Origin of the sequence: Streptomyces sp. NPDC020747, from assembly GCF_044334695.1 — a bacterium.
Lineage (GTDB): Bacteria > Actinomycetota > Actinomycetes > Streptomycetales > Streptomycetaceae > Streptomyces.
On the sequence record NZ_JBIRTJ010000030.1, the window covers coordinates 1 to 55,258 of the forward strand.

General features: G+C 70.2%; 55 protein-coding genes, 1 rRNA gene, 1 pseudogene and 1 riboswitch (1 of these 58 cut by a window edge). Of the genes and pseudogenes, 36 read left to right on the plus strand and 21 right to left on the minus strand.

Annotated elements, in window-relative coordinates:
* The 11 genes and pseudogenes from rrf to ACH4YP_RS45935 all read left to right on the plus strand — a co-directional run.
* Positions 1-95 (plus strand): 5S ribosomal RNA (gene rrf / locus ACH4YP_RS45885); the annotation flags it as partial.
* A 154-nt stretch (positions 96-249) separates the two neighbouring features.
* Positions 250-858: a CDP-alcohol phosphatidyltransferase family protein gene (locus tag ACH4YP_RS45890; RefSeq protein WP_361064665.1), complete on the plus strand. Its 609-nt coding sequence runs from the start codon at positions 250-252 to the stop codon at positions 856-858.
* A 116-nt stretch (positions 859-974) separates the two neighbouring features.
* Positions 975-3,470 (plus strand): mannose-1-phosphate guanyltransferase, encoded by a 2,496-nt coding sequence (locus ACH4YP_RS45895; protein ID WP_200399625.1) that lies wholly within the window; start codon positions 975-977, stop codon positions 3,468-3,470.
* Positions 3,471-3,560: 90 nt separating this feature from the next.
* Positions 3,561-4,463 (plus strand): DUF881 domain-containing protein, encoded by a 903-nt coding sequence (locus ACH4YP_RS45900; protein ID WP_361064668.1) that lies wholly within the window; start codon positions 3,561-3,563, stop codon positions 4,461-4,463.
* Entirely contained in the window at positions 4,460-4,792 is a 333-nt protein-coding gene (locus ACH4YP_RS45905; RefSeq protein WP_003988855.1) for a small basic family protein, read from the plus strand. Before ACH4YP_RS45900 ends, ACH4YP_RS45905 begins: the two co-directional genes overlap by 4 nt.
* Positions 4,793-4,797: 5 nt before the next feature.
* Positions 4,798-5,727 carry a DUF881 domain-containing protein gene (locus tag ACH4YP_RS45910; protein WP_398497379.1) on the plus strand — a complete coding sequence of 310 codons (930 nt, stop codon included), beginning with the start codon at positions 4,798-4,800 and terminating at the stop codon, positions 5,725-5,727.
* Positions 5,728-5,788: 61 nt separating this feature from the next.
* Positions 5,789-6,724, plus strand: coding sequence for an FHA domain-containing protein (locus tag ACH4YP_RS45915; protein WP_398497381.1), 936 nt, complete (start codon positions 5,789-5,791; stop codon positions 6,722-6,724).
* A 42-nt stretch (positions 6,725-6,766) separates the two neighbouring features.
* Positions 6,767-7,501, plus strand: coding sequence for a MerR family transcriptional regulator (locus ACH4YP_RS45920; protein WP_361064677.1), 735 nt, complete (start codon positions 6,767-6,769; stop codon positions 7,499-7,501).
* An 84-nt stretch (positions 7,502-7,585) separates the two neighbouring features.
* Positions 7,586-8,059: a bifunctional nuclease family protein gene (locus ACH4YP_RS45925; protein ID WP_006123076.1), complete on the plus strand. Its 474-nt coding sequence runs from the start codon at positions 7,586-7,588 to the stop codon at positions 8,057-8,059.
* Between the two features lie 214 nt (positions 8,060-8,273).
* Positions 8,274-8,906, plus strand: coding sequence for a MerR family transcriptional regulator (locus ACH4YP_RS45930; RefSeq protein WP_398497383.1), 633 nt, complete (start codon positions 8,274-8,276; stop codon positions 8,904-8,906).
* Positions 8,907-9,106: 200 nt separating this feature from the next.
* Positions 9,107-10,705 (plus strand): annotated as a pseudogene (locus tag ACH4YP_RS45935) (DNA polymerase IV).
* Here ACH4YP_RS45935 and ACH4YP_RS45940 read toward each other — a convergent pair.
* Entirely contained in the window at positions 10,624-10,998 is a 375-nt protein-coding gene (locus ACH4YP_RS45940) for a PRC-barrel domain-containing protein (protein WP_266748547.1), read from the minus strand. The pseudogene ACH4YP_RS45935 and the gene ACH4YP_RS45940 sit on opposite strands and share 82 nt — an antisense overlap.
* 104 nt (positions 10,999-11,102) lie before the next feature.
* Positions 11,103-11,198, plus strand: a riboswitch (glycine riboswitch).
* 185 nt (positions 11,199-11,383) lie between these two features.
* On the opposite strand from ACH4YP_RS45940, the gene gcvP reads away from it, so the two are divergent.
* The gene (gene gcvP / locus ACH4YP_RS45945; RefSeq protein WP_398497386.1) at positions 11,384-14,269 is read left to right on the plus strand and encodes an aminomethyl-transferring glycine dehydrogenase; all 2,886 of its coding nucleotides are present in this window, start codon (positions 11,384-11,386) and stop codon (positions 14,267-14,269) included.
* A gap of 102 nt (positions 14,270-14,371) precedes the next feature.
* Here gcvP and ACH4YP_RS45950 read toward each other — a convergent pair whose 3' ends face one another.
* Positions 14,372-14,575: a DUF5999 family protein gene (locus tag ACH4YP_RS45950; protein WP_361064686.1), complete on the minus strand. Its 204-nt coding sequence runs from the start codon at positions 14,573-14,575 to the stop codon at positions 14,372-14,374.
* Positions 14,576-14,925: 350 nt separating this feature from the next.
* Positions 14,926-15,522, minus strand: coding sequence for a hypothetical protein (locus ACH4YP_RS45955; protein ID WP_398497388.1), 597 nt, complete (start codon positions 15,520-15,522; stop codon positions 14,926-14,928).
* Positions 15,523-16,089: 567 nt separating this feature from the next.
* Between ACH4YP_RS45955 and ACH4YP_RS45960 the strand changes: the two genes are divergently transcribed.
* Positions 16,090-17,610 carry a glutamate--cysteine ligase gene (locus ACH4YP_RS45960; protein WP_361064692.1) on the plus strand — a complete coding sequence of 507 codons (1,521 nt, stop codon included), beginning with the start codon at positions 16,090-16,092 and terminating at the stop codon, positions 17,608-17,610.
* A gap of 82 nt (positions 17,611-17,692) precedes the next feature.
* On the opposite strand, the gene ACH4YP_RS45965 is transcribed toward ACH4YP_RS45960, so the two are convergent.
* Positions 17,693-19,462, minus strand: coding sequence for a substrate-binding and VWA domain-containing protein (locus ACH4YP_RS45965; RefSeq protein WP_398497389.1), 1,770 nt, complete (start codon positions 19,460-19,462; stop codon positions 17,693-17,695).
* Positions 19,463-19,658: 196 nt separating this feature from the next.
* On the opposite strand from ACH4YP_RS45965, the gene ACH4YP_RS45970 reads away from it, so the two are divergent.
* A complete protein-coding gene (locus tag ACH4YP_RS45970; protein ID WP_361064697.1) occupies positions 19,659-20,459 on the plus strand; it encodes a type II CAAX endopeptidase family protein in 801 nt (266 codons plus the stop codon).
* 89 nt (positions 20,460-20,548) lie between these two features.
* On the opposite strand, the gene ACH4YP_RS45975 is transcribed toward ACH4YP_RS45970, so the two are convergent.
* Positions 20,549-21,367, minus strand: a complete 819-nt coding sequence (locus ACH4YP_RS45975; RefSeq protein WP_398497391.1) for a PhzF family phenazine biosynthesis protein — start codon at positions 21,365-21,367, stop codon at positions 20,549-20,551.
* A 397-nt stretch (positions 21,368-21,764) separates the two neighbouring features.
* On the opposite strand from ACH4YP_RS45975, the gene ACH4YP_RS45980 reads away from it, so the two are divergent.
* Both ACH4YP_RS45980 and ACH4YP_RS45985 read left to right on the plus strand, forming a co-directional pair.
* Complete coding sequence (locus ACH4YP_RS45980; protein WP_361064703.1) at positions 21,765-22,418, plus strand: class I SAM-dependent methyltransferase; 654 nt, start codon at positions 21,765-21,767, stop codon at positions 22,416-22,418.
* Between the two features lie 207 nt (positions 22,419-22,625).
* Entirely contained in the window at positions 22,626-23,270 is a 645-nt protein-coding gene (locus tag ACH4YP_RS45985; protein WP_143644355.1) for a PadR family transcriptional regulator, read from the plus strand.
* 88 nt (positions 23,271-23,358) lie between these two features.
* Here ACH4YP_RS45985 and ACH4YP_RS45990 read toward each other — a convergent pair whose 3' ends face one another.
* Together ACH4YP_RS45990 and ACH4YP_RS45995 are read right to left on the minus strand one after the other, a co-directional pair.
* Positions 23,359-23,787, minus strand: a complete 429-nt coding sequence (locus ACH4YP_RS45990) for an SRPBCC family protein (protein ID WP_361064707.1) — start codon at positions 23,785-23,787, stop codon at positions 23,359-23,361.
* 157 nt (positions 23,788-23,944) lie between these two features.
* Positions 23,945-24,133 (minus strand): hypothetical protein, encoded by a 189-nt coding sequence (locus ACH4YP_RS45995; RefSeq protein ID WP_361064710.1) that lies wholly within the window; start codon positions 24,131-24,133, stop codon positions 23,945-23,947.
* A gap of 161 nt (positions 24,134-24,294) precedes the next feature.
* Here ACH4YP_RS45995 and ACH4YP_RS46000 point away from each other — a divergent pair, with 161 nt between their 5' ends.
* The 3 genes from ACH4YP_RS46000 to ACH4YP_RS46010 all read left to right on the plus strand — a co-directional run bounded on the left by ACH4YP_RS46000 (position 24,295) and on the right by ACH4YP_RS46010 (position 27,210).
* Positions 24,295-24,864 carry a Clp protease N-terminal domain-containing protein gene (locus ACH4YP_RS46000; protein WP_398497394.1) on the plus strand — a complete coding sequence of 190 codons (570 nt, stop codon included), beginning with the start codon at positions 24,295-24,297 and terminating at the stop codon, positions 24,862-24,864.
* Between the two features lie 90 nt (positions 24,865-24,954).
* Positions 24,955-25,965, plus strand: coding sequence for an EamA family transporter (locus tag ACH4YP_RS46005; RefSeq protein WP_398497396.1), 1,011 nt, complete (start codon positions 24,955-24,957; stop codon positions 25,963-25,965).
* 282 nt (positions 25,966-26,247) lie between these two features.
* Positions 26,248-27,210, plus strand: coding sequence for a DMT family transporter (locus ACH4YP_RS46010; protein WP_398497398.1), 963 nt, complete (start codon positions 26,248-26,250; stop codon positions 27,208-27,210).
* 134 nt (positions 27,211-27,344) lie between these two features.
* On the opposite strand, the gene ACH4YP_RS46015 is transcribed toward ACH4YP_RS46010, so the two are convergent.
* Both ACH4YP_RS46015 and ACH4YP_RS46020 read right to left on the minus strand, forming a co-directional pair.
* Positions 27,345-27,989: an FMN-binding negative transcriptional regulator gene (locus tag ACH4YP_RS46015; protein ID WP_361064722.1), complete on the minus strand. Its 645-nt coding sequence runs from the start codon at positions 27,987-27,989 to the stop codon at positions 27,345-27,347.
* Positions 27,989-28,666, minus strand: a complete 678-nt coding sequence (locus ACH4YP_RS46020; RefSeq protein ID WP_361064725.1) for a pyridoxamine 5'-phosphate oxidase family protein — start codon at positions 28,664-28,666, stop codon at positions 27,989-27,991. The genes ACH4YP_RS46015 and ACH4YP_RS46020 overlap by 1 nt, the downstream gene beginning before the upstream one ends.
* Positions 28,667-28,756: 90 nt before the next feature.
* On the opposite strand from ACH4YP_RS46020, the gene ACH4YP_RS46025 reads away from it, so the two are divergent.
* Positions 28,757-30,088 carry an aminotransferase class I/II-fold pyridoxal phosphate-dependent enzyme gene (locus ACH4YP_RS46025; RefSeq protein ID WP_361064728.1) on the plus strand — a complete coding sequence of 444 codons (1,332 nt, stop codon included), beginning with the start codon at positions 28,757-28,759 and terminating at the stop codon, positions 30,086-30,088.
* A gap of 58 nt (positions 30,089-30,146) precedes the next feature.
* On the opposite strand, the gene ACH4YP_RS46030 is transcribed toward ACH4YP_RS46025, so the two are convergent.
* Positions 30,147-31,139, minus strand: coding sequence for a DMT family transporter (locus tag ACH4YP_RS46030; protein ID WP_398497400.1), 993 nt, complete (start codon positions 31,137-31,139; stop codon positions 30,147-30,149).
* A 75-nt stretch (positions 31,140-31,214) separates the two neighbouring features.
* On the opposite strand from ACH4YP_RS46030, the gene ACH4YP_RS46035 reads away from it, so the two are divergent.
* The gene (locus ACH4YP_RS46035) at positions 31,215-32,117 is read left to right on the plus strand and encodes a LysR family transcriptional regulator (RefSeq protein ID WP_361064733.1); all 903 of its coding nucleotides are present in this window, start codon (positions 31,215-31,217) and stop codon (positions 32,115-32,117) included.
* Between the two features lie 154 nt (positions 32,118-32,271).
* On the opposite strand, the gene ACH4YP_RS46040 is transcribed toward ACH4YP_RS46035, so the two are convergent.
* Positions 32,272-32,739, minus strand: coding sequence for a pyridoxamine 5'-phosphate oxidase family protein (locus tag ACH4YP_RS46040; protein WP_361064736.1), 468 nt, complete (start codon positions 32,737-32,739; stop codon positions 32,272-32,274).
* 146 nt (positions 32,740-32,885) lie between these two features.
* Here ACH4YP_RS46040 and ACH4YP_RS46045 point away from each other — a divergent pair, with 146 nt between their 5' ends.
* On the plus strand, positions 32,886-33,536 hold the full coding sequence (locus ACH4YP_RS46045) for a cysteine hydrolase (RefSeq protein ID WP_361064739.1): 651 nt from the start codon (positions 32,886-32,888) through the stop codon (positions 33,534-33,536).
* Here ACH4YP_RS46045 and ACH4YP_RS46050 read toward each other — a convergent pair.
* Together ACH4YP_RS46050 and ACH4YP_RS46055 are read right to left on the minus strand one after the other, a co-directional pair.
* On the minus strand, positions 33,523-33,981 hold the full coding sequence (locus tag ACH4YP_RS46050) for a Rieske (2Fe-2S) protein (protein WP_361064741.1): 459 nt from the start codon (positions 33,979-33,981) through the stop codon (positions 33,523-33,525). The genes ACH4YP_RS46045 and ACH4YP_RS46050 overlap by 14 nt on opposite strands.
* A gap of 99 nt (positions 33,982-34,080) precedes the next feature.
* A complete protein-coding gene (locus ACH4YP_RS46055; protein ID WP_361064744.1) occupies positions 34,081-36,186 on the minus strand; it encodes a prolyl oligopeptidase family serine peptidase in 2,106 nt (701 codons plus the stop codon).
* A 51-nt stretch (positions 36,187-36,237) separates the two neighbouring features.
* On the opposite strand from ACH4YP_RS46055, the gene ACH4YP_RS46060 reads away from it, so the two are divergent.
* The 7 genes from ACH4YP_RS46060 (at position 36,238) to ACH4YP_RS46090 (ending at position 42,678) form a co-directional block, all read left to right on the plus strand.
* Positions 36,238-37,005 carry a HipA family kinase gene (locus ACH4YP_RS46060; protein WP_398497402.1) on the plus strand — a complete coding sequence of 256 codons (768 nt, stop codon included), beginning with the start codon at positions 36,238-36,240 and terminating at the stop codon, positions 37,003-37,005.
* Positions 37,002-37,403, plus strand: coding sequence for a DUF3037 domain-containing protein (locus ACH4YP_RS46065; protein WP_398497404.1), 402 nt, complete (start codon positions 37,002-37,004; stop codon positions 37,401-37,403). Before ACH4YP_RS46060 ends, ACH4YP_RS46065 begins: the two co-directional genes overlap by 4 nt.
* Before the next feature lie 157 nt (positions 37,404-37,560).
* Positions 37,561-38,322 carry a 3-oxoacyl-ACP reductase FabG gene (gene fabG / locus ACH4YP_RS46070; RefSeq protein WP_361064752.1) on the plus strand — a complete coding sequence of 254 codons (762 nt, stop codon included), beginning with the start codon at positions 37,561-37,563 and terminating at the stop codon, positions 38,320-38,322.
* A gap of 18 nt (positions 38,323-38,340) precedes the next feature.
* Positions 38,341-39,096, plus strand: coding sequence for an SDR family oxidoreductase (locus tag ACH4YP_RS46075; protein ID WP_361064755.1), 756 nt, complete (start codon positions 38,341-38,343; stop codon positions 39,094-39,096).
* A 204-nt stretch (positions 39,097-39,300) separates the two neighbouring features.
* Positions 39,301-40,881, plus strand: a complete 1,581-nt coding sequence (locus ACH4YP_RS46080) for an ABC transporter substrate-binding protein (protein WP_361064758.1) — start codon at positions 39,301-39,303, stop codon at positions 40,879-40,881.
* 157 nt (positions 40,882-41,038) lie between these two features.
* On the plus strand, positions 41,039-41,722 hold the full coding sequence (locus ACH4YP_RS46085; RefSeq protein ID WP_361064761.1) for a uracil-DNA glycosylase: 684 nt from the start codon (positions 41,039-41,041) through the stop codon (positions 41,720-41,722).
* Between the two features lie 365 nt (positions 41,723-42,087).
* Positions 42,088-42,678: a hypothetical protein gene (locus ACH4YP_RS46090; protein WP_398497407.1), complete on the plus strand. Its 591-nt coding sequence runs from the start codon at positions 42,088-42,090 to the stop codon at positions 42,676-42,678.
* 224 nt (positions 42,679-42,902) lie between these two features.
* On the opposite strand, the gene ACH4YP_RS46095 is transcribed toward ACH4YP_RS46090, so the two are convergent.
* Positions 42,903-43,370: a hypothetical protein gene (locus ACH4YP_RS46095; RefSeq protein ID WP_398497408.1), complete on the minus strand. Its 468-nt coding sequence runs from the start codon at positions 43,368-43,370 to the stop codon at positions 42,903-42,905.
* An 84-nt stretch (positions 43,371-43,454) separates the two neighbouring features.
* Complete coding sequence (locus ACH4YP_RS46100) at positions 43,455-43,967, minus strand: DinB family protein (protein ID WP_361070833.1); 513 nt, start codon at positions 43,965-43,967, stop codon at positions 43,455-43,457.
* A gap of 305 nt (positions 43,968-44,272) precedes the next feature.
* On the opposite strand from ACH4YP_RS46100, the gene ACH4YP_RS46105 reads away from it, so the two are divergent.
* The gene (locus ACH4YP_RS46105) at positions 44,273-45,178 is read left to right on the plus strand and encodes a Gfo/Idh/MocA family protein (protein ID WP_398497410.1); all 906 of its coding nucleotides are present in this window, start codon (positions 44,273-44,275) and stop codon (positions 45,176-45,178) included.
* On the opposite strand, the gene lnt is transcribed toward ACH4YP_RS46105, so the two are convergent.
* Entirely contained in the window at positions 45,102-46,688 is a 1,587-nt protein-coding gene (gene lnt / locus ACH4YP_RS46110; protein ID WP_398497412.1) for an apolipoprotein N-acyltransferase, read from the minus strand. The genes ACH4YP_RS46105 and lnt overlap by 77 nt on opposite strands.
* Before the next feature lie 118 nt (positions 46,689-46,806).
* Positions 46,807-47,292, minus strand: a complete 486-nt coding sequence (locus ACH4YP_RS46115) for a nuclear transport factor 2 family protein (RefSeq protein WP_189845265.1) — start codon at positions 47,290-47,292, stop codon at positions 46,807-46,809.
* 181 nt (positions 47,293-47,473) lie between these two features.
* On the opposite strand from ACH4YP_RS46115, the gene ACH4YP_RS46120 reads away from it, so the two are divergent.
* Positions 47,474-48,214 carry a glucose 1-dehydrogenase gene (locus tag ACH4YP_RS46120; protein ID WP_398497413.1) on the plus strand — a complete coding sequence of 247 codons (741 nt, stop codon included), beginning with the start codon at positions 47,474-47,476 and terminating at the stop codon, positions 48,212-48,214.
* A gap of 74 nt (positions 48,215-48,288) precedes the next feature.
* Here ACH4YP_RS46120 and ACH4YP_RS46125 read toward each other — a convergent pair whose 3' ends face one another.
* Both ACH4YP_RS46125 and ACH4YP_RS46130 read right to left on the minus strand, forming a co-directional pair.
* On the minus strand, positions 48,289-48,468 hold the full coding sequence (locus ACH4YP_RS46125; protein ID WP_055617124.1) for a hypothetical protein: 180 nt from the start codon (positions 48,466-48,468) through the stop codon (positions 48,289-48,291).
* Positions 48,469-48,596: 128 nt separating this feature from the next.
* The gene (locus ACH4YP_RS46130; protein WP_398497437.1) at positions 48,597-48,872 is read right to left on the minus strand and encodes a winged helix-turn-helix transcriptional regulator; all 276 of its coding nucleotides are present in this window, start codon (positions 48,870-48,872) and stop codon (positions 48,597-48,599) included.
* A gap of 241 nt (positions 48,873-49,113) precedes the next feature.
* On the opposite strand from ACH4YP_RS46130, the gene ACH4YP_RS46135 reads away from it, so the two are divergent.
* Positions 49,114-49,674: a carboxymuconolactone decarboxylase family protein gene (locus tag ACH4YP_RS46135; RefSeq protein ID WP_361070846.1), complete on the plus strand. Its 561-nt coding sequence runs from the start codon at positions 49,114-49,116 to the stop codon at positions 49,672-49,674.
* A 195-nt stretch (positions 49,675-49,869) separates the two neighbouring features.
* Here ACH4YP_RS46135 and ACH4YP_RS46140 read toward each other — a convergent pair whose 3' ends face one another.
* A complete protein-coding gene (locus ACH4YP_RS46140; protein ID WP_398497415.1) occupies positions 49,870-50,745 on the minus strand; it encodes an undecaprenyl-diphosphate phosphatase in 876 nt (291 codons plus the stop codon).
* Between the two features lie 310 nt (positions 50,746-51,055).
* Between ACH4YP_RS46140 and ACH4YP_RS46145 the strand changes: the two genes are divergently transcribed.
* Genes ACH4YP_RS46145 through ACH4YP_RS46155 form a run of 3 tightly spaced genes read left to right on the plus strand, consistent with a single transcriptional unit; the run spans position 51,056 to position 53,942 of the window.
* On the plus strand, positions 51,056-52,294 hold the full coding sequence (locus ACH4YP_RS46145) for a Gfo/Idh/MocA family oxidoreductase (RefSeq protein ID WP_361070851.1): 1,239 nt from the start codon (positions 51,056-51,058) through the stop codon (positions 52,292-52,294).
* Positions 52,291-53,226 carry a PmoA family protein gene (locus tag ACH4YP_RS46150; protein ID WP_398497416.1) on the plus strand — a complete coding sequence of 312 codons (936 nt, stop codon included), beginning with the start codon at positions 52,291-52,293 and terminating at the stop codon, positions 53,224-53,226. The genes ACH4YP_RS46145 and ACH4YP_RS46150 overlap by 4 nt, the downstream gene beginning before the upstream one ends.
* Positions 53,223-53,942, plus strand: coding sequence for a cupin (locus tag ACH4YP_RS46155; protein ID WP_361070857.1), 720 nt, complete (start codon positions 53,223-53,225; stop codon positions 53,940-53,942). The genes ACH4YP_RS46150 and ACH4YP_RS46155 overlap by 4 nt, the downstream gene beginning before the upstream one ends.
* A gap of 39 nt (positions 53,943-53,981) precedes the next feature.
* Here ACH4YP_RS46155 and ACH4YP_RS46160 read toward each other — a convergent pair whose 3' ends face one another.
* Positions 53,982-54,458 carry a winged helix-turn-helix transcriptional regulator gene (locus ACH4YP_RS46160; RefSeq protein WP_398497418.1) on the minus strand — a complete coding sequence of 159 codons (477 nt, stop codon included), beginning with the start codon at positions 54,456-54,458 and terminating at the stop codon, positions 53,982-53,984.
* Positions 54,459-54,564: 106 nt separating this feature from the next.
* Between ACH4YP_RS46160 and ACH4YP_RS46165 the strand changes: the two genes are divergently transcribed.
* Positions 54,565-55,258 carry the 5' portion of a thiolase family protein gene (locus ACH4YP_RS46165; protein WP_398497420.1) on the plus strand. It continues 476 nt past the right edge of the window, so the window shows 694 of its 1,170 coding nt (coding positions 1-694); its start codon is at positions 54,565-54,567; its stop codon lies off the right edge, out of view.

Consider the following 55,258-nt stretch of genomic DNA (forward strand, 5'->3'; position numbering starts at 1 on the left):
AAACGCCCGGTTACATTCCGAACCCGGAAGCTAAGCCTTACAGCGCCGATGGTACTGCAGGGGGGACCCTGTGGGAGAGTAGGACACCGCCGAACTCCTTTTAGAGCTCCGGTTCTTGGACTTTCAGTCCAAGAACCGGAGCTTTTTTGTTTTTCGGGACGCCGGACCCAACCCCCTCCGCGCTGCGGGCAGATGGCTGAGGGTAAGGTCAGGGGGCAACGTTGGCACGTTCCCACAGGAGGCCCCCGGGTGGAGGTCCAGGAGACCCGCGTCCAGACAGACCGGGTCCTCACCATCCCGAACATCCTCAGCATGGCCCGCCTCGCAGGCGTGCCGCTGTTCCTGTGGCTGATCCTCAGGCCGGAGTTCGGCGGTCCCCAGAGTGACGGCTGGGCACTCCTGGTGCTCATGCTCAGCGGCATCAGCGACTATTTGGACGGCAAGCTGGCCCGTAGCTGGAACCAGATCAGCAGCCTCGGCCGGCTGCTGGACCCCGCGGCCGACCGGCTCTACATTCTGTCGACTTTGGTCGGGCTCACCTGGCGCGAGATTCTGCCGCTCTGGCTGACAAGTGTCCTGCTGGCGCGTGAGCTGCTTCTTCTGGTGATGGTGGGCATCCTCAGACGGCACGGCTATCCACCCCCGCAGGTGAACTTCCTTGGGAAGGCTGCTACGTTCAACCTGATGTACGCCTTCCCGTTGCTGCTGCTCAGTGACGGGAGTGGATGGCTTGCATCACTCGCTGCTATTTTCGGATGGGCGTTCGCAGGATGGGGTACAACGCTCTACTGGTGGGCAGGGATCCTCTACGTGGTTCAGGTCCGCCGCCTTGTCCGCGCGGACACCATGGCCGATTGAGCTCGCCGAATGGGCGGCCGTAAGTGGCCTCTGATGGCCCGCAAGCAGAATGTGCGGGACAATCTGACGGGTGAAGTCGGCTAGACCGTCGTCTCTTCAAGGAGGACGCTTCCGACATGAAGGCCGTCGTGATGGCCGGAGGTGAAGGCACACGCCTTCGCCCCATGACCTCAAGCATGCCCAAGCCGCTCCTGCCCGTGGCCAATCGCCCGATCATGGAGCATGTGCTACGGCTGCTCAAGCGGCATGGGCTCAACGAGACCGTCGTTACTGTCCAGTTCCTGGCCTCTCTCGTCAAGAACTACTTCGGTGACGGTGAAGAGCTCGGTATGGAGCTCACCTATGCCAATGAGGAGAAGCCACTCGGTACTGCCGGCAGTGTCAAGAATGCCGAGGAAGCGCTGAAGGACGACACCTTCCTCGTGATCTCCGGTGATGCTCTGACCGACTTCGATCTCACTGATCTGATCAATTTCCACAAGGAAAAGGGCGCGCTGGTCACGGTCTGTCTGACTCGTGTCCCTAATCCACTGGAATTCGGTATCACCATCGTGGACGAGGAAGGCAAGGTCGAGCGCTTTCTCGAGAAGCCCACCTGGGGCCAGGTCTTCTCGGACACGGTGAACACCGGTATCTACGTCATGGAGCCAGAGGTATTCGACTATGTCGAGGCCGATGTCTCCGTCGACTGGTCCGGCGATGTCTTCCCTCAGTTGATGAAGGAGGGCAAGCCGATCTACGGCTATATCGCCGAGGGGTACTGGGAGGACGTCGGCACGCACGAGAGCTATGTGAAGGCGCAGGCCGATGTCCTGGAGGGCAAGGTCGACGTCGAGCTCGACGGCTTCGAGATCTCGCCCGGGGTCTGGGTCGCGGAGGGCGCCGAAGTACATCCCGACGCCGTGCTGCGAGGGCCGCTCTACATCGGGGACTACGCCAAGGTCGAGGCCGACGTCGAAATCCGCGAGCACACCGTGGTGGGCTCCAATGTCGTCGTGAAGACCGGGGCGTTTCTGCACAAGGCCGTGCTGCACGACAACGTCTACATCGGCCAGCACAGCAATCTGCGCGGTTGTGTCATCGGCAAGAACACCGACATCATGCGGGCCGCGCGCATCGAGGACGGCGCCGTCATCGGCGACGAGTGCCTGGTCGGTGAAGAATCGATCGTTCAGGGCAATGTGCGGGTCTATCCGTTCAAGACCATCGAGGCCGGCGCCTTCGTCAATACGTCGGTCATCTGGGAGTCGCGGGGCCAGGCCCATCTCTTCGGAGCCCGCGGAGTCTCCGGGATCCTGAACGTGGAGATCACACCCGAGCTCGCCGTTCGCCTCGCGGGCGCGTATGCGACGACGCTCAAGAAGGGCTCGACCGTCACGACCGCCCGTGACCACTCGCGAGGCGCTCGTGCGCTCAAGAGGGCGGTCATCTCGGCGCTGCAGGCCAGCGCCATCGATGTACGGGACCTGGAGAACGTACCGCTGCCGGTGGCGCGGCAGCAGACCGCGCGGGGCAGTGCCGGCGGGATCATGATCCGGACTACGCCAGGTGTTCCCGACTCCGTCGACATCATGTTCTTCGACGGGCGCGGGGCGGACCTGTCGCAGGGGAGTCAGCGGAAACTGGATCGGGTGTTCGCGCGGCAGGAGTACCGGCGTGCGTTCCCGGGCGAGATCGGGGACCTGCACTTCCCGGCCAGCGTCTTCGACTCGTACACCGGTTCTCTGCTGCGGAATGTGGACAACACCGGGGTCGCCGAATCCGGGCTCAAGGTGGTCGTGGACGCGTCGAACGGCAGCGCCGGGCTGGTGCTGCCCAGCCTCCTGGGCAAGCTCGGGGTCGACTCGCTGACCATCAACCCCGGTCTCGACGAGTCGCGGCCCACGGAGACCGCGGACGCCCGCAGGTCGGGGATGGTGCGACTCGGCGAGATCGTGGCGTCCGCGCGGGCCGCGTTCGGGGTGCGGTTCGACCCGGTGGGCGAGCGGCTGTCGCTCGTCGACGAGAAGGGGCGGATCATCGAGGACGACCGGGCGCTGCTCGTCATGCTCGATCTGGTGGCCGCCGAACGACGGAGCGGGCGGGTGGCGTTGCCCGTGACCACCACGAGGATCGCCGAGCAGGTGGCGGCGTACCACGGGACCCAGGTCGACTGGACGACGACGTCGCCGGACGATCTGACGCGCGTGGGGCGCGAGGAGTCGACGATCTTCGGAGGCGACGGGCGCGGTGGCTTCATCGTGCCGGAGTTCAGCAGTGTCTTCGACGGCACGGCGGCCTTCGTACGGCTCATCGGGCTGGTGGCGCGGACGCAGCTCACTCTCAGCCAGATCGACGCGCGGATTCCGCGGGCCCACGTCCTCAAGCGCGATCTCGCGACTCCCTGGGCGGTCAAGGGACTTGTGATGCGGCGCGTGGTCGAAGCGGCCGGTGACCGGTTCGTGGACACGACCGACGGCGTACGAGTGGTGGAGACCGACGGGCGCTGGGTGATGGTTCTTCCGGACCGGGCGGAGGCGGTCACGCATCTGTGGGCCGAAGGGCCCGACGACGCGTCCGCGCAGGCCCTGCTCGACGAGTGGTCGTCGGTGGTGGACAGCGCCGGTCGCTGAGCCGCACGCGCGCGTGCCGGACGTGGTCCAAAGGGGCACGTCCGGCACGACGGTGGGGCCATTCGGAGGTACTGCCCGCGACGTGCGACGATGTGCGGCATGCCGCAGCAGCCCCCCGTTCGGAGCACTCCTACGCGCCCCCCGCGCCTGGACGCATCCATGTCGCTGCTCACCAACGTCATGGACCACAGCCTCGACGAGGGTTACGCGGAGGCGGCTGCCCGCAAGAAGGCCGACGGGACCGGCGCCCTGCCGAAGACGCTGCGGGCGAAGCTCGGACTCGCGGCCGGGCTGGTGCTCGCGGCCCTTGTGGTGACCGTGGGAGCGGCGCAGGCGCGGGTAGCGGCCCCGGTCGTCGCCAAGGAGCGCGAGGAGCTCATCGACCGCATCGATCGCGAGACGTCGGCGGCCGACAAGCTCGAGGACGGTATCGACAAGCTCCGCGACGACGTGAGCGCGCGGCAGCGCGAGGCGCTGAAGAAGCACGGTGGCGACCAGGGCGAGCTGGTGGGCATCCTGGCCGGCGCGATCGAAGTACACGGCCCCGGTGTGAAGCTCGTCGTGGACGACGCCAAGGAAGCAGACGAGGGCGGCAACGGAGACGCACGCGAGACGTCGGGTTTCTCCGACACCGGTCGGGTGCGTGACCGCGACATGCAGCGCGTGGTCAACGGGCTGTGGGAGTCGGGCGCCGAGGCCATCTCGATCAACGGGCAGCGGCTGACGGCACTGTCCGCGATCCGGGCCGCGGGTGACGCGATACTGGTCGACAACAAGCCCCTGGTGCCGCCCTACACGGTGTTGGCGGTGGGGGACGGCGAGCGGCTGAGAACCGAGTTCCAGAACAGCGGCGACGGACAGTATCTGGACGCCCTGCGGAAGAACTTCCATATCCGGACAGGCATTTCCGTCGAGGACGACCTCCGGCTGCCCGCCGCACCGAGTGTGATCGTACGAACAGCGCAACCGAGCACAGAGAAAGGCACATCGTGATCGCCGTACTGGGCCTCGTCGTGGGAGTCGTGGCTGGATTGTTGGTCCGGCCCGAGGTTCCGGCGGTGGTCGAGCCCTATCTTCCGATCGCCGTCGTCGCGGCGCTCGACGCCGTGTTCGGAGGTCTGCGGGCGATGCTCGACGGCATCTTCGACGACAAGGTCTTCGTGGTGTCGTTCCTGTCCAACGTGGTCGTGGCCGCGCTGATCGTCTTCCTCGGTGACAAGTTGGGCGTGGGCGCCCAGCTGTCCACGGGTGTCGTGGTCGTCCTCGGCATCCGGATCTTCTCCAACGCCGCGGCGATCCGCCGTCACGTGTTCAGGGCGTGAGGCCGATGAGCAGCCAGGACGAAAACCCAGAGACCCCAGAGACCCCAGAGACTCCGGAAGCCTCAGAGTCCTCTGAGGCTCCCAAGAGCCCGGAAGCCCCGGAAGCCCCGGAGACCTCCGCGAACCGTCTGCGCAAGGAACTTCCCGAAGAGGTGCGCGCGCAGGAGAACCCGGAGTCGCCGGACGCCGCGCCGGAACCGGACAAGCCGGCTCTGACCGGCCGGCAGCGGCTCGTGAAGGGCCTGTGGCCGCCGCGCGTGTCGCGTGCGCAGTTCATCGTCGCCCTCCTGCTGTTCGGCCTCGGCTTCGGTCTCGCCGTCCAGGTGGCGTCCAACAGCGACAGCGACGGTGCCCTCCGCGGCGCGCGCCAGGAGGATCTCGTACGCATCCTCGATGAACTGGACGACCGTACGCAGCGTCTGGAAGAGGAGAAGCAGGGGCTGGAGGATCAGCGCACCGAGCTGGAGAACAGTTCGGACCAGGCCGAGGAAGCCCGCAAGCAGACGGTCGAGAAGGAGAAGCAGCTCGGCATCCTGGCGGGCACCGTGGCGGCGCAGGGTCCCGGCATCACGCTGACCATCGAGGACGAGGAGGGGACGGTCGAGGCCGACATGCTGCTCGACGCGATCCAGGAGCTGCGTGCCGCCGGAGCGGAGGCGATCCAGGTCAACGGTGTACGGGTCGTCGCTGGCACCTATCTGACGGATGTGAGCGGCGGAGTCGCCGTCGACGGGAACAAGATCAGCGCCCCCTATCGTTTCAAGGTCATCGGCAAGCCTCAGGATCTCGAACCGGCGCTCAACATCCCTGGCGGAGTGGTGCAGACTTTGGAGAAGGAGCAGGCCACTGTCACGGTGGAACGATCGGACAAGATCATCGTGGACGCCTTGCGACCGGCGAAGCGGCCTGACTACGCTCGGTCGTCCTCCCAGTGAACCGGGGGCGCTTGGGGGCCGCTCCCCGAGGGCATGAGGTTGCGGGGGGTCGACGCACCGAATGGGTGGTGCGTGGTGGAAACTGTCTGGTGGATACGGACGTTGTGAGGGTGTCCGGCTCGGCCGGTGTGTGCAATCAGGGTTCGTCCTGCCCCACGGGCGGGTCTGTTTCGGTCAAGGGGAATCGCCCGTGAAGTTGTTTGCGAAGTTGTTCGGCAAGAGCGCGCGAGAGGGCAGCGACAACGCGACTGCCCGCCATCGTGCACCGCGCCCCGCGGAGGGCGAGGATCAGGGGGACCGCCCCCTGTTCCGGGATCAGGTCGGTGGTCCTGGCGGTGACATTTCCGGTGGTCAGGGCGCGCCGTCTGTTGACCCTGCCCAGTCGGGACGCATAGGTTTCGGCTCCGACCCGTATGCGTCCAACGCCCCTGCGGGGCAGCCGCGGCAGGAGGATCCGTCGATGTCGGCCCTGGTGTGTACGAGGTGCGGTAACCGCAACGCGGAGGCGAGCCGCTTCTGCTCCAACTGCGGTGCTCCGTTGCGGGCCGGGGCGACCCCCGAGCGACCGTCGGAGACCACCTCGACGATCTCCATCTCGGGCCTAGAGGCCTACGACGCCGAGGTCACCGGCCAGACGCAGATGCCGATGCTCTCGCCCGAGGCGCAGGCCGCCGTCGACGCGCTGCCGCTCGGCTCGGCGCTCCTGGTGGTGCGCCGCGGGCCCAACTCGGGCAGCCGCTTCCTGCTGGACGGCGAGCTGACCACCGCCGGTCGTCATCCGCAGAGCGACATCTTCCTGGACGACGTGACCGTGTCGCGCCGCCATGTGGAGTTCCGTCGCGTCTCCGACGGCTCGTTCACGGTGGCGGACGTCGGCAGCCTCAACGGCACGTACGTCAACCGGGAGCGGATCGACTCGGTCCCGCTGTCGAACGGCGACGAGGTGCAGATCGGCAAGTACCGGCTGGTCTTCCACGCGAGCCAGCGGGGTATCTGACCCGCCCCCGGACCCGGTCCGGGGGGACCCTCAGGAAGGTCCATGCTTCGAACACCGAGCGGCGGTGTCGGCCACGGCACCGCCGCCATGGACAACGGACTGATGAGCATCGGCACGGTGCTCACCGTGCTGCGCGACGAGTTCCCCGAAGTCACCATCTCCAAGATCCGTTTCCTGGAGTCGGAGGGGCTCATCGAGCCGCAGCGGACACCGTCGGGGTACCGGAAGTTCAGCCCGGGCGACGTCGAGCGGCTCGGGCACGTCCTGAGGATGCAGCGGGACCACTATCTGCCCCTGAAGGTGATCCGCGAGCACCTGGACGCCGTGGAGCGCGGTGAGGCGCTGCCTTTGCCGTCCGTGGGGCGCCAGCGCGATGGCGAGGTGCTCTGCGAGTCCGAAGGGCCGACTGTGGCCCGGATCGGGCGTGCCGAGCTGCTGGCCGCCGTGGAGATCGGCGAGCAGCAGCTCGAGGAGTGGGAGTCGTACGGGCTCATCACACCGCTGCCCGAGGGGGTCTACGACGCCGAGGCGGTGACCGTGGCCGGTCTCGTCGTGGAACTGGGGCGGTTCGGGATCGAGCCGCGCCATCTGCGTGCCGTGAAGGCCGCCGCCGACCGCGAGGCCGGCCTTGTCGACCAGGTGGTGGCCCCGCTGCGGCGGCACCGCAATCCGCAGACCAGGGCGCACGCGGAGGCGCAGACCAAGGAACTGGCGGGGCTCGCGGTGAAGCTGCACGCCGCGCTGGTGCAGTCCGCCCTCGGGGTGCGGCTGCCCTGACAGGGTGGTCGCGCGGACGTGGGATCGGGCGCCCATTCCGTGCCCGACTACCCAAAGATGCCGGGCACGGCCTAGGGTTGCTGTGTGAACGAGCTCGACGTCGTAGGTGTCCGGGTCGAAATGCCCTCCAACCAACCGATCGTGCTCCTGCGTGAAGTGGGAGGCGACCGTTACCTCCCCATCTGGATCGGGCCGGGGGAGGCGACGGCGATCGCCTTCGCACAGCAGGGCATGGCCCCCGCGCGACCGCTGACCCACGACCTGTTCAAGGACGTGCTGGAGGCCGTCGGCCAGGAGCTCACCGAGGTGCGCATCACGGACCTGCGGGAGGGCGTCTTCTACGCGGAGCTGGTGTTCGCCAGCGGAGTCGAGGTCAGCGCCCGGCCGTCCGACGCCATAGCGCTCGCGCTGCGCACCGGGACGCCGATCTACGGCAGCGACGGGGTGCTGGACGACGCCGGCATCGCGATCCCGGACGAGCAGGAGGACGAGGTGGAGAAGTTCCGCGAGTTCCTCGACCAGATCTCGCCCGAGGACTTCGGGACCAACAGCCAGTGACCTTCCAGTCCGGGCTCCAGTGACCCTCCGGGACCGCCGGACAACAGGCCGTGCGGCGGTTGTTCCGAGAGCATTCGGCTAGCCTTTCCCCGCGGTGGGACACGGGAAACCACTCCTAGGGTGATTATCACTCGGCGTGCCGAGTGTGGCGGTCGTTGACGCACCCCTGGTGGCTGCCTACCTTCGAGAAGGCAGGTCAAGGACGGAGGTCGGCGTGAGAAGCAGCGGCGACGGTACGGCTGGGGGTGCCCCCGGACCCGGTCTGGGGGAGAGCAGCCCGTACCCGCTTCACAGCAGCGCGGCCGATCACGTACAGCGGCCGACAGCGGTGCCCGAGGACGGCGGGGTGGCGTCCGAGGAGGTCGGTTATCGGGGGCCCACGGCCTGCGCGGCCGCGGGCATCACCTACCGGCAGTTGGACTACTGGGCCAGAACCGGCTTGGTCGAGCCGAGCGTGCGGGCCGCCTACGGGTCGGGGACGCAGCGGCTCTACAGCTTCCGGGACGTCGTGGTCCTGAAGATCGTCAAGCGGTTCCTCGACACGGGTGTCTCGCTGCAGAACATCCGCACCACGGTCCAGCACCTGCGTGAGCGCGGGTTCCGGGACCTGGAGCGGATGACGCTGATGAGCGACGGCGCGACGGTCTACGAGTGCTCCTCGCCCGACGAGGTCCACGCGCTCCTCCAGGGCGGACAGGGCATCTTCGGGATCGCGGTGGGTGTGGTCTGGCGGGACGTGGAGAGCGCCCTGTCACAGCTGCACGGGGAGCGCGTCGACACGGGCGAGACGCTTCTCCGGCCCAATCCGGCGGACGAGCTGGCTCGGCGCCGTAATCGCGCGGTCTGAGGCGGCGGGCGCTGTCTGGGCCGGTGGGTCCTGTCCGGGCCTTCCGGCCCGGCTCTGTCTGAGTCCTTCCGGCCCTGGCGCCCCCGCCTAGTGCCCACCGCCCGGTGTCTGCCGCTCGGCGCACTGGCGGGTCCGGCATGGCGCCGGTCCGCAGGGTGTGTGCCGGGGCATTGTCAGTGGCGTAGGGCAGCATCGGACATGTGAGAACCGCGCCCACGATCCTGCATCTCGACATGGATGCCTTCTACGCCTCGGCGGAGCAGGCGGCCAAGCCGAGCCTGCGCGGGAAGGCGGTCATCGTGGGAGGGCTCGGGCCGCGGGGTGTGGTGGCCACCTGCTCGTACGAGGCACGGGTCTTCGGGGTGCATTCGGCGATGCCCATGGCGCAGGCCCGCCGGCTGGCGCCGAACGCCGCGTATCTCGTACCGCGCTTCGGGCTCTATCGGGACGTCAGCGAGCAGGTGATGGGCCTGCTGCGGGATCTGTCGCCCCTGGTGGAGCCGTTGAGCCTGGACGAGGCGTTCGTGGACCTGGAGGCCGGGCACAAGGCCTGGGACGCGGAGTCGGCGCGGCTGGCCGGGGTGAAGCTGCGCGGGGACATCAGGGCCGTCACCGGACTGACCGGGTCGGTCGGCCTCGCCGCCTCCAAGATGCTCGCGAAGATCGCCTCCGAGCAGGCCAAGCCGGACGGGCTCGTGCTGATAGAGCCGGGTACCGAGCGGGAGCTGCTCGCCCCCATGTCCGTGCGAACGCTTCCGGGGGTGGGGCCCGCCACGGGAGACCATCTGCGGCGGGCCGGGATCACCACGGTCGGGGAGATCGCCGAGGCGGGCGAGGACGAGCTCGTACGGCTCCTGGGGAAGGCCCACGGGGTCGCGCTGTACGCCATGGCGCTCGCGCACGACGTGCGGCCCGTGGTGGCCGAGCGGGACACCAAGTCGGTGTCCGTCGAGGACACGTACGACGTGGACATCCACGACCGGGTGCGGGTGCGGATGGAGGTCCAGCGCCTGGCCGACCGGTGTGTGGGGCGGTTGCGGGGCGCGCATCTGTCGGGGCGGACCATCGTGCTGAAGGTGCGGCGGTACGACTTCTCGACGCTGACCCGGTCCGAGACGCTCAGGGGGCCCACGGACGACCCCGCGGTGGTGCGGGAGGCCGCCGGGCGGTTGCTGGAGTCCGTGGACACCACGGGCGGCGTACGGCTGCTGGGGGTGGGCGTCTCGGGGCTCGCCGACTACACGCAGGAGGATCTGTTCGCTCAGGCTCGGACGGCTGCCGCTGCCGCGTCCGCTGCTGCCGAGGAGATCGAGCACGCGGAGAAGGAGGAAGCCGAGGAGGCGGTCGAGGAGCCGGTGCCTCCTGCGGAGCGGCGGTGGCATGCCGGGCACGATGTGCGGCATGCCGAGTTCGGGCACGGGTGGGTGCAGGGGAGTGGGCTGGGGCGGGTGACTGTGCGGTTCGAGACGCCGGACTCCGTGCCGGGGCGGGTGCGGACGTTTCGGAGCGATGATCCTTTGTTGGAGGGGGCTGAGCCGTTGCCGTTGGTGGAGCGGCGGGGTGGTGATGTGGGGGCGTCTGCGGGGTCGCCTGCGGCGGGCGGGGAGGGGTGAGGTCGGTGCGGGTGTGTTTGTGGGTGCGGGTCGGTTGTGGCCTCGTGCGCGGTTCCCCGCGCCCCCAAGACAGACCGGCGTCGCCCTTGCCCCCTTGGAGCCCCTTACTGGGAGTCGTCCCTGCCTGCCAGGTGGCCGAAGTCGTGGTCCGGGAAGGGGGGTGGGGGAGCTACGTCCAGGCCGTAGTGGTGGTAGAGCTGGAGTTCCTGTTCGGGGGAGAGGTGGCGGCCTACGCCGAAGTCGGGGGCGTCTTTGATCAGGGCGCGTTCGAAGGGGACTCGCAGACCCCCGTCGGTCAGTTCGCTGGGCTCCAGGGGGACGAAGGCGTCCCTGCTGAACAGGCCGGTGCGTATGGCCGCCCACTCCGGTACGCCGGTCGCGTCGTCGAGGTAGACCTCGTCGACCGTGCCGATTTTCGTGCCGTTGCGGTCGAACGCCTTGCGGCCTATCAGGTTGCGCGGATCGATGTCGGTCTGCACGGGCCCTCCAGCTGCTCGCAACTCATCCGTAAGCACTACGAAAGAGCACTTTGAGGAGGGCGGCCACTCGGGGGAACCCCGCTGGTACCCTGGGCAACGGCTGCTGACCCCGTGCGGGAGAGTCCTCCAGGCTTCATCGGAGGCGCCGAAGGAGCAAATCCTCCCCGGAATCTCTCAGGCCCACGTACCGCATGGACGAGGTCACTCTGGAAAGCAGAGTGGTGTCCGAGTTTCTGACGGGTTCCGCTCTCACCGACGGTGAAAGCCGGTGCGCCTTCACGGGCGGGCCGGTGAAGCTCTCAGGTTGAGATGACAGAGGGGGAGGCCGTCCGGGCACCCATGCAGTGGTGCCCCTCGAAGGTCGTCAGACCAGGAGGCCTCCGCAATGACCGCCCATCGTATTCCGCTCTCAGAGCTCGAACAGGGAATCCCCTTCGAGCAGCGCCACATCGGGCCCGACACCGAAGCCCGGGCCAAGATGCTCGCGCACGTGGGGTACGGCTCGCTCGACGAGCTGACGGCCACCGCGGTCCCGGATGTGATCAAGAACGCCGAGGCGCTCGAACTGCCGGGCGCCCGCACCGAGGCCGAGGTGCTGGCCGAACTGTGCTCCCTCGCGGACCGCAACCAGGTGCTGGATTCCATGATCGGGCTCGGGTACTACGGGACGTTCACGCCGCCTGTCATTCTGCGCAATGTCATGGAGAGTCCCGCCTGGTACACGGCGTACACGCCCTACCAGCCGGAGATCTCGCAGGGCCGGCTGGAGGCGCTGCTCAACTTCCAGACCGTGGTCGCCGAGCTGACCGGGCTGCCGACCTCCGGGGCCTCGCTGCTCGACGAGGGCACGGCGGCCGCCGAGGCCATGGCGCTGTCGCGGCGCATGGGCAAGAACAAGAAGGGCCTGTTCCTGGTCGACGCGGACACCATGCCGCAGACCATCGCCGTGATCGAGACCCGCGCCGAGCCGACCGGCGTCGAGGTCGTCGTCGCCGACCTGAGCGACGGCATTCCGGCCGGGCTCGCCGAGCGCGAGATCAACGGCGTGCTCCTCCAGTACCCCGGCGCCTCCGGGGCAGTACGGGACCTCAAGCCCGTCGTCGAGCGGGCGCACGAGCTGGGCGCGGTCGTCACTGTCGCCGCCGATCTGCTCGCCCTGACGCTGCTCACCTCGCCGGGTGAGCTGGACGCCGACATCGCGGTCGGTACGACCCAGCGCTTCGGTGTGCCGATGGGCTTCGGCGGGCCGCACGCCGGATACATGGCCGTGCGCGAGAAGTTCGCGCGCAGCCTGCCCGGCCGGCTCGTCGGCGTCTCGGTCGACGCGGACGGCAACAAGGCGTACCGGCTCGCCCTGCAGACGCGTGAGCAGCACATCCGCCGTGAGAAGGCGACCAGCAACATCTGTACGGCTCAGGTGCTGCTCGCCGTGATGGCCGGGATGTACGCGGTCTACCACGGTCCCCAGGGCCTCAAGTCCATCGCGCGGCGCACCCACCGGTACGCCACGATCCTCGCCGCGGGTCTGAAGGCCGGCGGGGTCGAGGTCGTCCACGAGGCGTACTTCGACACGCTGACCGTGCGGGTGCCGGGCAAGGCGGCCGAGACGCTCGCCGCCGCGCGCCGGGGCGGGGTCAACCTCCGGCTCGTCGACGCCGACCGCCTGTCCCTCGCCTGCGACGAGACCACCACGCGGGCCCAACTGGGCGCCGTCTGGGCGGCGTTCGGGGTCGACGGGGACGTGGCCGCGCTGGACGAGGCGACGGAGGACACGCTGCCGGCCGCGCAGCTGCGCACCGACGAGTACCTCACGCACCCGGTCTTCCACCAGTACCGTTCCGAGACCGCGATGCTGCGCTACCTGCGCCGGCTCGCCGACCGTGACTACGCGCTCGACCGCGGCATGATCCCGCTGGGCTCCTGCACGATGAAGCTCAACGCGACGACCGAGATGGAGCCGGTGACCTGGCCCGAGTTCGGGCAGCTGCACCCCTTCGCGCCCGCCGAGCAGGCGCAGGGCTACCTCACGCTCATCCGTGAGCTGGAGGAGCGCCTCGCAGAGGTCACGGGCTACGACAAGGTGTCCCTGCAGCCCAACGCCGGTTCGCAGGGCGAGCTGGCCGGTCTGCTGGCCGTACGCGGCTATCACCGGGCCAATGGCGACGAGCAGCGGACGATCTGCCTCATCCCGTCGTCCGCGCACGGGACGAACGCCGCGAGCGCCGTGATGGCCGGGATGAAGGTCGTCGTCGTGAAGACCGCCGACGACGGCGAGATCGACGTCGAGGACCTGCGGGCCAGGATCGAGCAGCACCGCGACGAGCTGTCGGTGCTGATGATCACGTACCCCTCGACGCACGGGGTGTTCGAGGAGCACGTCGCCGACATCTGCGCCCAGGTGCACGAGGCGGGCGGCCAGGTGTACGTCGACGGCGCCAACCTCAACGCGCTCGTGGGTCTCGCCAAGCCGGGGCACTTCGGCGGCGACGTCTCGCACCTCAACCTGCACAAGACGTTCTGCATCCCGCACGGCGGCGGCGGTCCGGGTGTGGGTCCGGTCGGGGTGCGCTCGCACCTGGCGCCGTATCTGCCGAACCACCCGCTGCAGCCCGCCGCGGGCCCGGAGACCGGCGTGGGCCCGATCTCGGCCGCTCCCTGGGGCTCCGCGGGCATCCTGCCCATCTCCTGGGCGTACGTCCGTCTCATGGGCGGTGAGGGGCTCAAGCGGGCCACGCAGGTCGCCGTGCTCAGTGCCAACTACATCGCCAAGCGCCTTGAGCCGCACTACCCGGTGCTCTACACCGGTCCCGGCGGGCTCGTGGCGCACGAGTGCATCATCGACCTGCGTCCGCTGACCAAGGCGACCGGTGTGAGCGTCGACGACGTCGCCAAGCGGCTCATCGACTACGGGTTCCACGCGCCGACGATGTCGTTCCCGGTGGCAGGCACGCTGATGATCGAGCCCACGGAGAGCGAGGACCTGACCGAGATCGACCGGTTCTGCGACGCGATGATCGCCATCCGTGCGGAGATCGAGAAGGTCGGCTCGGGCGAGTGGGCGGCGGACGACAACCCGCTGCGGAACGCTCCGCACACGGCCGCCGCGCTCGGCGACGCCTGGGAGCACGCGTACAGCCGCGAGGAGGCGGTGTTCCCGGCCGGTGTCTCGGCCGCGGACAAGTACTGGCCGCCGGTGCGCCGGATCGACCAGGCGTACGGCGACCGGAACCTGGTCTGCTCCTGCCCGCCGCTGGACGCCTACGAAGAGTAATCACCGACAGACATGCGTCGGGGCCGGTTCCGGGATTGTTTCCCGGGCCGGCCCCTCATGTGTCCGGACGGCCTGTACGCCGCCCTTGGTGCACCGCGCCGCTCAGGCGGCGGTCATCACGGTCATGGCCACAGGCCGATGTGGAGCGATGATCCGGCCGTCCGGCAGAAGCTCACCGGTGTCCTCGAAGAGGAGAACGCCGTTGCACAGCAGGCTCCATCCCTGTTCCGGGTGGTGCGCAACGAGATGTGCGGCCTCCCGGTCGGCGGAGTCGGCTGTCGGGCACGGTGGCTGGTGCTGGCACATTGATGGGATCTTTCGCTTTGGTGTGAGGTCGGTGATCGGTGTCGTGTCTGTTCCGCGGCTCGAACTGATGCTCATTGCCGCCCCCCGTTTGTCAGATGGTCCGGAACCCAGTGTTGCCCTACGGGCGTCAATCCGCAGGGATTTGGCGTCAGCGCTCCTCACAGGTTGATGACGCATCACCCGTGCGGACGGTTCATTCCAACTGGGCTGTCTCTTCGGGTGGTTAGGAATGGTCGGATGGGGCTAGTCCGGACGGGCCGGGGGTGCGTTGAGTCCCTGTCATGTCACTCCGAGCAACAACGTGCCCCGCGGCCGGGGTGGGGCCGCGGGGCACGGAAGCAGAGGTGCGCTCAGGCGGGTGAGCCGAGCAGCGGGGCGGGCGTCGGCGTCGGTGTGAGCCGATGGGTCAGGACGGGCAGCAGTTCGGCCACGCGGTGCGGTCGGTGCGCGGCGATGCCGGGCGGCGCGGGAGCCAGCGGCACCAGGAGGTCGGTGGCCGCGAGACGGCCCTCGGCGCCGTCGGCCGCGCAGTCGCCGTGCAGCCAGAGTGTGAGCATGTACAGCTCGGGTACGGACAACAGACGGGCCTGGTACGACCCGGTCATCGTCTCGGCCTGACGCAGGGCGCGCTCGGTGGCGGTGACGTACGGGCCCTCGAAGAAGTGCGAGAAGGCCCAGCCGTCGGGGGTCAGCCTCGTTTCCGCGGCCGCCACGGCGCGTTCGCCGCAGCGGATCAGGAAGCGCCACCCTGCCAGGCGGGTGGCGGAGGTGCCCGCCGGGGTGATCCGGTCGAGTACGTGGACGGGCAGCGGCAGATCGGGTGTGGCGGGTCCCTGGGCGTTGCGCAGGGACGGGGTACGCGCTTCACGGACCGCGGTGGGGGAACCGAGGGCGGTGAGGACGGTGCGCAACGCGGGCGCGGGAGCCGGGGGCACGTGCAGCGGCATGGTGGGTCGCCTCTCATTCGACAGGCAGGGTGGCGCGAGGGCGGGGGCGGACGGCGCTGTCTGCTCTCGGGTCAGAGGAGCGTGGGCCCAAGGTCCGGTCGTCAAAGTGGCGTCGTTCACCCGAAGGGTCGGCCGCGTGGCGGGCGGCACTTTGACGGCAGGACCTACCATGGCGGACGCCAACTCTCTGCCTCGTTCGCGGAGTTTATACGACACGTGTTCTGACGGTGTTTCGTCTAGCCGTTCCGCGCATTAAGAGCAAGAGACAATTCGGTCGGCGTGACGTGCGTTTGGTCCTGGTTCTCCAGGGGTACCCGTCGATGGCCTCGGAATATGCCACCGGGGTGGACGGCCGGTTCCTGTCGGCGTTTCTCACGACAGGGCAGATCGTCGAAAGCGAGCACTGACCCATGCCTGGTGAATGTGCCTGCGGGTATCTGCGTTCGGAGTAGCGCCCGGGGGTCTGTTCCGGGGCGTTATCGATCACACTGTCTGGGCATCATCCCACGTGACCCGGGACATCAGCGGCCGGTTCGTCGGGCTGCCCAGTCGAGGAGGGACACTTCGATGGGGGAGAAGGTCGTGGCGGGGCCGATCGGCCTGTCCGATCGGCAGCGCTACCGCGAAAAGCTCCAGGAGTGTCTGGCGGGGCTGGCGCGGTTGCTGGCGGAGAAGCGGTTCGACCGCCCCAAGAATCTCATGGGCCTGGAGATCGAGCTGAATCTCGCCGGTCCTGACGGCATGCCGAGAATGATGAATGCGCAAGTACTTGAGCGCATCGCGAGCCGGGATTTCCAAACAGAACTCGCCATGTTCAATCTGGAAGTCAACATTGCTCCCCATCGGCTCGGCGGCCGTGTATTCGACCGGCTCGCCGAGGAGTTGCGTACGTCACTCGCCTATGCCCACCGGAAGGCGAACGAGGTCGATGCCGGAATCGTGATGATCGGTATTCTGCCGACGCTCGCCCGCGACGACCTGGTCTCCGCGAACCTTTCCGACGTGGACCGCTACACGCTGCTCAACGACCAGATCGTGGCCGCGCGCGGCGAGGACTTCAGGCTGGACATCGAGGGAGTGGAGCGGCTCAGCTGCACCTCGGCCTCCATCGCGCCCGAAGCCGCCTGCACCTCCGTGCAGTTGCACCTACAGGTCACGCCCGGACGCTTCGCCGACGTGTGGAACGCGGCGCAGGCGGTGGCCGCCGTCCAGGTCGCGGTGGGCGCCAACTCGCCCTTCCTGTTCGGCCGTGAGCTGTGGCGCGAGTCGCGGCCCCCGCTGTTCCTGCAGTCGACGGACACCCGGCCGCCCGAGCTCCAGGCGCAGGGGGTGCGTCCTCGGACCTGGTTCGGGGAGCGGTGGATCTCGTCGGCGTACGACCTGTTCGAGGAGAACCTGCGCTTCTTCCCGCCTCTGCTGCCGATCTGCGACGAGGAGGATCCGAAGAGCGTCCTCGACGAGGGCGGTACGCCCAGGCTCGCCGAACTCGTGCTCCACAACGGCACGATCTACCGCTGGAACCGTCCGGTGTACGGCATCGACGACGGCGTCCCGCACCTGCGCGTGGAGAACCGCGTGCTGCCCGCGGGCCCCACGGTCACCGACGTGATCGCGAACGCGGCCTTCTACTACGGGCTCGTACGGGCCCTCGCGGGCGAGGCGCGGCCGGTGTGGACACGGCTGCCCTTCGAGTCCGCGGCGGCCAACTTCGACCATGCCTGCCGGTACGGCATCGACGCGCGGCTGGAGTGGCCGCGACGCGGCAGGTACGGCGGGACCACGCGGCTGCCCGCGACGCAGCTGGTGCTGGACGAGCTGCTGCCGCTAGCGGCGTCGGGTCTGGACGCGTGGGGTGTCGAACCGGCCGACCGGGACCTCTACCTCGGTGTCATCGAGGAGCGCTGCAAACGGGGCGTCAACGGGGCCTCCTGGCAGTCCCGCACGTTCCACAAGGCACTGGAGGGCGGCATGGGGCGGGATGCCGCGCTGGCCGCCACGACGAAACGGTACGCCGAGCTGATGCACCTCGGTGAGCCCGTGCACACCTGGCCGGTCGGGTTACCGGCGCCCGCCGTTTCGCTCGGGTGAGGTCGGCGGGGTGACGTGTGATGGCGGGGCGACGCGTGGTGGTGCGGCGAGTGGGGTGACGTGTGGTGCGGCGAGTGGGTGATCAGGCCTGGTCGCCGGCCCGTACGACGGCCTTCAGGATCACCGAGTGGATCTGGGACGGGTCGGTGACCAGGTGGCCCGAGCCGCCGGTCGCCTCGGCGATCTCGTCGAGCTCCTTCTTGTCGGCCTCAGGGCCCACCGCGATCGCGATGATCGGTACCGGGTGGTCCGGATCGGTCAGCTCCCGGAGCTTGGCGACGAGGGCGGAGCGCGAGATGCTCCCGGGATCCTGGTTCACTCCATCGGTCAGCAGCACCAGCGCGTTGAACTTGCCCTTCGTGTAGGAGGCGGTGGCCTCCTTGTACGCCGCCAGCGTGGTGTCGTACAGGCCCGTGGCGCCGTCCTTGACCGGCTTCAGGCTGCTGAAGGCCGCCGACAGCCGGTCCCGCTGGGTGCTGCCGCCCACGCGGTCGCCGAGCCGCTCGGTGGGGACGAGAACGCGGTAGTCGCGCTTGCCGTCGAGCTTCGTGGAGAACTGCCAGAGCCCGACCTCGTCCTCCGGGGTGAGGGTGGCCAGGGCCTGCAGCAGTGCCGCCTTGGTCACGTCCATACGGGGCTCGCTGGTGCCCGGCACCGGCTTCTTCATGGACGCGGAGGCGTCGACGACCGTGGTGAGCCGGGCGCTCTGCACGGTGATCGTCCACATGCCGAGGGCTTCCTCGATCTCCTTGTCCGTGGCCGGTGTCTCCGGCAGCTTCTCGTACGGCTGCGGGGCGCGGCCGCCGGCGCGGGTCACCAGCTTGTCCGGGATGTCGTCGTCATCCGTACGGAAGCCGTGCTTCTCCAGGATCAGGCGTCCTTCCGGCTCGCCGAGGAGGGTCATGAACCGCAGCGCGGCCCGGCTCTCGTCCGTGGACAGCGCCGGCTCGTCGACCAGCGCGAACGGGAAGTCGAGCAGGGGCGAGCCGTCCTTCGGGTAGAAGAGGTCGAGATCGTCGCCGCTGTCCGCGGTCGTGTTGTACGCGAACGCCGCCTGCTCGGAGAGGATCAGCGCCTGGTTGCGCTTCGGGTTGCCCTGCTCGGTGCCGGAGAGGTCGCGCGGCAGGGTGTCCAGGACCTGGCTGTCGCTGTCGGAGGCGCGCAGCGAGAGGGCCTTCGCGGTGGCCGCCGCCAGGATGTCGCCGTCCTTGGCCTTGCCCACCGCGTGCGTCAGCCGGGTCAGGGCGAGCAGACCGGTGGCACTGCGTGAGGGGTCGCCCGCCCCGAGCTTCAGCCGCTCGCTCGTCGTCGTCGCGTCGGCCAGTTCGGTCCAGCTGTACGTCTTGACGGGCCAGCCGAGCGACTTCGCGGCCGTCGGGATCATGGCGACGCCGACGGGTGACGAGGCGACGCTGCCCGCCGGGGTCACCGGAACCGACCTGCCGTCCGCCATGATCCGGTTCACCCACACACCCGAGTCCGGCACCCATGCCTCGAACTCGCCGGCGCCCTTCGCCTTCGACCGCAGGGCGTCCGTGACCTCGTACGCCTCCCGGGCGGTCACCTGGACGTCGAGGCAACTGCCGTCGGACGTCACGTCGTTGTCCCGGGCGTAGCCGGCCGCGTCCCTGAGCGCGGGCGCGATGCCGGGAGCGGCGGCGATCCTCAGCCGTACGGCACTGTCCCAGCAGGACGAGCCGAAGGAGAGCACGCCGCCGTCGACCGCGGCGGCCGTGCCCGCGGCGGCAGCGAGCAGGAGGGCCGTCGTGAGCGCCACATTGCGGCGCCGCGCGCGCCGCCGGGGGTCGGTGGCGCCCCTCCGGAACCCGTCGGGCAAGCTGTGACGTCCCATGGCGGTCGTGCCCTTCCCTGGTCGAGCCGGAGTCGTTGAAGCCGGAAATGGCCGAATGCTATGGCATCGGGGGAGGGGTGCCCGCCAGGGCGTCCGTCCCCCCGACGGCTGGTCGCGCACGATCTTCGCAACTTCATTCGAGACCCTAGCGGGGTGAAGATGGGGATGAGGCGGGATTGCTCAACTGGAGGCAGGAGTGCACGTGGAGGCAGGGTCGGTGGCTGATTCTTTTCCCGAGGACCGGCCCGCACGGCGGATTCTCCGCGACGAGACGCTGCTCGTACTGGGTGTCTCGCTCGGGGCCAGCGGGGTCTCGGCGCTGATCAGCTTTGTCGGTTCGGTCACCAAACCAGGAGGTCTCAAGGACCAGGCGGCCACGCTCAACGCCTCGGCCGCGCCCGGCCGTCCATGGCTCGATCTGGCGTGGCAGCTGTTCGGGATCGCTTCCGCGCTGGTGCCGGTCGCCCTTGTCGCGCACTTCCTGCTGCGTGAGGGGAAGGGGCTGCGCACGCTCGGCTTCGACCGCACCCGGCCCTGGCCGGATCTCGCCCGGGGGGCCGCGATCGCCGCGGTGATCGGCAGTTCGGGCATCGCCTTCTACCTGGCGGCCCGCGGTCTCGGCTTCAACCTCACCGTGGTGCCCGAGGCGCTGCCCGAGGTGTGGTGGAAGTACCCGGTACTGATCCTCTCCGCGATCCAGAACTCGGTCCTGGAGGAGGTCATCGTCGTCGGGTATCTGCTGCGCCGCCTCGACCAGTTGGGCTGGACACCGGTCAATGCCCTGGTGGCCAGCTCGGTGCTGCGCGGCTCGTACCACCTCTACCAGGGCATCGGCGGGTTCATCGGCAACATGGTGATGGGCGTGGTCTTCGTCTACCTGTACCGCCGCTGGGGCCGCGTCGGGCCGCTGGTGGTCGCCCACTCGCTGCTCGACATCGGGGCGTTCGTCGGGTACGCGCTGCTGGCGGGGAAGGTGGGCTGGCTGCCCACCGCGTGAACAGCCGGAAACGCGAAGACCGCCGGAAGCGCGACGCCTGAACAGTGCGAAGGGGGCGTACGAGATCCTCGTACGCCCCTTCGCACTGTTCAGGCGAGCAGTTCGCCCTCGATGACGGTGACCGCGCGGCCGGTGAGCAGCGTGCGGTCGCCGCGGAGTTCGGTCCGTACGAGACCGGAGCGGGACGAGGCCTGGCGGCCGGTGAGGCCGGTGCGGCCGAGGCGCTCGGACCAGAAGGGCGCGAGGGCTGTGTGGGCGCTGCCGGTGACCGGGTCCTCGTCGATGCCGATGTTCGGGAAGAAGCAGCGGGACACGAAGTCGTAGCCCTCGGAGGGGTCCCCGGCGCGGGCCGTGGCGATGATGCCGCGCTCGGAGTGACGGGCGAGGGACGCGAGGTCGGGGGAGAGCCCCAGGACCGTCTTCTCGTCGGCGAGTTCGATCAGCAGGTCGCCGACGTTCGGGCCGGTGTCGTGGGTGGTGAGCGGCTCGGCGCCCAGTGCCTCGGCGACGCCCCGCGGGACCTCGACCGGGGTGAGCGGGGCCGTCGGGAAGTCGAGGGTGATCGAGCCGTCGTCGTGCGCGGTGGCGATGAGCACGCCGCTCCTGGTCGCGAACCGTACGGGTCCCGGGGCGGCGCCCGTCGTGGCCAGTACGTGAGCGGTGGCGAGTGTCGCGTGACCGCACATCGCCACCTCGGCTGCGGGCGTGAACCAGCGCAGCGCCCAGTCGGCCTCTCCGCCCGCCGGGAGGGGGTGGGCGAACGCGGTCTCCGCGTGGTTGACCTCCAGGGCCACGTTCTGGAGCCAGGCGTCGTCCGGGAAGGACGTGGAGGCGTCGAGGAGGAGGACCCCGGCCGGGTTGCCGGCGAAGGGGCGGTCGGTGAAGGCGTCGACGATTCGAATCCGCATGAGGCAGACGCTAGGCGCTGGTCGGAGGCCTGGGCCAAGGCCAATCCGGGGCGGGTGGACCGGTGGTGGGGTGTGGAGGGATCCACGAGGGGTCTTGGGGCTCGTGGGTGTGCCTGCTCGGCGGCGACGCTCTTGTCCCGTCTTGAATGATCTGGTTCCGCATCGCCCTCCTGATGTGCGGCGACCAGTTCGTCTGAGACGTGAGGATGCCGGGAATCTCAGGTGACGTGGTCCTGGCCGGGGATGCCGGATGCTGTCTCAGCTGATCCGGTCGGGCTGTGCCCAGGCCCTCATGACTCTTGACCTTGCCCAAAGGCGAAGGCCGACGCTGTCTGTGGCGATCAAACCGGCGAGTTGAGCGCTTGTCTCCGACCGAACCCGGATGAGGGGAACCTCCATGGATGACGACGCTCTCCTGGCGGAACAGATGGCCTACTACAGTGCCGGCGCGGCCGAATACGACCGGCCCTACGCGGAGTACGAAGACCTGCGGAGGTTGCTGGCTGTCGTCGATGACCTCCCGATTGCCGGGGATGTGCTGGAGTTGGCCTGCGGAACGGGCCAGTGGACCCCTCTGCTCGCCGGGCGGGCGCGTTCGGTGACGGCTGTCGACGCGGCAAGCGAAGTGTTGGCCCTCGCTCGTGCGCGCACCGCGTTCCCCACCGTGGAATTCCTCGAGGCCGACCTGTTCGAGTGGCAGCCGCCACGACGCTACGACACCGTGTTCTTCGCCTTCTGGCTCTCCCATGTCCCGCCGACGCGGCTGCCCGACTTCTGGAACACCGTCGCCGCCGCGCTCGCGCCGGGCGGCAAAGCGATCTTCATCGACGACGGCCCCGCAGCAGCCGCCTACGAGCAAGTCCTCGCGGACCAGCCGACCCCCGCGGCGCTGCGCCGGCTCGATGACGGCAGCCGATACCGCATCGTGAAGGTGTTCCACGATGTCCAGACCCTCACGGACGACCTCACCGCGCTGGGGTGGTCGGTCCGCATCCGGTCCATGGCCGCGAACTTCATCGGCATTGCAGAACCGCCGACCACCGCCGGCTGACAAGCCGCGACTGCGGCGCTCGCATCAACCGCGTAGCCGAACCAGGTCGCCTGAGACCGCAGGCAAATCGGACCCGATCACCTGAGACGGAGTCCAGATCGATTGAGACGAGGCAGCTCTCCTTCGTCGGTGGGCCTTGCCGGGCGAACTGTTCCGATATATCGTTGACGCATCGCGACAGATCAACGATCGAATGGAGTGATTGCGATGCGTTCCCATGGAGAGGAATACGGACCGGGGTTCGGCCCCGGTGAAGGACGTGGCCGTGGACACGGCGGGCCCGGACACCCCGGTCGGGGTGGTTTCGAGGGCCGGCGTTCCGCCTTCGGTCCCTTCGGGCCCGGCTTCGGTGGTCCCGGCTTCGGCCCGGGCCCCTGGGGTGGGCGCGGAGGCAGGGGCGGACCGCGTGGCAGGGCACGGCGTGGCGACGTACGCGCGTCGATCCTGGCCCTGCTCAAGGACCGGCCGATGCACGGCTACGAGATGATCCAGGAGATCGCCGAGCGCAGCGGCGGGGCGTGGAAGCCCAGCCCCGGTTCGGTGTACCCCACCCTTCAGCTTCTGGAGGACGAGGGGCTGATCAGCAGTGCGAGCGAGGGTGGCAAGAAGCTCTTCTCGCTCACCGACGACGGCCGGGTCGCGGCCGACGAGGGTCCCGACGCGCCCTGGGAGGACGCCGGGCGCGGGGTCGACTGGGAGGCTCTGAGCGACATCCGGCAGGCCGGCTTCGGTCTGATGGAGGCGTTCGGGCAGGTCTGGAAGACCGGCAGCAAGGAGCAGCGCGAGAAGGCGCTGACCGTCATCAACGACGCGCGCAAGAAGCTGTATCTGATCCTCGCCGACGAGGACTGATGGTCCGCCGATGTGGTTCACCAATGGGGGTGCTTCGACTTCGAAGTACCCCCATTGAGCGTGTGATGGGCCGTGTTCCGGGCCTGCTCTAGGCCACCAGTCCGTCCAGCTTGCGCAGGGACTCGTTCAGGGCCGCCGTCGCCGAGTCCTTCAGCTTGCCCGCCATCAGCGAGACGGCGGCGCCCGTGAACTCACCGTCGATACGGACGGTCGTGCCCTCGCCGTCGGGGGTCAGCGTGTAACGCGTGGCGACGATCACGGCCATCGGGCCCTTGCCGCGGATCGCGAGCGTGCGGGCCGCCTCCACCTCCTCGATGGTCCAGTTGACCTCGGCGGGGAAGCCCATCATCTTCATGTTCTCCTCGAAGGTGCCGCCGACTTCGAGCGTCTCGGGACCGCCCTTCGGGAAGTTGGTGTGGGTGGAGTTCCACTCGCCGTACGAGGAGAAGTCCGTGAGCTGTGCCCAGACCTTCTCGGCGGGCGCCTCTATCCGTGCTTCCGCGCTGACTTCGGCCATGCGACCACCCCTCGTCTCGGGTGCTGCGCCGGGCGCAGCTGGCTACGGTGTCGCGGAACGTAGTCGCAGGGCCCTGAACATTCAATACTGATGAACCGTCAGGAAGTGTGGAGACGGGAGAGGGTGAGTGCTCCGGATGAGTGCGCCGGGCGGGCCCTCAGTCGATCCGTCGTATCGCCGCCGCGTCGAACAGGTCCCAGGCGCGCGGGTACGGCCCTTCGTCGTGGCAGTGCCAGGCGTCCCAGAACAGGTCGGCGAGCAGCGCGTCGTCGGGGGCGTAGACCCGGTACGCGTACTGCCTGCCGTCGATGGCCGGCAGGACCACCAGCCAGCACCTGCTCTCCATGCTGCGTTGGACGAGCGCCGGTGCGACGCGGTTGCGTGAGGGGCGCAGCGCAAGGCGGCGCGCGCCCGTCGGGGGCGGCGGCGCGATGTCATCCGTAAGGAGGAGGGGTCGGACAGTGCTGCTCCACCCTGTGTCGGACGCGGAAATGCTTCCCCACGGGGATGACTCGGTCCGAAGGGACTGATGAGGTGAGGGGTGTGCAATCCCGTACTTCCCACCAGCAGGCCGCCGGGCGCGACCCGGTCCGCGAGGACATCGAGGCCCGGCTCAGCGCTGAGCTGGCAGTGGTGGTCAGCGGTGCGCGCAGACGAGCGCTGCGGGACGGGGACCGGCAGCTCGACACGGCTCATCTGCTGCACACGCTCCTGGAGTCCGACCCCGAGGTGCGCGAGGTCTTCGAGAGCGGCCCTCAGGTCGCCCGGCTGCTCGGCTATCTCGTGCAGCGCAGCATCGGCTACGGGCTCCGCTGGCAGAGCTCCGTCGAGGACTCCGGTGCCATACCCGTGGTGGCCGAGGACGGGTGGTCGCCGGTGGCGGCGGGCACCCTGGAGGTCGCCTGCGAACGGGCCCTGCGACGGGGCGACGACCGCGCGGGCGTGGTCGACCTGCTCGCGGCGATCGTCGCCGAACCCGAGTCGCGGGCGGTGGAGGTACTGGGACGCGCGGGGGTCGACGTACCGGTGCTGCTCGCGCGGATCGACGCCGCGGCGGACCGGGGCATCGGGGCCTGAGCCGATACCGGGGCGTGCGGGGGCGTCGCCGGTCCATTCGGTGAGACAGGTGTCATCGGGGGTGACGCTCATGTCGTCGCCTGTCATCATGTGCCGGTGCATACGTCTGAGAGCAGTCAGCGCAACCGAGGGAGGGGCTTCGGGCTCGGCCTCGCTCTCGCGTCGGCGGTCGCCTTCGGGGGATCCGGTGTCGCGGCCAAGCCGTTGATCGAGGCGGGGCTCGACCCGCTGGACGTGGTGTGGCTGCGGGTCGCGGGCGCCGCAGTGGTGATGCTGCCGCTGGCCGTGCGCCACCGGGGGCTCGTGCGCAGGCGGCCCGCGCTGCTCGCCGGGTTCGGACTGCTCGCCGTGGCGGGTGTCCAGGCCTTCTACTTCGCCTCGATCTCGCGCATACCCGTCGGGGTCGCGCTGCTCGTCGAGTACCTCGCGCCCGCACTGGTCCTCGGCTGGGTGCGGTTCGTGCAGCGGCGGCCGGTGACCCGTGCCGCGGCGCTGGGTGTCGTCCTCGCCGTCGGCGGTCTCGCCTGCGTCGTCGAGGTGTGGTCGGGGCTGAGCTTCGACGTCCTCGGGTTGCTGCTCGCGCTCGGCGCCGCCTGTTGCCAGGTCGGCTACTTCGTCCTGTCCGACCAGGGCAGCGACGCGGGCGAGGAGGCCCCGGATCCGCTCGGCGTCATCGCGTACGGGCTGCTGGTCGGCGCGCTCGTCCTGACGGTCGTGGCGCGGCCGTGGGGGATGGACTGGTCGGTGCTCGGGGGCACCGCGGACATGGACGGCACGGCGGTCGCGGCCTCGCTGCTGCTGGGCTGGATCGTGCTGATCGCGACCGTCGTCGCCTACGTGACCGGCGTCAAGTCCGTGCGCAGGCTCTCGCCGCAGGTGGCAGGCGTCGTGGCCTGTCTGGAGGCCGTCATCGCCACCGTGCTCGCCTGGGTCCTGCTCGGTGAGCACCTGTCGGCGCCACAGATCATCGGCGGCGCGGTCGTCCTCTGCGGCGCCTTCATCGCCCAGTCGTCCACGCCCGCCAAGGCCGCGCAGACACCGGTGGCAGGCGGCACGGGCGACGCCGAAAGGGAGTTGTCGGCGCGAGGCACCGCCGTCTAGGCTCCCGATCATGCATTCGAGCGCACTCGTTCTTCCGCCTCCGGCCGCCTGAGGCGGGCCCTCCGGAATTCCCGCCCGGCCATTGGCCGGGCGGAACGGTGCTGCCCGCGGATGAAGTCCGAGGACCATCCGCGCCGAGACGACCGACCTGATCGCAACCGACCTGGTCGCGGCGACTCACCCGCCTGACGGGGCTCGTACGCCCCATCCGGTCGGTGTGCCGCTCGTACGGCGCGTGACGTGGTCCTTTCCCGAACTTCTGCGGATCTGCGGAGAGAACACGTGTCGCATGCTGTCTCCGGCCTGCCCATCGGGCGAGGCCTTCTCTATCTGACCGTCGCCGGCGCCGCCTGGGGCACCGCGGGCGCGGTCGCCTCACTTGTCTACCGCGCCAGCGACATGGGCCCCGTCGCCCTGTCCTTCTGGCGCTGCGCGGGCGGCCTCGCCCTGCTGCTCGCAGCCCGGTCGCTCCGGCGCCGGCCGCGCCCCACCGCACGCCCCCTCCTTCGTACGAGGCTGCTGCGGACCGGTGCCACAGGCGTGGGGCTCGCGGTCTTCCAGACCGCGTACTTCGCCGCCGTCGAGGCCACCGGACTCGCCGTGGCCACCGTCGTCACCCTCGGGGCCGGTCCCGTACTCATCGCGCTGGGTGCACAGTTGACCATGGGAGAACGGCTCGGACGCGCCGGGTACGCCTCCGTCGCCGGAGCGTTCGCCGGGCTCGCGGTGCTCGTGCTGGGCAGCGGTGGCGCGTCGGTCCGGCCGTCGGGCGTCGCGCTCGCGGTCGTGTCCGCCGCCGGGTACTCGGTGATGACGCTGCTGACCCGCTGGTGGGGGCGCGACGGCGGCACCGACGCCTCGTCCACCACGGTGGGGGCGTTCGCCGTCACGGCCCTGTGTCTGCTGCCGTTCGGGCTCGCCGAGGGGCTGGTGCCGCACACCGCCGAACCCGTCCGGGTCATCGCGCTGGTGGCGTTCATCGCCGCGGTCCCGACGGCCCTCGCCTACGCCCTGTACTTCGCGGGCGCGGCCGTCGTCCGCTCGGCGACCGTCTCCGTGATCATGCTGCTCGAACCGGTGAGCGCGGCGGTCCTGGCCGTCGCCCTGCTCGGCGAGCGGCTGACCGCGGCCACGGTCGCGGGCACGCTGTTGATGCTCGGGTCGGTGGCGGGGCTCGCGTTCGCGGAGGCACGGGGCTCGGGGACCGCGAGACGGGCCCCCGAGGGGGAACCGGCGCTGCTCTGAAGACCTGCCGCCACCGGACTGTCGGTACCGGAGAACGCCGGTGTCGGACGAGCGTCGGTACCCGGCCGTGTGGGCCCCACCCCGTAGGGTCCACACGGCCGGTCACCTATGAGGCGGCCTGCGCCACCTCGGCGTCACCTGCTGTCGCGCCGCCGCAGCAGGTGTTCCCGCGCCGCCGTGTCACCCGGACCGCCTCTTGTGGTCAGTTCGGCCACAACGCGGTTCTGGATTTCCTCCGGCCGGTGATTCGCGTACTTGAACTTCGCCCGTACGTCCGTCACTTCGAGCCGCAGCCCGCGGATCCCGGAGAGGAGACGGCCGAACGGGGCCTCGCCGACCGTCGCACGGGCGGAACCGCCCTCGGGCTGGAAGTGGCCGAGCTGGCGGTTGAGGAGCTCGGCCTTCTCCGCCGGGGCGTCCACCACCTGGGCGGTGCAGCGGAGTTGGACCGCAGCGTAGAAGCTCGTCGGAGTGCCGTGCTCGGGCGGGGAGTCCGGTGGAGCCTGCCAGGGGCCGGGCACGTACACGTAGTCGTCGACCACGCTCAGGGTCACGACCGGGTTCGCCTCAAGGGCCGGCCACACCGGGTTCGGGCGGGCCAGATGGGCGAGGACCAGTCCGTACGGTCCGGGCTCGGCCTCGTGGAGGAAGTGCATCGGCTGGACGTGCGGCGGTTCGCCGGGCAGGCCGTTCACGGAGAGCTGGCCGAAGTCGTGGACGGCCAGCCACTGTTGCCATTCGGTGTCGTCGCGGGGCGCGTCCCAGGGATGTATGAGCATCAGAGGACCGCCAGGTAGTCGGGGACCTCGATCCCGGGGGCGAGGCCGGCCGCGGGGACCGGGGCGCCGTATCCCTTGCGGAGCGGGAGGACTCCGGTCCAGTGCGGCAGGCCGAGGTCCTCGGGCTCGTCGTTCGGGCCGCCGGTGCGCAGCTTCGCCGACACCTCGGCGAGGTCCAGGCGGAGCACGGCGGTGGCGGCCAGTTCCTTGGCGTTGGCGGGCCGGGAGTCGTAGGAGCGGCCGGGCACCACGTGGTCCACCAGCGCGTCCAGGGCCTCCCGCTTCTCGTCGGGGTCCGTCATCTGGTGGGCGACGCCGTGCACCACCACGGAGCGGTAGTTGATCGAGTGGTGGAAGGCCGAGCGGGCCAGCACCAGCCCGTCGACGTGCGTGACGGTGACGCAGACCGGCAGACCAGGGTCGGCCTGTCCCGCCATCCGAAGCGGGCGCGAACCCGTCGAGCCGTGCAGATAGAGGTGCTCGCCGACCCGTCCGTACAGCGTGGGCAGCACGACCGGCGCCCCGTCGCGGACGAAGCCCAGATGGCAGACGTACCCCTCGTCGAGGATCGAGTGCACCATCTCGTGGTCGTACGCGGCGCGCTCCCTGGAGCGGGTGGGGACGGTGCGGTCGGTCGGGGGGTACGTGGCGGGGCGCGGGGCGGCCGTCTCCGTCATGGTGCTCTCCAGGTCTGCGTCGTCGTCTGTTCTGGCACGTACGCCGTGCTCGCCTTGCGTGGCGTATTGCACTAGTGCATACTCTGTTTTGTGCTAGAAGAGTATCGGATCGAGGGTAGGCGCGCAGCTGAGATTGCGGCCAGCGTCGAGCGTGCGGTGGGTTCGGGGGACCTCGAACCCGGTCAACTGCTGCCGCCGATGCGGGAGTTGGCGGGACGGCTCGGGGTGAATCCCAATACCGTCGCGGCCGCCTATCGCACTTTGCGTGAGCGCGGGGTGATCGAGACGGCGGGCCGGCGCGGCAGTCGCGTACGGTCGAAGCCGGTGACGACCGCTCGGGAGATCTCCCGCCTGGATGTGCCGCCCGGGGTGCGGAACCTGTCCGACGGCAATCCGGACCCGGCTCTGCTGCCCGCGCTCGCCGGGGTGTTCGCGGCGGCCGCGGCCCACGCCGACCGACAACCGGTGCTCTACGGAGAGGCCGCCGTGGAGCCGGAGTTGGCACGCCTCGCGCGCGGGGACCTGGACGCGGACGGCGTGCCGGGCGGGCCGGTCGTGGTCACCTCGGGGTCGCTCGACGCCATCGAGCGGGTGCTGGCCGTGCACCTCAGGCCCGGTGACGCCGTCGCCCACGAGGACCCCGGCTGGCGCAGTGTGCTCGATCTGATCCCGGCGCTCGGGCTGCGGGCGGTTCCGGTCGGCGTCGACGACGAGGGACCGCTGCCCGACGACGTACGAGCCGCGCTGGAGGGCGGGGCGCGTGCCCTGATCGTCACCGACCGCGCGCAGAACCCGACCGGCGCCGCGGTGAGCGCCACGCGCGCGCGTGCCCTGCGTTCCGTGCTGGCCGAGTACCCGGAGACCCTGCTCGTCGAGGACGACCACGGGCATCGCATCGTCGACCTGCCCCTGAATCCGCTGGCCGGCGTGACCCGGCACTGGGCGTTCATGCGCTCGGTCGCCAAGGCGTACGGGCCCGATCTGCGGCTTGCCGTGCTCACCGGGGACTCCGTCACCATGGACCGGGTGCAGGGGCGGCAGCGGTTGGGGCCGGGTTGGGTGAGCCGGCTGTTGCAACGGGCTGTTGCCGGGCTGTGGGCCGACGGTGCGGTGGACGCGCGGGCCGTGGCGGCGGCCTACGGGCGGCGGCGGGACGCGTTGATCGGCGCGCTCGCGGAGCGGGGCGTCGAGGCGTACGGACGCAGCGGGATGAACGTGTGGGTGCCCGTGCCGGACGAGACCGGGGCCGTCGCGCGGCTGCTGCACGCGGGCTGGGCCGTCGCGCCGGGGGCACGCTTCCGGATGAACGCGCCGCCGGGGCTGCGGATCACCGTCTCGACCCTCGCTCCGGACGAGGTCGGGGTGGTGGCGGACGCGGTCGCCGCCGCGGTCGGGCCGGCACCTGAGCGCCGGTACGTCTAAGTCCGGGGCGCGGTGAGTCGGTGAGCCGGAGACCTGATGGCGCGGTTGCGCGGTGGGCTCAGGGCTTGGGTCTGGCGAGCTTGGTGGGCCTGCCGGCCCTGGACTGGGTGAGTGCCGCGCCCGCCAGCACGATGACCGCGCCCACCGGTGTCGACCAGGCCAGCGACTCGCCGAGGATCGCGACGCCCGCGGCGGTGGCGATGACCGGGATGAAGTACGTGACCATCTGGGCCGTCGTCGGGCCGATCTCGGCGACCAGGCCGTACTGGACGAGAAGGGCGAGGCCAGTGCCGAGCGTGCCCAGCGCGATGATCGCGAGCAGCGGTATGAGCGGGAAGCGGGTCGGCAGGGTCGTGAACAGCGGGGTGACGACGGCCAGTTGGGCCGTCGCGAGCAGCAGCTGGGCGCCGGTCAGCGAGAGGTTGGAGTGGCTGGAGCCGGCCAGCGTGCGGCGGATGTAGATCCAGCCGATCGGGTAACTGAGCGACGCCAGCAGGGCCATCGTGGTGCCCGCGGCGTCCAGGCCGTGGAAGCCCTGCCAGGCGCCGAGCACCGTCAGCACGCCGAGGAAGCCGATACCGAGGCCCGCGACCCGGCGGCGGGTGGGCCGGTCCTCGGAGAGGGCGACCAGCGACAGGGCCATGCCCCACAGGGGTGAGGTCGCGTTGCAGATACCCGCCAGCGTGGACGGAATCGTCAGCTCGGAGTACGCGAACAGCGAGAACGGCAGGGCGTTGAGGAGCAGGGCCGAGATCGCCAGGTGCCCCCAGGTGCGCGCTCCGCGCGGCAGCCGGTCCCCCTTCCAGGCGATCGCGACCGCGAGCACCAGCGTGCCGAACAGCAGGCGGCCGAACGTCACTTGGAAGGGGGCGTAGCCGTTCGTGCCGACCTTGATGAGGAGGAAGCTGAAACCCCAGATCAGAGACAGTCCGGCGAAGCGGAGGCGCCAGTCGAGGGCTCGGCGGGCGCGGGGAGGGGCGGTGTGGAGCGAGCCCGGAGGTGTGGTGGACAAGGAGACGGGAGAGGTCTGGGGTTCGGTCGCGGGGCTCATGCCGACCACGATGACGGATCACGATCTCGTAGCACAAGCGAGACTTTTCGCGTGGTACCTCGTAGTATTGCTTATATGTTGAACCTGGAGCGCCTGCGTACCCTCGACGCCCTGGCCCGGCACGGCTCGGTCAGTGGCGCGGCCGAGGGGCTGCATGTGACGACCTCGGCGGTGTCCCAGCAGATGTCCAAGCTGGAGCGGGAGGTGGGGCAACAACTGCTCGCCAAGAACGGGCGGGGGGTGCGGCTCACCGACGCGGGGCGGCTGCTCGCCGACCATGCCGCGCGCATCCTGTCCCAGGTGGAGCTCGCCCAGTCCGATCTGGAGGCCCAGCGAGGGCTGGTGGTGGGGGAGTTGAGGCTCTCAGCGTTCCCCACGGCGGCGCGCGGGCTGTTCCCCACGGCGCTCGCCGTGCTGCGTGCCGAGCATCCCGGGCTGCGGGTTCGCTCGCGTGAGCTGGAGCCGGAGACCGGGGTCGCCGGGGTGACGCGTGGTGACCTCGATCTGGCGGTCGTTCTCGACTGGTACAACAAGCCGTTGCCGCTGCCGGACGGTCTGGTCAAGGCCTCGCTTCTCGACGATCCCACCGATCTGGCGCTGCCTGTCGGGCATCGCCTCGCCGATCGTCCGGAGGTGGACCTGGCGGATTTCGTCGACGACGAATGGATCGCCTGGGACGAGGGGGAGTTCTGTCACGAGTGGCTGCTCTTCACGCTGCGGGGCAAGGGGATCGAGCCGGTCATCGCGCACCGGGCGGTGGAGCATCACACGCAGCTCGCGATGGTCGCGGCGGGGCTCGGCGTGTGCGTGGCGCCCCGCCTCGGGCGGGATCCCGTTCCGGCCGGGGTGCGGACCGTGCCGGTGCGGCCGCGTGTCACGCGGCACGTGTACGCGGTGTGGCGGGCCGACGCGGATCGGCGGCCGGCCATTCGGGCGGCCGTGGATGCGTTGCGCTCCGCGGGGGCCCGGGTTTCCTAGGTGGGGTTGTTTGTCGGGTGCGGGTCGGTGGGGACTGGTCGCGCAGTTCCCCGCGCCCCTTATGCAGTCCCCCGCGCCCCTCAAAAGGGGCGCGGCCCCGCCCTCGCGAAGCCGTGCCCCACGCCCCTACGGGCGCCGGCCGCCCCGCCTCACCTCACAGTGCGGCGAGTTTGCGGAAGTCCCATGAGGCCGTTGCCTCTGGGGTCAGGCGCATCCAGGCGTGTCTGCCGTCGTGGGGCATCTCGTCCAGGCCGAAGTTCTTGCGGGCGAACAGCCGCTCCACGGCGTCGAGTTCGGGGCACGGCTCGCCCGTACGCGGGGCCTCGCCGACGAATTCGACGGTGCCTGACAGCTCGACGCCCTGCAGTTCGCCGTACTCCTCACCCTTGTCGACGACCACGGCGACGCGGGGGTCGCGGCGCAGGTCGGCCCAGCGCTTGCTGCGGGTGATCGAGTACAGCCAGAGGGACTTGCCGTCCCAGGCGAACCAGAGCGTGCTGACGTGCGGGGCGCCGTCGGCCGACACGGTCGCCACCCGGCAGGTGCGCTGGGTGGTCAGGAACTCGTCCAGCTCGTCGGGTGTCATCATGATCCTTCGACCCCGGCGCTGAGTGTCGGCCATACGGTTCCCTCATCTCTGACGTGACGTCAGAAGAGCATGTGCCGTCTTCCGTCCGTACGCAATGGTGGCTACGCTCGCCCGCCACCGCAGACCAGGTCGACCGGGCCGCGCCGGGCCCGGGGAACCGCCCGTGACAGGGGGAGCCCATGCCGTCCCACGAACAGCTCAGTGAACTCCTCGATCCCGCGACCACGGTCCTGCTGACCGTCGAGTGCCAGCAGGGTGTCGTCGGGCCGGACAGCGCGCTGCCCGAACTGGCGAAGGAGTTCCGTGCCTCGGGCGCGCTCGCCCAGGTCGCCCGTCTCGTCGCGGCGGCCCACGAGAGCGGCGTACAGGTCATGCACGCGATCGCCGAGCGCCGTCCCGACGGGCGGGGGGCCAACCACAACGCCCGGTTGTTCCGCGCGGCCGAACGTCTGCCGGTGCGGCAGCTGTCGGGGACCACCGCGGTACGTGTCGCGCCGCCCATCGAGGTCGCCGAGGAGGACCTCGTCGTACGCCGTCTGCACGGTCTGTCGCCCCTCGCCGGTACCGACGTCGACGCGCTGCTGCGCAACCTCGGCTGCCGGACGCTGGTCGTGACCGGCGTCTCCGCCAACGTGGCCGTGCCCAACGCGGTGTTCGACGCGGTGAACCGCGGCTACACCGTCGTCGTCCCCAGCGACGCCATCGCGGGGGTGCCTTCCGACTACACCCCCGCGATGATCCGCAACACGCTCGCCCTGGTGGCCACGATCGCCACCACGGACGAGGTACTGGCCTGCCTCAAGCGACCCCGCAGGGTCAGCCGAGCGTGATCGAGTCCCCGCTGACGGTGATCTTGGCGGCGGTGAGGCCACTGGTCGCGGGCCCCTTCTTGACGCTGCCGTCCGTGACGTTGAACTGGCTGCCGTGGGCGGGGCAGGTGATGGTGCCGTCGGCGACGCTGTTGATCTGCTGCTTCTGGTGCGGGCACACCGTCGAGTAGGCCTTGAACTCACCGGCCGTCGGCTGTGTGACGACCACACCCTGGTCGGCGAACACCTTGCCGCCGCCCTCCGGAATGTCGGCGGTCTTGGCCAGCGCCGCGCCACCGCCGGAGCCCGACGACTCGGAGGAGCCGGAAGAGTCGGAGGAGCCGGACGAACTGTCGTCGGAGCCCCCGCAGGCGGTCAGCGTGGCGGCGATACCGGCCCCGCCTAGCGCCGCCAGGAGGGTGCGACGACAGAGCGCCGGCGCAGGCTTGAGCGATTCGCTGGACATAGTGGCGGTCCCTTCCACAGATGTGCAGATGTGCGTTCGTAAAGTCGTGTGTTGATCCAACAGGGGGTACGGGTACGTCACCCGCGCAGTTCAGGCGGTTCAGGAATTGAGCGACTTCTTGATGAAATCGAGATCCAGCCTGAGCAGGGTGTCTATCACGCCCTCCTGTGTGACCAGGTGCGTGGCCCCCGGCAGCGGCAGCACGGTGTGCGGCCGGCCGGCGGCGAGCAGTGCCGCCGAGAACCTCAGCATGTGTGCGGGCGCCACATTGTCGTCGGCCATCCCATGGACGAGCATCAAGGGGCGTGTGAGTTTGTGTGCGTGCGCCACCAGGGAGCAGCGTTCGTAGTTCTCCGGCCGGACGTCCGGGTGGCCCATGAACCGCTCCTTCCAGTGCGTGTCGTACAGCCGCAGATCGGTCGGGGCGGCGCCCGCGACGGCCGCGTGGAAGACGTCGGGCCGGTGCAGCACGGCCCCCGCCGCGAGATAGCCGCCGAAGGACCAGCCCCGGATGGCCACGCGTCCCGTGTCCAGTTCGGGGAAGAGCTCCGCGGCCGCGCGTACGGCGTCCGCCTGGTCCTCGATCACGGGCGTGAGCTGGTCCCCGTGGACGGCCGTCTCCCAGGCCCGGTCGCGCCCCGGAGTGCCCCGTCCGTCGACGCACAGCACCGCGAAGCCCTGGTCGGCGAACCACTGGTTCACGGCGTGGTGCCAGGCGGCGGCCTTCACGACCTTCTGCGCGCCGGGCCCCGAGTACGAGTGCACGATCACGGGCAGACGCCCCGGCCCCGGTTCGTACGACGTCGGCAGGTACAGCGCCGTCCGCAGCTCCCGCTCGCCGAGGGTCAGGAAGCGGGGGAGCGGTTCGGTCACGGGCCGCTCGGCCAGCACCCGGATCCGCCCGGCCGGTCCGCCGTACCGGAGCACGCTCACCGTCTGCCCGTCGAGGGTGGTGCTGTCCAGGACGACGGTGTCGCCCCCGACGGTGGCGCGGTGCACGCCCGGCTCGTCGGTCAGCCGCTCGAAGCCCTTCTCCGGTTCGTACGACCAGACGTGCGTCTCCGTCGGCTCCTCGCTCGCCGTGAAGTAGAGCCGGTCGCCCACCACTCCGAGCAGTGCGTGGACGTACATGCCCTCCGGAGTGCGCGCACCGGTCCCGGTCAGCAGCAGTCCGCGCGAGCCCTCCTGGGTGGTGAGGACGAGACCGGCGGTGGCGGTGGTGGCCGGCGTTCCGGGTATGAACTCCAGCCAGGAGGCGTCCCGGAGATGGTGGAGCGTCGTGGTCAGGCCCGTGGAGGAACCGATCCGGAGCAGATACGCCGAGCGCTGGTCCCGGGTCTGCACGAGGGCGGAGGGTCCGTCGTCGTCCCAGGCCGCGTGCACGACGTACTCGAAGGCCGGATCGGTCCACTCGCCGGCCGGATGCGGCCCGGAGGCCTCCTCGGGGAGCCGTACGTCGACACGGTCGCCGTCGAGCCGCACCACGTGCAGCGACGGCTCGGCGTTGGCGGTGCCCGCGGCCGGGTAGCGGATCGCGCGCGGCGGACGCGTCGGGTCCGCCGGATCGCCGATGAACCACTGCTGGACCGGTGAGTTGTCGACCCGCACCACCAGCAGCGCGTCCCCGTCCGGTGACCACCAGAAGGACCGCGTACGGTCCAGCGACTCCGCCGAGACGTGGTCGGAGAGCCCGTACGTCACCTCCGGGCCCTCCGGCCTGGCCAGCGCGCGGTCGGCCGTGCCGTCGATGCGTACGACGCGCAGGGCGCCGTCACTCACGTACGCGATGCGGGAGCCGTCGGGGCTCGGGCGCGGGGCGACGACCGGGCCCGCGGTGGGGATCCGGCGCGGGACGCCCTCGTCCGTGCGCACGGTCCACAGGGCGCCCGAGAGGGCGAACACGACCAGGCGGACGGCCGCGTCGGTGGCGTACGAGACGATCCCCGCGCTCGTCTCGCGGGCCCGCTCGCGGCGGATCCGCTCGGCCTCCGGGACCTCCCCGCCGTCGCCGAGCGCGAGCGGGTCGGCGAGCAGCCGTTCCTCGCCGTTCTCGTACAGCCACAGCAGGCCCGTCGTGGAGCGGCCGCTCGTGGTGCGCAGAAAGAGGACACGGTCACCGTCCGGTGAGACGGTGAAGCCGCGCGGCACACCGAGGGAGAAGCGTTTCGTACGGGCGTACTGCAGGGGCAGGTCTTCGGCGGTCACAGGTGGTCCCTTCGTGCGAGTGGACGGGGAACGCCCCAGTAACCTGGGGCGATGCTCAAGGAAGTCAGCGCGACCCGCTTCGTCACGCCGTTGCGTGAGGGCGGCTCGCTGCCGGGACTCGTCGAGGCGGACGATCTCGGAACGTACGTCATGAAGTTCACCGGTGCCGGACAGGGACGGAAGACCCTCGTCGCGGAGGTCGTCTGTGGTGAACTCGCCCGTCGCCTGGGCCTGCGCGTACCCGGCCTGGTCACGATCGGACTCGATCCGGTCATCGGGCTCGGTGAACCGGACCAGGAAGTGCAGGAGCTGCTCAAGTCGAGCGGGGGGCTGAATCTCGGGATGGACTTCCTCTCCCGGGCGATCGGCTTCGACGCCCTCGCGCACCAGGTGAGCCCGGAAGAAGCCGGGAAGATCGTCTGGTTCGACGCGCTGGTCAACAATGTCGACCGATCGTGGCGAAACCCTAACATGCTGGTACGACAAGGTGATCTGTGGCTCATCGACCACGGCGCCACCATGATCTGGCACCACAACTGGCCCGGCGCGGCGGCCTCCGCGGCCAAGCCGTACGACGCCTCCGACCACGCCCTCGCGCCGTTCGGCCCCGACATCGCCTCCGCCGCCGCGGAGTTGGCGCCCCGCGTCACCGAGGAACTGCTCGCCGAGGTGACCGCGGCGATCCCGGAGGAGTGGCTGCGGGACGAGCCGGGGTTCGAGTCGACGGAAACGCTCAGGCACGCGTACGCCGAGCCGCTCCTCGCCCGCGCCGCCACGATTCACGAGCGCGTCCGGACGAGCCAGGAGGGCACGAAGTGAGCGAGCGCGACGGCCGTGACGGTCGCGATGTCTACGAGTACGCGCTGCTGCGCGTCGTGCCGCGGGTCGAGCGGGGCGAGTACTTCAACGCGGGCGTGCTCGTGTACTGCCGCGCGAAGTCCTTCGTGGCCGCCCACACCCAGCTCGACGAGACCAAGCTGCGGGCCCTCGACCCGGAGGCGGACGCGGCCGGGATCAGGGCCGCTCTGCGGGCCGTCGAGGGCGTCTGCGCCGGGGGAGCGGCGGCGGGCCAGGCCGCGCGCGACGACGCCGGGCGGCGCTTCCGCTGGCTGATCGCGCCCCGCTCCACTGTCGTCCAGCCGGGGCCCGTGCACACCGGGCTCACGGCGGATCCCGCCGCCGAGGCGGTGCGGCTCCTCGACCTGCTGGTCAGGTAATGGCTCACACCCGCCGAGCAGGCCGTTGACACTGGGTGCCAAGGCTTCTAGCGTCACATCTGCTGAAGGTACTAAGCGGTCGCTCACCGGAGGGGCGTACCGTGAGAGCCGCAGGTTTGGTCTTTCAAGGGCTTCCCAAGGGCGAGGAGAACCAGCAATGTCCACCTCAGAGCAGCGCGTCGCCGTAGTCACCGGTGCCGCGCGCGGCATCGGCGCCGCGACCGCCGTACGACTGGCCGCCGAGGGCCGCGCCGTCGCGGTGATCGACCTCGACGAGGCCGCGTGCAAGGACACCGTGGAGAAGATCACCGCCGCCGGCGGCAGGGCGATCGCGGTGGGCGCGGACGTCTCCGACGAGGCGCAGGTCGAGGCCGCCGTGGCGCGCGTCGCCGAGGAGCTCGGGGCGCCGACGATCCTGGTGAACAACGCGGGCGTGCTCCGCGACAACCTGCTGTTCAAGATGAGCGTGTCGGACTGGGACACGGTCCTGAACGTGCACCTGCGCGGCTCCTTCCTGATGACGCGGGCCGTCCAGAAGTACATGGTGGACGCCAAGTTCGGCCGCGTCGTCAACCTCTCCTCCTCCTCGGCGCTCGGCAACCGCGGCCAGGTCAACTACTCCGCCGCCAAGGCCGGTCTGCAGGGCTTCACCAAGACCCTCGCGTTCGAGCTCGGCAAGTTCGGCGTCACCGCGAACGCCGTCGCGCCCGGCTTCATCGTCACCGACATGACCGCCGCCACCGCCGAGCGGGTCGGCATGGGCTTCGAGGACTTCCAGGCCGCGGCCGCCACCCAGATCCCGGTCCAGCGCGTCGGCAACCCGGACGACATCGCCAACGCGATCGCCTTCTTCACGGGCGACGCGGCCGGGTTCGTCTCCGGCCAGGTGCTGTACGTGGCCGGCGGACCGCTCAACTAGGGCCGGGGGACAAGGGACATGACCACTGTGGAACTCTCGGGCAAGGTCGCCCTCATCACCGGCGCGAGCCGCGGCATCGGCTACGGCGTCGCCGAGGCGCTGCTCGCCCGCGGCGACCGGGTGTGCATCACCGGACGCAACGAGGACGCGCTCAAGGAAGCCGTCGAGACGCTCGGCGCCGACCGTGTCATCGGCGTCGCGGGCAAGGCCCACGACGAGGCCCACCAGGCCGTCGCCGTCGAGCGCACCATGGAGGCGTTCGGCCGCGTCGACTTCCTGATCAACAACGCCGGTACGAACCCGGTGTTCGGACCGATCGCAGACCTCGACCTCAACGTGGCACGCAAGGTGTTCGAGACCAATGTCGTCTCCGCGCTCGGCTTCGCCCAGCGGACGTGGAAGGCGTGGCAGAGCGAGAACGGCGGCGCGATCGTCAACATCTCCTCGCTCGCGGGCGTCCAGGCCTCGCCGTTCATCGGCGCGTACGGCATCAGCAAGGCCGCGATGATCAACCTGACGCTTCAGCTGGCGCACGAGTTCGCGCCCAGGGTGCGGGTCAACTCCATCGCGCCCGCCGTCGTCAAGACGCAGTTCGCCAAGGCCCTGTACGAGGGCCGCGAGGAGGAGGCGGCCGCGGGCTACCCGCTCGGCCGGCTCGGCGTCCCGTCGGACATCGGCGGCACCGCCGCGTTCCTCACCTCGGAGCAGTCGGACTGGATCACCGGGCAGACGCTGGTGGTCGACGGCGGGAAGTTCCTCAACGCGGGAGTCTGACGGCACTTCGCGGACGCCCGGGCGGCTTGGCTGAAAACCGCCCGGGCATTCGCCGATCAAGAGCGCACCAGCGAAGGACACCGTTTCGACACCGTACGGCCATACCTGCTGATCAAGGGCCTTGCCATTGTGAAGGCCCACGCGGCCGGGCGCTGCGGTATCGTGCGCCCACCCTTGTGCTATGGCCGATCGAGGAGCGTGCGCGTGTTCAAGCGGGACAGATACCTGCGTCAGATGGGGGCGATCACGTCCATATCCCTGGTCGCCGGATGCGGAGTATTCTCCTCGGACTCCTCCGACGAGGGGAAGTCGATCCTCGTGGGAACGACCAGTGAGCCCAGCACACTGGATCCGGCGGCCTCCTGGGACAACTCGTGGGAGCTGTTCCGCAACGTCCACCAGACCCTCCTGAACTTCCCCACCGGCGCGTCCGAGCCCGAACCCGACGCCGCCGAGAAGTGCCGGTTCACCGACGGTGCGAGCACCGTGTACAGCTGCAAGCTGCGCGAAGGGCTGAAGTTCTCCAACGGCCACACGCTGGACGCGAAGGCCGTCAAGCACTCCATCGACCGGATCAAGAAGATCAACGTCAACGGCGGCCCCGCCGGTCTGCTGAACACCCTCGCCCGGGTCGACGCGAAGAACGACCGGGAGGTCGTCTTCCATCTGAACCAGCCCGACGCGACGTTCCCCTTCGTGCTCTCCACGCCCGCCATGTCGATCGTGGACCCCGCGGACTACCCCGCGAACGCGCTCCGCAAGGACGGCAAGGTCAGTGGCTCCGGGCCGTACAGCCTGGAGTCCTACGAAGAGGGCAAGCAGGCCGATCTCGTCAAGAACGGCAACTACAAGGGCATCGCGGACCGGAAGAACAGCGCCGTCACCATCCGCTACTTCCGGGACTCGGCCGCGATGGCCGACGCCCTCAGGGACAAGCAGATCGACGTCGTCTACCGCGGTCTGCCCGCCTCGGACATCGTGGACATCCAGGACAACGGCGGGGGTGAGGGTCTCCAGCTCGTCGAGAACCCCACCACCGAGATCAGCTACCTGGTGTTCAACCCCAAGGACCCGTGGGCCAAGAAGGCCTCGGTCCGCAAGGCGATCGCCCAGGTCGTCGACCGGCCCGCGCTCGCCCACAACATCTACAAGGACACCGTCGAGCCGCTGTACTCGATGATCCCCAGGGGCCTGGTCGGGCACACCACGGGCTTCTTCGACGACTTCGGGAACCCCAGCTCCGCCAAGGCCAAGCAGATCCTGGCGAACGACGGCATCACCGAGCCCGTACCGATCACCCTCTGGTACACGACCGACCGCTACGGGTCCCAGACCAAGCCGGCCTTCGAGGAGCTGAAGCGGCAGCTGGAGGCCTCCGACCTGTTCAAGGTCACGCTCAAGAGCCGCCCCTGGAAGACGTACGTCTCGGGTTACCAGAAGGGCGAGTACCCGGTCTTCGGGCGCGGCTGGTTCCCCGACTTCCCGGACGCGGACAACTTCATCGCCCCCTTCGTGGGCGAGCAGAACGCGCTCGGCACGCCGTACGACACCCCTGAGATCACCGACAAGCTGATACCCGACTCGCGCCGGGAGAGCGACCGCGGGGCGGTGGCACCGGAGTTCGAGAAGGCCCAGCAGATCCTCCTGGACGACGCCCGTCTGCTGCCGCTGTGGCAGGGCAAGCAGCACGTCGCCGCGAACGAGGAGATCGGCGGCGCGGAGAACGCCATCGACCCGGCGACGATGATGGCGATGTGGGAGCTGTACTGGAAGACGAGCTGGTAGCTAGGACCGGCTGGTGGCGCGGGCAGTTGGGCGCTCGGGCCCGATTGTCAGTGGGCGCCTGTAGGTTCTGTGCTCTGACGGTGGCCGTGCCTCGCGCGGCCGCCCACGGCCGTGTGTTCCGCGGCCGTGAAGTGAGCGCACACCGGAGGAAGTTGACGTGACCGACACCGCCATGCTGCCCGAGTCCTGGCGCGGCGTCCTGGGCGAAGAGCTCCAGAAGCCCTACTTCAAGGAGCTCACCGAGTTCGTCGAGGAGGAGCGCGAGAAGGGTCCCGTCTACCCGCCGCGCGAGGAGGTCTTCGCCGCGCTCGACGCGACGCCGTACGAGAGCGTGAAGGTGCTCGTCCTCGGCCAGGACCCGTACCACGGCGAGGGCCAGGGCCACGGCCTGTGCTTCTCGGTCCGTCCGGGTGTGAGGACCCCGCCCTCGCTGCGCAACATCTACAAGGAGATGCAGGCGGAGCTGGGTACGCCGATCCCGGACAACGGCTATCTGATGCCGTGGGCCGAGCAGGGCGTCCTGCTGCTCAACGCGGTGCTGACGGTCCGCTCCGGCGAGGCCAACTCGCACAAGGGGAAGGGCTGGGAGAAGTTCACGGACGCGGTGATCCGGGCCGTGGCCGACCGGCCCGACCCGGCGGTCTTCGTCCTGTGGGGCAACTACGCGCAGAAGAAGCTCCCCCTCATCGACGAGGAGCGGCACATCGTGGTGAAGGGCGCGCACCCCTCGCCGCTGTCCGCGAAGAAGTTCTTCGGCTCGCAGCCGTTCACGCAGATCAACGAGGCGGTCGCCAAGCAGGGCCACGACGCGATCGACTGGCGGATCCCCGACCTGGGCTGACAATCCCCGACCTGGGCCGGCATCGCGTCACGGCGGCACCCTCGTCACCACGGCGTGCGCCACGAGCCGTCGTCACTACGAGCCGTCACGACCCACTGCTACGAGGACCCGGTCCGGCCGCGCGCCGGGCCGGGTCCTGCTGGTGAGAGGGACCGGTTCGGCCGGTCGACGGGTCCCGGCCGTTCGGTCGGTGGGTCCTCCCAGGTCCGTCGGTGGATCGCCCGTCACCGTCCTGGCCCAGTGGCGCGCGGGCCCCCCGGGGCTGCCTGAGCTCGATTGTCAGTGTCTGCCGTTAGCGTCGGGAGAAGTGACGGAACGACCGGCGCGGGCGCTGCGGCCGGCGGACGAGCGTGGAGGACGATCCGGTGGCGGAGCAACAGGAACAGGCGGCGGCGGACGCGATGATGACCAGGATCGGGCAGGTCGCCATGCTCCTCCACGGCGGTGACCGCGAAGAGGCCCGAGGCCGTTTCCTGGACCTGTGGGCCGAGATCGGCGAGGACGGCGACGCGCTGCACCGCTGCACACTCGCGCACTACATGGCCGACGCCCAGGACGACCCCGCGGACGAACTGGTCTGGGACCTGCGGGCCTTGTCTGCGGCGGACGGGCTGACGACGGACGGACCCACGGACGTGCGGATCGCGGAGCACCAGCCGTCGCCCGCGGTGCGGGCCTTCTATCCCTCCCTGCATCTGAGCCTCGCCGTCGACTACGCGAACCTCGGCCGCTCCGAGGCTGCCCGCGGCCATCTGCGCCGGGCCCGCGACACCGTGGGCGTCCTCGGCGACGACGCGTACGGGGACGGTGTCCGGGCGGGCATCGGCCGCCTGGAGCTGAGGCTCGACGAGGAGGGGCCGTCGGGCGGGGCGCCCGAACCGACGCCGGGTCAGACGCCGGGGCAGGGGAGAGGCCCGGGAGGCGAGACGCTGGGGCCGCCGCGGCAGCGGCCCTAGAAGTCGTCGCACGATCGTCCGGCTCCTGGCTCCCGGCATCCGGCTCTGGTACCCGGCTCCTGGCACTCGGCCTCCGGTTCCGGCACTCGGCCTCCGGCACGGTCCCTGCGGCCCGGTGGTCCATCCGTACTCGGCGCGGATCCGGGAGCGGGGCGTCGGGCGTACTGCTTACTGGGCGCCGCCCGGGCTTGTACAGCGGACCCGTGGATCGGAGCCCGGGTCGGTCAACGTCCGTACACGTCCTTGCAGATGGTTGCCTGCGGGCTGTCCGGGTTCCAGCCGCCGTACTGCCTGCCCAGGGCGCACACGTCCGCGCCCACCGGAGCCGTCGCCCTGGGCTGACGGGGAACCGCGGGGCGCTCCGGCCGCTGGGGCTCCGGGCGTCGCGGCGGATCGGCGGCGGCACGACGGGGAGGGGCCGCCGGGGCCGCGGCGGGTGCCGGAGGGGTCGTACGGCGGGGTGTGGACGCGGGGGCCGACGGGCGCCGGGACGGGCCGATCATCTCCAGGGCCTCCCGGGCCGGCGCCTGCACGATCTGGGGCTCGGCCCTGCCGCCCGGGCGCGGCTCCGAGGCCGGAGCGGGCGCGGACGGGGCGCCGGGAGCGAGCGGTCGCTGGACGGTCACACAGCCTGAGACGGCCGAGACGGCCACGGTGACCAGGAGCGTTGCGGTGGTCGCGGTTCGATGCACCCGCGCAACTCTGCTGTGTCCGCCCCCATTTGGGGAGCTGACAAGCGGAGGATGCCCCGCATGGGTGAACGACCGGTGCGTCCCTCAGTCGCCCGTGACTCCGTCGATCCGCTCGCGGATCAGGTCGGCGTGACCGTTGTGGCGGGCATACTCCTCGATCATGTGGGTGTAGATCCACCGCAGGTTGAAGGGCTTGTCGGTGAACCTGCTCCTGCCTTCGGACAGGTCGTCGAGCGTGAAGCGCGCCGCGTTCCGCCGGGCGACCCCGATCTCCCGCTGCCAGGTGCCGTGCGCCTCCTCCCAGGTGTCCGCCTCGGTGAGGTGGAACTCGCCGTCGCGGTCCTCGTCGCTGTAGTAGATCGGGCCGGGATCGTCGCCGACCAGCACCTTGCGGAACCAACTGCGCTCCACCTCCGCCATGTGCCGGACGAGCCCGAGCAGGGAGAGTTCGGAAGGGGGCACCGAGGCGGTCCTGAGCTGGGCGTCGTCCAGGTCCTGGCACTTCCATGCGAGGGTTTCGCGGTGATGGTCGAGCCAGCCCTCCAGCATGGCTCGTTCGCCGGCGTCGATCGCGGGTTCGCTGCGCTCAATCGTCATGCCCGCATCATCGCGGAGGGCCGACCGGCGGCCCAATCCTTTCCGGGGTACGCCGCCCGACCGCCATCGCCCGCAAGGCGGTCCGGACAGCCCGTCTCAGACATGATGCGCGGCCGTCCCGGCATGGCCCCGCGCGATGTCGCGGTCGCCGCGGTGTCGAAGGCCGGACCCGCCCTCTTCCTGCGGAGTTTCGACGGAATCGCCGGCCGGGGGCCGTCACGGGCGCCGTATGCTTCCGAGGAGACACGGGTGAGCACGTCCTGGATGTGTTGACCGGACATGTCGGTTCCCCGGAGGAGACCCCTGTGAAGGTCGGCTGCATCGGACTCGGAGACATCGCGCAGAAGGCGTATCTGCCGGTGCTCGCCACCAGGCCGGGGCTCGAACTGCATCTGCACACGCGGACGCCCGCCACCCTCACCAGGGTCGCCGACAGCCTCCACCTCCCGGCCGGGCAGCGTCACACCGACCTCTCAGAGCTGCTCGCGCAGGACCTCGACGCCGCGTTCGTGCACGCGCCCACGCACGCGCACCCCGAGATCGTGACCCGTCTCCTCGAAGCGGGCGTGGCCACATATGTCGACAAGCCGATCGCGTACGAACTCGGCGACTCCGAACGTCTGGTGAAGCTCGCGGAGGAGCGGAACACCAGCCTGGCCGTCGGCTTCAACCGGCGCTACGCACCCGGGTACGCGCAGTGCGCCGACCACCCGCGCGAGCTGATCCTGATGCAGAAGAACCGCGTCGGCCTGCCGGAACAGCCCCGCACGATGATCCTGGACGACTTCATCCACGTCGTGGACACCCTGCGGTTCCTGGCGCCGGGCTCGGTCGACGACGTGACCGTGCGGGCCCGGGTCGAGGACGGACTGCTGCACCACGTCGTGCTCCAGCTCGCCGGGGACGGGTTCACGGCGCTCGGCGTGATGAACCGGCTGAGCGGCTCGAACGAGGAGATCCTCGAAGTCTCCGGGCAGGACACCAAGCGTCAGGTCGTCAACCTCGCCGAGGTCATCGACCACAAGGGCCAGCCGACGATACGCCGCCGCGGCGACTGGGTGCCGGTGTCCAGGCAGCGCGGGATCGAGCAGGTCGTGCTCGCGTTCCTCGACGCGGTGCGCGCGGGCAAGGTGCTCAGCGCCCGGGACGCGCTGGCGACTCATGAGCTGTGCGAGCGGGTGGTACGTGCGGTGACGGACCGGCCCGCCTGACCCGCAACGACCGGGCACCCTCCGTGGCGCCCAGGGCGGCCAGGATCAGCAGCGCCGCGTACACCGGCCACTCGCCGAACCGCGCGTACGGGGTGACACCGTGTGCCAGCGGTACGTCGTACACCTGCGAGGCGCTGGCGTCGGTGCCGAGCCAGGAGCCGACGCGCTCACCGCTCGGGCCGTAGACCGCGGAGACGCCGGTGAGCGTCGCGTGGACCATCGGCCGGCCCGTCTCGGCGGCCCGCAGCGCCGCCAGCGACGCGTGCTGCTCGGGCGCCCAGCTCTGCTGGAACGACGAGGTCGCCGACTGGGCGAGCAGCAACTCGGCGCCGTCCCGCGCGAGATGACGGCTCATGTCGGGGAACGCCGACTCGAAGCAGACCATCGGGCCGATCCGCAGTCCGTTCCCGACGTCCATCACCACCTGTTCGGTACCGCGCATACGGTCCTCGCCCGCCGCCTTGCCCACGGACGTGGCCCAGCCGAGGAGGGAACGGGCCGGAACGTACTCGCCGAAGGGCACGAGCCGCATCTTGTCGTAGCGGTCGCCGGTCGGCCCCTCGGGGCCCACGAGCACCGAACTCTTGTATATGCCGGGCCGGTCGGAGCGGCGCGCGTCCACGTTGACCAGGATGTCCGCGTCCACTTGGCGGGACAGTGCGGCGAGCCGGTCCGCGAGGTCGGGGCGGTCGGCGAGGTCGAAGCCGACGCTGCTCTCGCCCCACACCACGAGGTCCACGTCCTGCCCGGCCAGTCGCCGGGTGAGCGTCTCCTCGCGCGCGAACCGTTTCTCCGGGCCGCCGACGCCGTCGATCACGCCGGGCTGCACCACGGCGATCCGGACCCGGCCGTCGATGTCCGGCCTCGGGGACCACACCCAGGCCGCCGAGGTGGCCGCGGCCGTCGCGAGCAGCCCGGCGACCGCGGGGACACGGGACTGCCGTACGGCGACGAGGACGGCGACCGTGACGTTCACGGCGACGAGCAGGAAGCTCAGCAGCCACACCCCGCCCACCGAGGCCAGCCGCAGTGCGGGCTCCACGTCCCACTGACTCGAACCGAGCAGACCCCAGGGACCGCCCAACCCCTCCCAGGAGCGCACGAGTTCGACCATCAGCCAGGCGGACGGCAGCACGAACAGGGCGGCGACGACCTGGCCCGCCGAGGGCACACCGGCCAGGAACCTGCGGGTCAGCCAGCCCCACGGAGCCCAGAGCGCGCCGAGCAGCGCCGCTATCAGGACGGTGAAGACATGCAGGCTCGGCAGCAGCCAGTGGTGCACGGCCAGCATGAAACCGAGCCCGCCGAGCCAGCCGTCGTACGCCGCCCGCCGGGCCGTCGGAGCCGAGCGGACGAGCAGGATCCACGGCACCAGCGCGACGTACGCGAACCACCACAGGGACGGCGCCGGGAAGGTCAGCATCGGCAGCGCACCCGCGAGCACGGCCGCGGCGCCGCGCCACCAGGGGGAGCCGAGGCGTCGGCGCCAGTCAGCGGCGGACAGCTTCATGCAGCGCCTCCCTCGACCCCCGAAGCACGGTGCGTGACTCCAGTGTGCGCGCACCGGGACGATCTACGTAAGGGGGTATCCACTCAGGTGGGCACGCGCGAACAGGCCGACCGCGGGCTCAATGGGCGGCGGGTTCCTGCTGCGTCTGCGTGACCCGGCGCCACTTCTCGTGGACGACCACCTCACGCAGCCGCCAGCCGTTGTACGTCCGCACCAGCCCGAAGTCGTACCGGCCGCCGCACACGAAGTCGGGCTCGGTCGATCCGCCGTCTTGTCCCGCGAACCGCATCGGATTGACGTAGTCCGCCTGGATCCGGGCCGTGTCGCCCGTGTCCTGCTCCAGCGCCCCGAACCGCACCCGCCGGTTGACGATCAGATGCTGCCGCATCGGGAACAGTTCCATGGTCTGCGCGAGCCATCCGGCGATCTGCCCCGCGTCCCCCTCGATACCGCCCGCAGACCTGTAGTCCGCCCGCCCGTCCGGCGCGAACAGTCCGCGGTACGCCTCCCAGTCCCCGTCGTCGACCGCCACCGCGTACTCGGTGACCAGTCCGTCGACCGCGAGCCGGTCCATTACCGTAGCCAGTTCCACGCGCTGAGTCATCGGCTCAGTGTTGGCCACGGGGAGGTCGGCGCCAAGGGGCGTGCAGGGATATTCAACGGCGGTTCGCCGTATGGACCAACGGACCCGGTCCCGGGAGACGATCAACCGTCCTGTCCTGGTCCGGGCAGGACCACGGATCACGCATCAGAGATCACGCGTCAAAGATCACGAAGGAGCGCACATGTCTCGTCCCGTCACGGTCGTCACGGGTGGCAGCCGGGGGATCGGTGCCGCCACCTGCCTGCGGCTGGCGGCGGACGGCCACGACCTGGCGGTCGGGTACGCCCGCGACGGCGAGGCCGCCGAGCGGACCGCGACCGCCGTACGCGAGGCCGGTGCGCGGTGCGTGACGGTACGCGCGGACACCTCCGACGAGGCGGACGTCGAGCGGCTCTTCGACACGGCGGCGGAGCGGCTCGGGGCGGTGACGGGCCTGGTGAACAACGCCGGCGTGACGGGTCCGCTCGGGCGGCTCGCCGACACGGACACCGCCGAGCTGCGCCGGGTCGTGGAGGTCAACCTCCTGGGCACGCTGCTGTGTTCGCGCAGGGCCGCGCGGGACATGGCGTTCCGGGGCGCCGGTGTCATCGTGAACGTGTCATCGGCGGCGGCCACGCTCGGCAGCCCCGGGGAGTACGTCCACTACGCGGCCACCAAAGCGGCGGTCGACGCGCTGACGGTGGGCCTTTCGAAGGAACTCGGTCCCGACGGCATCCGTGTCAACGCCGTCGCCCCGGGCCTCATCGACACGGAGATGCATGCGGCGATGGGGGATCCGGACCGTCCGGCCCGCCTGGCGCCGTCGATTCCGCTGGGGCGGCCGGGGGATCCCGCGGAGGTCGCGGCGGCCGTGGCGTGGCTGCTGTCACCGGAGTCGTCGTATGCGACGGGAGCGGTGCTGCGGGTGGCAGGGGGTCGGTGAGGTGAGGGGCCGGGCCTGGTGGCGGGCCCGCACGCTCAAGAGGCCCTCACTCCGCGGACATCACTCGCCGGGCGTCACGCCGCCTCGATGACCTCATGACGTATCGCCGCGGCCCACTGCACGACCAGCAGTTCGTACTCGGCCCTCTCCTGGGCCGACAGGGAACCGCCGGCGCGTATCCATAACGCGCGGATCTGCTCATTCAGCACGGCAGCAGACCGCGCGGAACCAGGGCTCACGGAATTGGGGGACATGCGCACAAGCGTAGGGCCAAGGACTGACAGTGCGCTACCAAACGGCTACCCATGCAGTATGTGGTTGGTCACGCCAAAGACGTTTGAGAGGCGATGGGTTGGGGGAGAGGGTCGGCCGCCGTTCCGAATCACCGCTGGTCGGCCCAGGTGCGGGACCAGTCGAGCAGGGGCCCCATCGCCGTCACGAGGTCCTCGCCGAGGGGTGTGAGGCGCCAGGTCGTCTCGTCGGTGGGTGCCGCGACGCCGGCCTCGCGGAGGTCGGTGAGGCGGGCGGACAGGACGCTGGACGACATGGCGTCGCAGCGGCGCTGGAGGTCGCGGAAGCCGATCGGCGCACCGCTCCGGTGGAGTTCCCAGATCACGCGGAGCGTCCAGCGGCGGCCCAGCAGGTCCAGCGCGGCCATGACGGGACGACCGGTGGCCGAACCGCGCACGGGTCGGCCGGGACGGGGTGCCGTGCCCAAGACGCCTTCCCTCCCCGTCGGTTGTCTCACCGCGACTCGCGGACCTCGCAGTGTCTCGGCGCGCGCCTCGGTGTGTCTCGGCGAACCGGCGACCGTGCCTCACTGAACCGACAACTGCCGACGCGTTCCTTTGCGTTCCCACCCTTGCGCTTCGATTTCAGAAGCGCAAGGGTCGGAAGGCATGAAGCAACGCATCGACGGCGTCACGCCGCCCCATGACCCCGAATCCGAACGCGAGTTGCGCCGCTGGATGCCGCCCGGCGTCACCCACGAACCCCTGATGCTCTTCAAGGTCCTGCAGCGCCACCCCGACCTCGCCTCCCGCATGAGGACCCTCGGCGCGGGCCTGCTCGTCCACGGCCGGCTCTCCGACGCCGACCGTGAGTTGGTCATCGCCAGGGTCGCGGCCCGCTGCGGCTGCGCGTACGAGTGGGGCGTTCACATGGCCGCCTACGCCGAAGCCTCCGGTCTGGGGCCGGAGCGGATTCCCCTGACGGTGACCGGGACCCCGGCCGATCCGGCCTGGACGCCCCGCCAGGCGGCCCTGCTCCGGGCCGTGGACGAACTCCACGAGACGGCTCGCCTGTCGGACGACGGCTGGACCGGTCTCCGCGCCCACCTCGACGAACTCGAAGCCCTGGAGTTCCTGGTCCTGTCGGGCTGGTACCGGACCATCGCGTACGTGGCCAACGGGCTTGAGATCGAACAGGAGCCGTGGGCGCGGGCGTTCCCGGAGGGGTGAGCCGACCGGGGCCGCGGACAGCCGTGGAACCCCGCGGATAATCGGGTGCCCCCAAGAGCCCGCCCCGCTACGGTGGTTGACGTCCAGGTGTGAAGGCCGCGACCACCTCTGGACACCGAGCACGGGCCGCCCGCCACGGGGGAAATCAGGCGGGCGGCTCCGTCATGTCGGGGGTTCCTGCGAGGACTGCGGCCGTCAGCCCGCAGACTCGGCCGCGTGCGGGCTCAGCGCGCCCATGCTGACCAGCACGATGATCAGGATGCCGAGCAGGATGCGGTAGTAGACGAACGGCATGAAGCTCTTGGTCGTGATGAACTTCATGAACCAGGAGATGACGGCGTAACCCACCAGAAAAGCGATGACCGTCGCGAAGATCGTGGGGCCCCACGAGACATGGCCGCCCTCGCTCGCGTCCTTCAGCTCGAAGGCGCCGGACGCGAGGACCGCCGGGATGGCGAGCAGGAACGAGTAGCGGGCCGCGGCCTCGCGCGTGTAGCCCATGAGGAGGCCGCCGCTGATGGTGGCGCCGGAGCGGGAGACGCCGGGAACGAGGGCCATCGCCTGGCAGACGCCGAAGATCAGGCCGTCCTTCACGCTCAGGTCCTGGATCGACTTGCGCTCCTTGGCGACCCGGTGCTTCCCGCCCGTCTCGTCGCGCGCCGCGAGCCGGTCGGCGACGCCGAGGATGATGCCCATCACGATCAACGTCGTCGCGGTGATGCGCAGATCGCGGAACGGCCCCTCGATCTGGTCCTTGAGAGTGACGCCCAGCACACCGATCGGAATCGAGCCGATGATCACGAGCCAGCCCATCTGCGCGTCGTGATCACTCCGCATCGCCTTGTTCGTGAGCGAGCGGAACCACGCCGAGATGATCCGCGCGATGTCCTTGCGGAAGTAGATCAGTACCGCCGTCTCCGTACCGATCTGGGTGATCGCGGTGAAGGCCGCCCCCGGGTCCTCCCAGCCCGCGAACGCCGCGGTCAGCCGCAGGTGCGCGCTGGACGAGACAGGAAGGAACTCGGTCAGCCCCTGGACGAGTCCGAGGATGAGGGATTCAAACAGAGACATGAAGTTTCGTGATCCAAGTGCTGAGGGCGGGAGCGGAGTGAATGGCCGGACGGACGTGCCGTGTTGTCGTCTGCGGTGATCGGGCGCGCCCGGGGCAGCGTAGCGCCCCTCGGGAAGCGTGTGGCGACAGGGCCTCCCTGCCGCGGACCCCGCCACGGTGACCAGGGTGTTGACCCGCCATGACGCCGCCGCTTACGTTTCCGCGAGGAGTGAAAGCGCTTGCTGCGATCGATGGCCATCTCGTGGTCACCGAGGAGGGCAGGCGTCCGCCAGAACCGCTGTCACGTCCGATGGAGTGCTGATCACGTCCATGCGTACCTCACGCGACGCCACCACCAGCAAGACGACCGAGCACGAGGACATCGAGCACGCGAGCAACCAGTACGAGAGCACCGAGCGCGAGAGCCGACCGGCCGTCCCGCTCGACGGCCGGCGGATCAAGGCCGCCGTCATCGGGACCGGCGCCATCGCCTCCGGCAGCCATCTGCCCGCACTCGCCGCGCTCGCCGCCGAGGGCGAGGTGGACATCGTCGCCGCGGTCGACATCGACGCCGACGCGGTGAAGCGCTTCTGCGCGGACGGTGGTGTTCCGCACGGCTACACCGATCTCGACCGGATGCTGGCGGAACAGCGCCCGGACCTCGTCTCCATCTGCACCCCGCCGACCCTGCACCGCGACCAGACCGTCGCCGCCCTGCGCGCCGGCGCCTGGGTGTGGTGCGAGAAGCCGCCCGTGCCGACCCTCGCCGACTTCGACGCCGTGGAGGCACAGGAGGGGACCGAGGGCGGCCCGTACGCCTCCATCGTCTTCCAGCACCGGTTCGGCTCGGGCGCCCGGCACGTACGGCGTCTGATCGCCGACGGGGCCATGGGGCGGCCCCTCGTGGCGCACTGCCAGACCACCTGGTACCGCGACGCCGCCTACTACGCCGTGCCCTGGCGCGGAAAGTGGGAGACCGAGGGCGGCGGGCCCGCCATGGGACACGGCATCCACCAGATGGACCTGCTGCTCGACCTGCTCGGGCCGTGGAGCGAGGTGCGGGCCATGGCCGGGCGTCTGGTGCACGACGTGCAGACGGAGGACGTCTCGACCGCGCTCGTGCGCTTCGAGAGCGGCGCGCTCGCGACCGTGGTCAACAGCGTGCTCAGCCCGGACGAGGTCAGCCGGATCCGCGTCGACTGCGAGCACGCGACGGTCGAACTCACCCATCTCTACGGGCACAGCAACGAGAACTGGCGCATCACCCCGGCGCCGGACGCGCCCATCGAGGACGTGGCGGCCTGGCAGGACTTCGGCGCCGACGTGCCGAGCTCGCACCTGGCCCAGCTGCGTGACCTGGTCGCGAGCATGCGCGCGGGCGAGCGGCCGCGCAGCAGTGGTGCCGACGGGCGCACCAGCCTGGAGCTGATCACCGCGCTCTACAAGTCGGCGTTCACGGACGTCACCGTCCGCGCCGGCGAGATCGGGCCCGGCGACCCCTACTACACCGCCCTGCACGGCGGCGCGCCCGGCTGGGCACCCACGACGCACGAGGAGGCATCGGTATGACCGCACAGGACGGCCTGCGCATCGTCCACGCCCACGGCGACCGCATCACGATCACCGAACCCACCACCGGTGTCGACCTGTTGAGCTACGTGTACGGCCCCGAGGCGGCCTGGGAGGCCCCGAAGCCGTATCTGCACCCGCTCAAAACGCTCGCGGGCAACGTTGTCACGGACTACCGGCCCAACGACCACCGCTGGCACAAGGGCCTGCAGATGACCGCCTCTCATCTGTCGGGGGCGAACCTGTGGGGCGGCAACACATACGTTCACGGAGAGGGGTATCTCGAACTCCCTGAGCGTGTCGGGTCGATGACACACGTCAAGTTCGACGAGGTGCGCGCCGACAGCGACCGCGTGGTCATCGCCGAGCGGCTCACCTGGCATCCGTACGACGGCTCGCTCTGGGCGGAGGAGGAGCGCCGCGTAGAGGTGCACGACGTGGACCCGGTGTCCGGATCCTGGGCGCTGACCTGGACGACCTCCGTCACCAACCGCCGTGACGAGCCCCTGCGGTTCGGCAGCCCCACGACGGCCGGGCGGGAGATGGCCGGCTACACGGGCCTGTTCTGGCGCGGCCCCCGCGGCTTCCGGGACGGCCGGATCATCGGGCCCGACGGTGAGGGCCCCGACCTGATGGGTGAACAGGCGCCCTGGCTCGCGTACTCCGCGGAGCACGACGTCGCCGACGGGTACGCGACGCTCGTCTTCGCGCACGCCCCCGAGAACGACCACACGGGCGAGGGCGGTGCGCACCCGGCCCACTGGTTCGTCCGCAACGAGCCGTTCGCGGCCGTCGCCCCCTCCTTCGCCTTCTTCGACGAGCTGGAACTCGCACCCGGCGAGACCCTCACCCGTCGTTACCGCGTCGTCGTCGCCGACGGTGCCTGGGAGCGCGAGGAGATCGCCAAGTACCTGGCGGTGCACCCGTGGTGAGCGCGGCCGAGGGCTTCGCCGGGCTCCCCGGAGGCGTCGCCGTCTCGCACCTGTCGGTCTACGACTGGCCCGCCGACGACGGGGTGTGCGGCGGAACTCCCCATCTGCACCTGACCTGTTCGGAGGCATACGTCGTCACCGGCGGGCGGGGCGCGGTGCAGACCCTGACGGCGTCCGGGTACGAGGTCACACCGCTCGCGCCCGGCACGGTCGCCTGGTTCACGCCCGGCACGATCCACCGGCTGGTCAACGAGGACGATCTGCGCATCACCGTCCTCATGCAGAACAGCGGGCTTCCGGAGGCCGGGGACGCGGTGCTCACCCTGCCGCCGAAGTACCTGACCGACCCGGAGACGTACGCCGCCGCGACGGTCGTTCCGGCGGACGCGCCCGAGGAGGAGAAGGAGCGGTTCGCCCGCGCCCGGCGCGACCTCGCCCTGGAGGGATACCGCGCGCTGCGCGAGGCCGACGGGCCCGAGCCGCTCGCCGCGTTCCAGCGGGCCGCCGCCGAGCTCGTACGCCCCCGGCTCGCCGAGTGGCGTGAGCGGTGGCGGCGGGGTGCCGAGGCGGCGGCCGCGGCGACCGGGGAACAGCTCGACCGGCTGGAGCGGGGGGACGTGTCCCACCTCGCCGACGCCGTCGTACGGGCCGAACAGCCGTCCGCGTACGGGAAGTTCGGGATGTGCGGGCGGCTCGACGTGTACCGGGGGGCGTAGCACCGGCTCCGGCGGGCAACGTGAGCGGCGACGTCCGGACTACGTCGCCGCGGGTCCCGTCGCCGTCCACCCCGGGGCCTGTGGGTGGGCCGTCAGGTCGTCGTGCCGGACCGCCTCGCCGCACTCGGCGCAGGTGACGACCGGGACCAGTTCGTGGCCGCCCGCGTGTCCGGGGCCGCCGACGTGTTCGAGCACCATGGGGCGATCGCCGTCGTTGAGATGGCGGTCGCCCCACGCCATGAGCGTGAGGAGTACGGGCTCCAGCTCCAGACCGGCCCGCGTGGGCCGGTACTCGAAGCGCGGCGGCTTCTCGCTGTACGCGACCTTCTCCAGCACACCGGCCTCCACCAGCCGCTTCAGGCGGCTCGTCAGCACGTCGCGCGGGGCGCCGATGTTGCGGACCAGCTGGTCGAACCGTGTGGCGCCCAGGGTCACCTCGCGCAGGACGAGCAGGGAGTACTTCTCGCCGACGAGCGCGAGGGTGTCGGCGATCGAGCAGGGGCGGGCGTCCTTCATGCGACCCAGTCTATGGGGGTGGGTTGGTTCTTCCAACCCACTGGGTTACCGTGGGGGCACACAGTGGGTTTGGAAAGCAAACCCTGTGACTTCGAGGGGCCGGACCATGCGTGACGCAGTCATCGTCGAAGCCGTACGCACTCCGATAGGAAGGGGCAGGCCGAACGGCTCGCTCGCCCACGTCCATCCCGTGGAACTGCTCGCACACACCCTCCGTACGCTCGTCGAGCGCTCCGGCGTCGATCCCGCGCTGATCGACGACGTGATCGGCGGGACGGTCGACCAGGTCGGCGAGCAGGCCATGAACACCACGCGGTACGCGGTCCTGTCGGCGGGCTTCCCCGAGTCGGTGCCCGCGACGACGGTCGACCGCCAGTGCGGGTCCTCCCAGCAGGCGGTGCACTTCGCGGCGCAGGGCGTCATCTCCGGGGCGTACGACCTGGTCGTGGCCTGTGGCGTGGAGTCCATGAGCCGTGTGCCGATGTGGTCGAACGTGCCGGAGGGCAAGGACCCCTTCGGGCCCGGAGTCGCCGAGCGGTACCCCGAAGGGCTGATTCCGCAGGGGATCAGTGCCGAGCTGATCGCGGCCAAGTGGTCGCTCTCGCGCGAGGAGATGGACACCTTCGCGGTGGAGTCGCACCGGAAGGCCGCGGCGGCGTGGGAGAGCGGGCTGTTCACCGACGAGGTCGCGCCTCTCGACGGCGTGACCCGGGACGAGTGCGTTCGGCCCGGCAGCAGCACGGAGGTCCTGGCCGGTCTGAAGCCCGCCTACTACGACCCGGCCTTCGGCGAGCGCTTCC

Bases quoted from the DNA above. Each gene is read 5' to 3' on its own strand.
- ACH4YP_RS45960 (WP_361064692.1), top strand. From the start codon at position 16,090: ATGGGGGAGAAGGTCGTGGCGGGGCCGATCGGCCTGTCCGATCGGCAG.
- ACH4YP_RS45915 (WP_398497381.1), top strand. From the start codon at position 5,789: ATGGGTGGTGCGTGGTGGAAACTGTCTGGTGGATACGGACGTTGTGAG.
- ACH4YP_RS46045 (WP_361064739.1), top strand. From the start codon at position 32,886: ATGCCGTCCCACGAACAGCTCAGTGAACTCCTCGATCCCGCGACCACG.
- lnt (WP_398497412.1), bottom strand. From the start codon at position 46,688: ATGAAGCTGTCCGCCGCTGACTGGCGCCGACGCCTCGGCTCCCCCTGG.
- ACH4YP_RS46000 (WP_398497394.1), top strand. From the start codon at position 24,295: ATGACTCGGTCCGAAGGGACTGATGAGGTGAGGGGTGTGCAATCCCGT.
- ACH4YP_RS45980 (WP_361064703.1), top strand. From the start codon at position 21,765: ATGGATGACGACGCTCTCCTGGCGGAACAGATGGCCTACTACAGTGCC.
- ACH4YP_RS46060 (WP_398497402.1), top strand. From the start codon at position 36,238: ATGCTCAAGGAAGTCAGCGCGACCCGCTTCGTCACGCCGTTGCGTGAG.
- fabG (WP_361064752.1), top strand. From the start codon at position 37,561: ATGTCCACCTCAGAGCAGCGCGTCGCCGTAGTCACCGGTGCCGCGCGC.
- ACH4YP_RS46035 (WP_361064733.1), top strand. From the start codon at position 31,215: ATGTTGAACCTGGAGCGCCTGCGTACCCTCGACGCCCTGGCCCGGCAC.
- ACH4YP_RS46135 (WP_361070846.1), top strand. From the start codon at position 49,114: ATGAAGCAACGCATCGACGGCGTCACGCCGCCCCATGACCCCGAATCC.
- ACH4YP_RS46015 (WP_361064722.1), bottom strand. From the start codon at position 27,989: ATGCTCATACATCCCTGGGACGCGCCCCGCGACGACACCGAATGGCAA.
- ACH4YP_RS46020 (WP_361064725.1), bottom strand. From the start codon at position 28,666: ATGACGGAGACGGCCGCCCCGCGCCCCGCCACGTACCCCCCGACCGAC.
- ACH4YP_RS46145 (WP_361070851.1), top strand. From the start codon at position 51,056: ATGCGTACCTCACGCGACGCCACCACCAGCAAGACGACCGAGCACGAG.
- ACH4YP_RS46150 (WP_398497416.1), top strand. From the start codon at position 52,291: ATGACCGCACAGGACGGCCTGCGCATCGTCCACGCCCACGGCGACCGC.
- ACH4YP_RS45990 (WP_361064707.1), bottom strand. From the start codon at position 23,787: ATGGCCGAAGTCAGCGCGGAAGCACGGATAGAGGCGCCCGCCGAGAAG.
- ACH4YP_RS46140 (WP_398497415.1), bottom strand. From the start codon at position 50,745: ATGTCTCTGTTTGAATCCCTCATCCTCGGACTCGTCCAGGGGCTGACC.
- ACH4YP_RS45900 (WP_361064668.1), top strand. From the start codon at position 3,561: ATGTGCGGCATGCCGCAGCAGCCCCCCGTTCGGAGCACTCCTACGCGC.
- ACH4YP_RS46125 (WP_055617124.1), bottom strand. From the start codon at position 48,468: ATGTCCCCCAATTCCGTGAGCCCTGGTTCCGCGCGGTCTGCTGCCGTG.
- ACH4YP_RS46100 (WP_361070833.1), bottom strand. From the start codon at position 43,967: ATGACGATTGAGCGCAGCGAACCCGCGATCGACGCCGGCGAACGAGCC.
- ACH4YP_RS45895 (WP_200399625.1), top strand. From the start codon at position 975: ATGAAGGCCGTCGTGATGGCCGGAGGTGAAGGCACACGCCTTCGCCCC.
- ACH4YP_RS45910 (WP_398497379.1), top strand. From the start codon at position 4,798: ATGAGCAGCCAGGACGAAAACCCAGAGACCCCAGAGACCCCAGAGACT.
- ACH4YP_RS46130 (WP_398497437.1), bottom strand. From the start codon at position 48,872: ATGGCCGCGCTGGACCTGCTGGGCCGCCGCTGGACGCTCCGCGTGATC.
- ACH4YP_RS46115 (WP_189845265.1), bottom strand. From the start codon at position 47,292: ATGACTCAGCGCGTGGAACTGGCTACGGTAATGGACCGGCTCGCGGTC.
- ACH4YP_RS46120 (WP_398497413.1), top strand. From the start codon at position 47,474: ATGTCTCGTCCCGTCACGGTCGTCACGGGTGGCAGCCGGGGGATCGGT.
- ACH4YP_RS46075 (WP_361064755.1), top strand. From the start codon at position 38,341: ATGACCACTGTGGAACTCTCGGGCAAGGTCGCCCTCATCACCGGCGCG.
- ACH4YP_RS45965 (WP_398497389.1), bottom strand. From the start codon at position 19,462: ATGGGACGTCACAGCTTGCCCGACGGGTTCCGGAGGGGCGCCACCGAC.
- ACH4YP_RS46050 (WP_361064741.1), bottom strand. From the start codon at position 33,981: ATGTCCAGCGAATCGCTCAAGCCTGCGCCGGCGCTCTGTCGTCGCACC.
- ACH4YP_RS45920 (WP_361064677.1), top strand. From the start codon at position 6,767: ATGCTTCGAACACCGAGCGGCGGTGTCGGCCACGGCACCGCCGCCATG.
- ACH4YP_RS45995 (WP_361064710.1), bottom strand. From the start codon at position 24,133: ATGGAGAGCAGGTGCTGGCTGGTGGTCCTGCCGGCCATCGACGGCAGG.
- ACH4YP_RS45955 (WP_398497388.1), bottom strand. From the start codon at position 15,522: ATGCCGCTGCACGTGCCCCCGGCTCCCGCGCCCGCGTTGCGCACCGTC.
- ACH4YP_RS46040 (WP_361064736.1), bottom strand. From the start codon at position 32,739: ATGGCCGACACTCAGCGCCGGGGTCGAAGGATCATGATGACACCCGAC.
- ACH4YP_RS46030 (WP_398497400.1), bottom strand. From the start codon at position 31,139: ATGAGCCCCGCGACCGAACCCCAGACCTCTCCCGTCTCCTTGTCCACC.
- ACH4YP_RS46160 (WP_398497418.1), bottom strand. From the start codon at position 54,458: ATGAAGGACGCCCGCCCCTGCTCGATCGCCGACACCCTCGCGCTCGTC.
- ACH4YP_RS45985 (WP_143644355.1), top strand. From the start codon at position 22,626: ATGCGTTCCCATGGAGAGGAATACGGACCGGGGTTCGGCCCCGGTGAA.
- gcvP (WP_398497386.1), top strand. From the start codon at position 11,384: ATGACCGCCCATCGTATTCCGCTCTCAGAGCTCGAACAGGGAATCCCC.
- ACH4YP_RS45975 (WP_398497391.1), bottom strand. From the start codon at position 21,367: ATGCGGATTCGAATCGTCGACGCCTTCACCGACCGCCCCTTCGCCGGC.
- ACH4YP_RS45950 (WP_361064686.1), bottom strand. From the start codon at position 14,575: ATGTGCCAGCACCAGCCACCGTGCCCGACAGCCGACTCCGCCGACCGG.